Annotated in this window: 44 protein-coding genes, 4 tRNA genes and 1 CRISPR repeat array (2 of these 49 cut by a window edge); of the genes, 14 read left to right on the plus strand and 34 right to left on the minus strand. The window is 66.3% G+C overall.

What is annotated here, in order from left to right; all coding sequences use genetic code 11:
* The 4 genes from ACTODO_RS02105 to ACTODO_RS02120 form a co-directional block, all read right to left on the minus strand.
* Positions 1–129 carry the start of an ABC transporter permease family protein gene (locus ACTODO_RS02105; protein ID WP_003790845.1) on the minus strand. Its footprint begins 2,574 nt before the window's first position, so the window shows 129 of its 2,703 coding nt (coding positions 1–129); its start codon is at positions 127–129; the stop codon falls past the left edge of the window.
* 20 nt (positions 130–149) lie between these two features.
* A complete protein-coding gene (locus tag ACTODO_RS02110) occupies positions 150–887 on the minus strand; it encodes an ABC transporter ATP-binding protein (protein WP_003790847.1) in 738 nt (245 codons plus the stop codon).
* Entirely contained in the window at positions 884–1,492 is a 609-nt protein-coding gene (locus ACTODO_RS02115) for a PadR family transcriptional regulator (protein WP_003790849.1), read from the minus strand. Before ACTODO_RS02115 ends, ACTODO_RS02110 begins: the two co-directional genes overlap by 4 nt.
* A gap of 391 nt (positions 1,493–1,883) precedes the next feature.
* Positions 1,884–2,264 carry a hypothetical protein gene (locus ACTODO_RS02120; protein ID WP_050749175.1) on the minus strand — a complete coding sequence of 127 codons (381 nt, stop codon included), beginning with the start codon at positions 2,262–2,264 and terminating at the stop codon, positions 1,884–1,886.
* Positions 2,265–2,352: 88 nt separating this feature from the next.
* Here ACTODO_RS02120 and ACTODO_RS02125 point away from each other — a divergent pair, with 88 nt between their 5' ends.
* Together ACTODO_RS02125 and ACTODO_RS02130 are read left to right on the plus strand one after the other, a co-directional pair.
* Positions 2,353–3,231, plus strand: coding sequence for an aldo/keto reductase (locus ACTODO_RS02125; RefSeq protein ID WP_003790853.1), 879 nt, complete (start codon positions 2,353–2,355; stop codon positions 3,229–3,231).
* Between the two features lie 19 nt (positions 3,232–3,250).
* Positions 3,251–4,570 (plus strand): DUF4921 family protein, encoded by a 1,320-nt coding sequence (locus ACTODO_RS02130; protein WP_003790854.1) that lies wholly within the window; start codon positions 3,251–3,253, stop codon positions 4,568–4,570.
* Positions 4,571–4,596: 26 nt separating this feature from the next.
* Here the strand turns inward: ACTODO_RS02130 and ACTODO_RS02135 are convergent, their stop codons facing one another.
* On the minus strand, positions 4,597–5,889 hold the full coding sequence (locus ACTODO_RS02135; RefSeq protein WP_003790856.1) for a type 2 periplasmic-binding domain-containing protein: 1,293 nt from the start codon (positions 5,887–5,889) through the stop codon (positions 4,597–4,599).
* 140 nt (positions 5,890–6,029) lie between these two features.
* Between ACTODO_RS02135 and ACTODO_RS02140 the strand changes: the two genes are divergently transcribed.
* On the plus strand, positions 6,030–6,308 hold the full coding sequence (locus ACTODO_RS02140) for a DUF4235 domain-containing protein (RefSeq protein ID WP_003790859.1): 279 nt from the start codon (positions 6,030–6,032) through the stop codon (positions 6,306–6,308).
* Between the two features lie 30 nt (positions 6,309–6,338).
* On the opposite strand, the gene ACTODO_RS02145 is transcribed toward ACTODO_RS02140, so the two are convergent.
* Positions 6,339–6,707 (minus strand): sterol carrier family protein, encoded by a 369-nt coding sequence (locus ACTODO_RS02145; protein WP_003790860.1) that lies wholly within the window; start codon positions 6,705–6,707, stop codon positions 6,339–6,341.
* 99 nt (positions 6,708–6,806) lie between these two features.
* On the opposite strand from ACTODO_RS02145, the gene ACTODO_RS02150 reads away from it, so the two are divergent.
* Entirely contained in the window at positions 6,807–7,715 is a 909-nt protein-coding gene (locus ACTODO_RS02150; protein ID WP_003790862.1) for a hypothetical protein, read from the plus strand.
* Between the two features lie 240 nt (positions 7,716–7,955).
* Here the strand turns inward: ACTODO_RS02150 and ACTODO_RS02155 are convergent, their stop codons facing one another.
* The 16 genes from ACTODO_RS02155 to ACTODO_RS02230 form a co-directional block, all read right to left on the minus strand.
* Positions 7,956–8,723 carry a CDP-alcohol phosphatidyltransferase family protein gene (locus tag ACTODO_RS02155; protein ID WP_003790864.1) on the minus strand — a complete coding sequence of 256 codons (768 nt, stop codon included), beginning with the start codon at positions 8,721–8,723 and terminating at the stop codon, positions 7,956–7,958.
* 1,817 nt (positions 8,724–10,540) lie between these two features.
* A complete protein-coding gene (purL, locus tag ACTODO_RS02160) occupies positions 10,541–12,898 on the minus strand; it encodes a phosphoribosylformylglycinamidine synthase subunit PurL (RefSeq protein WP_003790865.1) in 2,358 nt (785 codons plus the stop codon).
* Positions 12,899–12,967: 69 nt separating this feature from the next.
* Positions 12,968–13,675, minus strand: coding sequence for a phosphoribosylformylglycinamidine synthase subunit PurQ (purQ, locus tag ACTODO_RS02165; RefSeq protein ID WP_003790866.1), 708 nt, complete (start codon positions 13,673–13,675; stop codon positions 12,968–12,970).
* Positions 13,672–13,953 (minus strand): phosphoribosylformylglycinamidine synthase subunit PurS, encoded by a 282-nt coding sequence (locus ACTODO_RS02170; protein ID WP_009054370.1) that lies wholly within the window; start codon positions 13,951–13,953, stop codon positions 13,672–13,674. Before ACTODO_RS02170 ends, purQ begins: the two co-directional genes overlap by 4 nt.
* A 64-nt stretch (positions 13,954–14,017) precedes the next feature.
* Positions 14,018–15,019, minus strand: coding sequence for a phosphoribosylaminoimidazolesuccinocarboxamide synthase (locus ACTODO_RS02175; RefSeq protein ID WP_003790872.1), 1,002 nt, complete (start codon positions 15,017–15,019; stop codon positions 14,018–14,020).
* A gap of 19 nt (positions 15,020–15,038) precedes the next feature.
* Positions 15,039–16,373 (minus strand): phosphoribosylamine--glycine ligase, encoded by a 1,335-nt coding sequence (gene purD, locus ACTODO_RS02180; protein WP_003790874.1) that lies wholly within the window; start codon positions 16,371–16,373, stop codon positions 15,039–15,041.
* 92 nt (positions 16,374–16,465) lie between these two features.
* On the minus strand, positions 16,466–17,491 hold the full coding sequence (locus tag ACTODO_RS02185) for a hypothetical protein (RefSeq protein ID WP_003790875.1): 1,026 nt from the start codon (positions 17,489–17,491) through the stop codon (positions 16,466–16,468).
* A complete protein-coding gene (locus tag ACTODO_RS02190; RefSeq protein ID WP_003790877.1) occupies positions 17,481–18,515 on the minus strand; it encodes a VWA domain-containing protein in 1,035 nt (344 codons plus the stop codon). Before ACTODO_RS02190 ends, ACTODO_RS02185 begins: the two co-directional genes overlap by 11 nt.
* A gap of 1 nt (position 18,516) precedes the next feature.
* Positions 18,517–19,533: a vWA domain-containing protein gene (locus ACTODO_RS02195; RefSeq protein WP_003790879.1), complete on the minus strand. Its 1,017-nt coding sequence runs from the start codon at positions 19,531–19,533 to the stop codon at positions 18,517–18,519.
* A complete protein-coding gene (locus tag ACTODO_RS02200) occupies positions 19,530–20,042 on the minus strand; it encodes a hypothetical protein (RefSeq protein WP_003790880.1) in 513 nt (170 codons plus the stop codon). The genes ACTODO_RS02195 and ACTODO_RS02200 overlap by 4 nt, the downstream gene beginning before the upstream one ends.
* 254 nt (positions 20,043–20,296) lie before the next feature.
* Positions 20,297–21,151 carry a class C sortase gene (locus ACTODO_RS02205; protein WP_003790882.1) on the minus strand — a complete coding sequence of 285 codons (855 nt, stop codon included), beginning with the start codon at positions 21,149–21,151 and terminating at the stop codon, positions 20,297–20,299.
* A gap of 140 nt (positions 21,152–21,291) precedes the next feature.
* Positions 21,292–24,174, minus strand: coding sequence for a CshA/CshB family fibrillar adhesin-related protein (locus tag ACTODO_RS02210; RefSeq protein WP_003790883.1), 2,883 nt, complete (start codon positions 24,172–24,174; stop codon positions 21,292–21,294).
* Positions 24,175–24,331: 157 nt separating this feature from the next.
* Positions 24,332–25,933 (minus strand): SpaH/EbpB family LPXTG-anchored major pilin, encoded by a 1,602-nt coding sequence (locus ACTODO_RS02215; protein WP_153232447.1) that lies wholly within the window; start codon positions 25,931–25,933, stop codon positions 24,332–24,334.
* A 214-nt stretch (positions 25,934–26,147) separates the two neighbouring features.
* Positions 26,148–27,041, minus strand: a complete 894-nt coding sequence (locus tag ACTODO_RS02220; RefSeq protein WP_003790888.1) for a DUF58 domain-containing protein — start codon at positions 27,039–27,041, stop codon at positions 26,148–26,150.
* Positions 27,042–27,081: 40 nt separating this feature from the next.
* Entirely contained in the window at positions 27,082–28,071 is a 990-nt protein-coding gene (locus ACTODO_RS02225; RefSeq protein WP_003790890.1) for an AAA family ATPase, read from the minus strand.
* A gap of 205 nt (positions 28,072–28,276) precedes the next feature.
* Positions 28,277–30,112, minus strand: a complete 1,836-nt coding sequence (locus ACTODO_RS02230; RefSeq protein ID WP_003790892.1) for a phosphoenolpyruvate carboxykinase (GTP) — start codon at positions 30,110–30,112, stop codon at positions 28,277–28,279.
* A gap of 371 nt (positions 30,113–30,483) precedes the next feature.
* On the opposite strand from ACTODO_RS02230, the gene ACTODO_RS02235 reads away from it, so the two are divergent.
* From ACTODO_RS02235 to ACTODO_RS02245, 3 genes are read left to right on the plus strand one after another with little or no spacing between them, the layout of a single operon-like run.
* Positions 30,484–31,116 carry a DUF47 domain-containing protein gene (locus ACTODO_RS02235; RefSeq protein WP_034511851.1) on the plus strand — a complete coding sequence of 211 codons (633 nt, stop codon included), beginning with the start codon at positions 30,484–30,486 and terminating at the stop codon, positions 31,114–31,116.
* A gap of 3 nt (positions 31,117–31,119) precedes the next feature.
* The gene (locus ACTODO_RS02240; RefSeq protein ID WP_003790900.1) at positions 31,120–32,184 is read left to right on the plus strand and encodes an inorganic phosphate transporter; all 1,065 of its coding nucleotides are present in this window, start codon (positions 31,120–31,122) and stop codon (positions 32,182–32,184) included.
* Positions 32,184–32,621: a septum formation family protein gene (locus ACTODO_RS02245; protein WP_003790902.1), complete on the plus strand. Its 438-nt coding sequence runs from the start codon at positions 32,184–32,186 to the stop codon at positions 32,619–32,621. Before ACTODO_RS02240 ends, ACTODO_RS02245 begins: the two co-directional genes overlap by 1 nt.
* Positions 32,622–32,803: 182 nt before the next feature.
* Here the strand turns inward: ACTODO_RS02245 and ACTODO_RS02250 are convergent, their stop codons facing one another.
* Both ACTODO_RS02250 and ACTODO_RS02255 read right to left on the minus strand, forming a co-directional pair.
* Positions 32,804–34,054 (minus strand): NUDIX domain-containing protein, encoded by a 1,251-nt coding sequence (locus tag ACTODO_RS02250; protein WP_003790903.1) that lies wholly within the window; start codon positions 34,052–34,054, stop codon positions 32,804–32,806.
* A 134-nt stretch (positions 34,055–34,188) separates the two neighbouring features.
* The gene (locus tag ACTODO_RS02255; RefSeq protein ID WP_003790905.1) at positions 34,189–34,818 is read right to left on the minus strand and encodes a hypothetical protein; all 630 of its coding nucleotides are present in this window, start codon (positions 34,816–34,818) and stop codon (positions 34,189–34,191) included.
* Positions 34,819–34,849: 31 nt separating this feature from the next.
* Between ACTODO_RS02255 and ACTODO_RS02260 the strand changes: the two genes are divergently transcribed.
* From ACTODO_RS02260 to ACTODO_RS02270, 3 genes are all read left to right on the plus strand, one after another.
* Positions 34,850–34,921, plus strand: a tRNA-Lys gene (locus ACTODO_RS02260).
* A gap of 69 nt (positions 34,922–34,990) precedes the next feature.
* Positions 34,991–37,114, plus strand: a complete 2,124-nt coding sequence (locus tag ACTODO_RS02265) for a PfkB family carbohydrate kinase (RefSeq protein WP_003790907.1) — start codon at positions 34,991–34,993, stop codon at positions 37,112–37,114.
* 139 nt (positions 37,115–37,253) lie between these two features.
* On the plus strand, positions 37,254–38,498 hold the full coding sequence (locus ACTODO_RS02270) for a multidrug effflux MFS transporter (RefSeq protein WP_003790909.1): 1,245 nt from the start codon (positions 37,254–37,256) through the stop codon (positions 38,496–38,498).
* A 370-nt stretch (positions 38,499–38,868) separates the two neighbouring features.
* Here the strand turns inward: ACTODO_RS02270 and ACTODO_RS02275 are convergent, their stop codons facing one another.
* The 4 genes from ACTODO_RS02275 to ACTODO_RS02290 form a co-directional block, all read right to left on the minus strand.
* Positions 38,869–39,729, minus strand: a complete 861-nt coding sequence (locus ACTODO_RS02275) for an EamA family transporter (protein WP_003790911.1) — start codon at positions 39,727–39,729, stop codon at positions 38,869–38,871.
* Complete coding sequence (gene msrB / locus ACTODO_RS02280) at positions 39,726–40,130, minus strand: peptide-methionine (R)-S-oxide reductase MsrB (RefSeq protein ID WP_003790914.1); 405 nt, start codon at positions 40,128–40,130, stop codon at positions 39,726–39,728. The genes ACTODO_RS02275 and msrB overlap by 4 nt, the downstream gene beginning before the upstream one ends.
* 81 nt (positions 40,131–40,211) lie before the next feature.
* Positions 40,212–41,228: a DMT family transporter gene (locus tag ACTODO_RS02285; RefSeq protein ID WP_003790917.1), complete on the minus strand. Its 1,017-nt coding sequence runs from the start codon at positions 41,226–41,228 to the stop codon at positions 40,212–40,214.
* 114 nt (positions 41,229–41,342) lie between these two features.
* Positions 41,343–44,600 (minus strand): mechanosensitive ion channel domain-containing protein, encoded by a 3,258-nt coding sequence (locus ACTODO_RS02290; RefSeq protein ID WP_003790919.1) that lies wholly within the window; start codon positions 44,598–44,600, stop codon positions 41,343–41,345.
* Between the two features lie 163 nt (positions 44,601–44,763).
* Between ACTODO_RS02290 and ACTODO_RS02295 the strand changes: the two genes are divergently transcribed.
* The 4 genes from ACTODO_RS02295 to ACTODO_RS10420 all read left to right on the plus strand — a co-directional run bounded on the left by ACTODO_RS02295 (position 44,764) and on the right by ACTODO_RS10420 (position 45,858).
* Positions 44,764–44,839, plus strand: a tRNA-Glu gene (locus ACTODO_RS02295).
* A gap of 49 nt (positions 44,840–44,888) precedes the next feature.
* Positions 44,889–44,962 (plus strand) — tRNA-Asp (locus tag ACTODO_RS02300).
* 27 nt (positions 44,963–44,989) lie between these two features.
* Positions 44,990–45,065, plus strand: a tRNA-Phe gene (locus ACTODO_RS02305).
* A 214-nt stretch (positions 45,066–45,279) separates the two neighbouring features.
* A complete protein-coding gene (locus tag ACTODO_RS10420) occupies positions 45,280–45,858 on the plus strand; it encodes an excalibur calcium-binding domain-containing protein (protein WP_003790922.1) in 579 nt (192 codons plus the stop codon).
* Positions 45,859–46,122: 264 nt separating this feature from the next.
* Here ACTODO_RS10420 and ACTODO_RS10840 read toward each other — a convergent pair whose 3' ends face one another.
* The 6 genes from ACTODO_RS10840 to cas7e all read right to left on the minus strand — a co-directional run.
* Positions 46,123–46,272 (minus strand): hypothetical protein, encoded by a 150-nt coding sequence (locus ACTODO_RS10840; RefSeq protein ID WP_165478140.1) that lies wholly within the window; start codon positions 46,270–46,272, stop codon positions 46,123–46,125.
* A 196-nt stretch (positions 46,273–46,468) separates the two neighbouring features.
* A CRISPR array of direct repeats spans positions 46,469–53,942; the repeat unit is 28 nt; unit sequence GGCTCATCCCCGCTCACGCGGGGAAAAC.
* An 18-nt stretch (positions 53,943–53,960) separates the two neighbouring features.
* Positions 53,961–54,302, minus strand: a complete 342-nt coding sequence (gene cas2e / locus ACTODO_RS02315) for a type I-E CRISPR-associated endoribonuclease Cas2e (RefSeq protein WP_003790960.1) — start codon at positions 54,300–54,302, stop codon at positions 53,961–53,963.
* 59 nt (positions 54,303–54,361) lie between these two features.
* Positions 54,362–55,324: a type I-E CRISPR-associated endonuclease Cas1e gene (gene cas1e / locus ACTODO_RS02320; protein ID WP_003790962.1), complete on the minus strand. Its 963-nt coding sequence runs from the start codon at positions 55,322–55,324 to the stop codon at positions 54,362–54,364.
* On the minus strand, positions 55,321–56,070 hold the full coding sequence (gene cas6e, locus ACTODO_RS02325) for a type I-E CRISPR-associated protein Cas6/Cse3/CasE (RefSeq protein ID WP_003790965.1): 750 nt from the start codon (positions 56,068–56,070) through the stop codon (positions 55,321–55,323). The genes cas1e and cas6e overlap by 4 nt, the downstream gene beginning before the upstream one ends.
* On the minus strand, positions 56,070–56,798 hold the full coding sequence (gene cas5e, locus ACTODO_RS02330) for a type I-E CRISPR-associated protein Cas5/CasD (protein ID WP_003790967.1): 729 nt from the start codon (positions 56,796–56,798) through the stop codon (positions 56,070–56,072). Before cas5e ends, cas6e begins: the two co-directional genes overlap by 1 nt.
* Positions 56,795–57,671, minus strand: the 3' portion of a protein-coding gene (cas7e, locus tag ACTODO_RS02335; RefSeq protein WP_003790969.1) for a type I-E CRISPR-associated protein Cas7/Cse4/CasC. The gene runs 248 nt beyond the window's last position; the window shows 877 of its 1,125 coding nt (coding positions 249–1,125); its start codon lies off the right edge, out of view; it ends in the stop codon at positions 56,795–56,797. Before cas7e ends, cas5e begins: the two co-directional genes overlap by 4 nt.

Consider the following 57,671-nt stretch of genomic DNA (forward strand, 5'->3'; position numbering starts at 1 on the left):
CCAGAACGTGATCGAGCCGATCGCGATAATGATCGGCAGCGAGATGAGAAAAACCGCCGTCAGCGTGCGCCCCAGGCTTTGGCGCGCATCACGAGAGGCGATGCGGAGTACTACTCCCCATCGCCTCATTCGTGTGTTGAGTCGACTCATCAGATCCTTGGTGCAGTGTCAGCCAGCAGATCCCTCAGTGAGTCTCCGCGCGAGCGGTCGACGATGCGACCGTCGCGGAGGAAGACTGTGCGATCCGCCCATGCGGCCATTCGGGCCTCATGAGTAACGAGGATACCGGCTGCACCCGCATCAATATGGTCACGCAACACCAACATGATCTGGTCACTGGTGCGCGAGTCCAGCGCACCCGTCGGCTCATCCGCAAGAATGACCGAGCGGCTACCCACGAGGCCTCGGGCGATGGCGATGCGCTGACGCTGACCACCCGAAAGACGCTCGGGGAAGCGATCCGCAAGCTCGGCGACGCCGACCTCTTCGAGGGCAGCCATGGCGGCCTCGCGCACCTTCGACGGGCTGACGCCGTCCAGCTGCAGCGGCATCTCAACGTTTTCGAGGGCCGACAGGGACGGGATCAGGTTGTAGTCCTGGAAGACGTAACCGATGGAACGGCGACGCACCTCAGCACGGTGAGCCGCATCCATCGTTGCCATATCGACGCCGTTGATGAAGACACTTCCGCGCGTCGGACGCTCCAGTCCGCCAGCGATCGACAGCAGGGTCGACTTGCCGGATCCAGAAGGGCCCATAACAGCGAGAAGCTCGCCGGGGGCGACCTCAAGGTCGATCCCGTCGAGCGCTCTCACTCGGACGCCGTCGGCGCCGAATTCATGTCCGACACCCGCCATCCTGATCGGTAGCGGCACAGGCTGGCTCATCGCACCCCGGCATGCTCCGAAATGCCAGCTTCTACCTGAGCCCAGTTCATCGAGCGGCCCTTCGCGGCAGCGAAGGCAGCGCGACGAGCGGCCTCGGAAACAGCACCGGACTCGATGTGATCGAGCCAGTTGAGCTCGGCCTCAAGGTCGAAGATGTGACGCTCCAGGATGAGCTTCCACGCGAGCTCGCCCTCATCGGCCGACGCCTTCAGGCGGGTGACATCACGCAGGGAGCCCAGGGTCGAGCGACGCTGGGTCTGGATCATGGCCTCGACGTCGACCGTGGGGTCGGCGGCGGCCACGGCGAGCTTCATGACGAGCTCATCGCGTTCAGGGTGTTCGCGAGGAACGGGGGTGGACCACCAGGCGTTGAGGACATCGCGACCAGCATCGGTCAGCTCAAAGACCTCGGAATCACGGCCGGCGTTGGTCTCGGCGTGAGACACAACCTGGCCGTCGCGCTCAAGGCGCTGCATCGTCTGGTAGACCTGGCCGATATTCAGCGGCCATGCTCCGCACGTCTGCTCCTCGAACATCTGCTTCAGGCGGTAGACCCCGGCGGGCTGCTGCGCAACAAGCGCCAGCAGGGCATTGCGAACCGACATAACTCTCCGTTCGTTGTCTGGACGTGTAGACGATCGTGGTTGAACAGTATCTATCGTACGCGAATTTTGCACTGAGAGCGGGGAACTGACGGAGGGTTACCTAACATAAAGCCTACCGCCTGATTAAACAGGAGTCCCCGAATTTTCGCGGCATATCACAGATATTGACCGTTATACGAATTTAATTATCAACCACATTGCAGACGCCATTCAAGGGTTTTTCAGCGACATTTCAGCGCTTCTCTACTCACACGGTCAGACCCCTCACAAGAGAGGACCGCGAGCGTCCACAACCAGGAAAACGCCACACACAGGCCGACTGACCGCCAGGACAGAAATAATTTGTCACCCGACGTTCTCAGACTGTGAGATCTGCGGTTCAGGAGTTGGACTACTCGGAGAGAACATCCTCGATATCTTCCCAGAGCACCCCCGGCGATGAAGGCGCAGTAACCGCCCAGAACTCACCATCTGCGCTCGCCAGCAGGGGCATTTCGTCGGGGTGCAGGTCAGTGAATTCAACACCGGCCCGTACCTCGCAGACCTCCTCGCTGGTGGCGAGCAATCGCCAGCTCTCGCCTTCCAGGCTCGGATACTCCGCCGCATCGACGACCCAGGAGGTCAGCACCTTCATTGCCTGCGAGAACGCCTGAAGGAGAGCGGCGAGGTGCGGGACGGAAGTATCACCAACGACGAGGCCTTGGCCGCGCAGCAGCTCAACGAACGGATGCTCGGGATCAGCCAGGAGTCCGTCGGCATATGAGCGCAGCACCTCGCACTCCAGCCCGCTCATATCGAAGACGACGGCGACCGCAGCGCGTGCGGGAGGCTACACTGGGAACGACTAGGAGGATTCACCGATGAACACCCCGCTTCCCGCCGAGAACGCCCCGGCCTCGTCCCCGATTCCAACCTTTATGCTCCCGACGGGATCACCCATCCCCGTGCTCGGTTTCGGCACCTACAAGGTCGCGCCCGAGGACACGTACGACGCGGTGAGCCGCGCCCTCGAGGTCGGGTACCGTCATATCGACACCGCTCAGATGTACGGCAACGAGGCCGAAGTCGGGGCGGCGCTCGAGGCATCGGGCATCGCGCGCGAGGACCTGTTCATCACGACGAAGGTCGACAACTCGAACCACGAGCCCGATCGGGCAGCCGCATCCATCCGGCGCTCCCTCGAGGACCTGCGCACCGACTACGTGGACCTCCTCCTCGTGCACTGGCCGCTGCCCACACTCTACGGAGGCGACGTCGCCCTGCCCTGGCCCGCCCTCGAGGACGCCTTCAACGCAGGCGGCGCACGCGCGATCGGCCTGTCGAACTACGAGCGCGAGCACGTCGAGGCAGTCCGCGAGGTCGCGACGGTCGCCCCGCACGTCCTCCAAGTTGAATCCCACCCCTTCTTCCCCAACGCCGACCTGCGCGCCTACGCACAGGGGCTCGGCATGGTGTTCGAGGCATGGTCCCCCTTGGCGCGCGGACGCGCGGTCACCGACCCGACGCTCGTCGAGATCGGCGCTGAGCTCGGCGTGGGACCAACGCAGGTCACGCTGCGTTGGGCGCTGGATCGCGGCCACGTCGTCTTCCCCAAGACCCTGAGTCGTGAGCGCATGGCCGCCAACTTCGACGTGTTCTCCTTCTCGCTGGATCCCGAACAGACCGCACGCATCGACGCTCTCGACGCGGGCGAGTCCGGTCGCATGGGGTCACATCCGGCCACCATGGACCGACTCTGAGGACGGGTACGATACAAGTATGGCTTCCAAGCTCACGCGCGCCGACCGCGCCATCGTTCGACTGGCCGACGGTACCGTTAAACAGCAGAACCTCCTCACGGGCACAGAGGTGTGGACCGTTCCGGGCCGCGGCAACCGGCCCCTCACCGCACCGCACACGGATCACAACCCCATCGACCACGAGGCCGACGGACACCACTGCGCGTTCTGTTCCGGCCGATACCTCGAAACCCCGCCCGAAAAGTCGCGCCTGGTGCGCCACGAGGACGGGTCCTGGGAGCAGCTGGACGCCCTCGGCGCGGATCAGCTCGGCGACACGGTCGCAGAATTCCGACGCATTCCTAACCTGTTCGAGATCGTCTCCTACAACTACTGGCATCTCAACCACGGGCACGTCCCCTCCGAGGACGACCGTCGCCGCATGGCCCACTACCTGGCCTCGGACGCGGGCTACGAGCACGTCATGAACGTCGTCCGCTCGCGCATGTTGGCCTCGGGCATGAGCGAAGGCGAGTTCGCGGCCACCAGCGAGACCGCGCGCCTACAATCCGCCAACGGCTTTTTCTCCGGCGGGCACGACCTGATCATCGGCAGGCGCCACTTCGTCGACGGCGCCACCGAGGCCCACCAGCTGGCCGGGTCCGGCACCCTCACCCCCGACGAACATGAGCAGTACACCGCCTACACAGCCCGCTCGATGCGCGACCTGTACGACCTGGATCCCGCGGTCCGCTACGTAGCGACATTCCAGAACTGGCTGCGCCCCGCGGGCGCGTCCTTCGACCACCTGCACAAGCAGCTCGTCGCGATCGACGACATGTCCGTACAGACCGAGGCCGAGCTGGAGCGCCTGCGCGCCCAGCCCGACATCTACGACCAGATCTTCACGGTCGCAGCCACGCGCAAGCTCCTCATCGCCCAGAACGAGCACGCCGTCGCCTTGGCTGGCTTCGGGCATCGCTTCCCCGGCATCGCAATCTGGCCCCTGGACGAGCCGAAAAACCCGTGGGAGGTCAGCCCCGAGGCCATGCGGGGGATCTCCGATATCCTGCACGCCGCACACGCCGCGACGGGCGTGGAGGTGCCCGCCAACGAGGAGTGGTACCACCGCCCACCCACCGTGTCCACGCCCATGCGCTGGCGAATCCTGCTCAAGTGGCGCATCTCGACACTCGCGGGTTTCGAGGGTGGCACGCGCATCTACCTCAACACGATCGACCCGTGGAAGGTCGTCGAGCGCACCGTACCGCGCCTCCTCAAGCTGCGTGAAGCCGGCCTCATCGCCCCCATGCGCATCGGAGAGGAATGCAAAGTCAGCCCCGCAATGCTGCGAGGCTGACTCCAAAGGAATGCGTCCGGCGGGGATTACTCCTCATCGTCGCTCGAATCCTCATATCCCGTGTCGGCCGCGGGGTTATCCGCGGGAGCCGGCTCCGGTTCGACGTCTTGCGTGCCCGGATCCGTCACGGGATCGGGAGTACTCGGCGCGGCCGGCGCCGGGGAGGCCAGCGCCGAGGTCCACGTGGCCAGCCATGCGCTCATCGCGTCGAGGGAACCGACGGTCTCGTCGGCGACGATCGGGTCGCCGGTGATGCCCATCAGCCAGCCGGCCTTCGTGTCGGCGGCGAGCACACCATCGATCGGGTAGACGGCACCCGTCGTGGCCAGGGAGCGCTGCGCGGTTTCACCCTGCAGCCACGCGATCAGGGATTCTGCGCCGTCCGACGCGGGCGAGGACGTGGGGGCCGCGTACATGATGCGAGCGATACACGTCGAGGAGATCGCAGTGCCGTAGGAATCGGCGCCCGTATTCGTCGCTGCAGCGGCCGCCAGCGAACGCGGGGCCACGATCAGCGGATACGCGCCGGAAGAACCCGCGGAGGCACCCACGACCTCGGACAGGTAGCCCTCGGACACGTGCGCGCCGGCCGTCCACGCGGCGATGGCACCACCCAGGGAGGAATCCACACGCGGGTTGAGGGACTGCGCGAAAGAACCCAGTCCCTCGCCTGTCTGCGCGGCTGCCTCCTGCACGAAGGCGCGGCCCACCGACGACGAGGCCGGGTCCGGGACCGTCAGCAGCGCGCGGATACGCGGCGAGGTCAGATCGCCGAACGAAGTCGGCAGCGGGCGGCCGTTCGCACTCATCCACGACTTGTCGGCGATGACACACACGTCGTCGCGGCCGTAGGCGATCGCCGCAGCGGCACCGTCCACGACCGTGCCGGCAAGCGTCGCAGTATCCTGAGGCGCCGAAGCGGCGATCGTGCCCGCCGCAGTCGCCTGCAGGGCGTCCGCTCCATCCAGGCCGAGCACCACGTCCACGCCCGCCTTCGACAGCGCATCCACACCATCCACCGGCACCGCCGCAACCGTGAAGCCCGTCGCCTTCGTGAACTCCTGCGCGGTCTCCATCGGCAGCTGCGCGCCACCCACCAGGGCGACGGTCAGCGTGCCCGAGCCACTACGAGGAGTCGGAGCGTCGATCGTCCCATGCCCCGCCGTGCTCGACGAGGCGCGCGCGCTCTGGCCAGGAACGATCGGCGACGCAAACGGATCCCGAGGCGCACTCGAGGACACGGACGGCGTACAAGCCGCCACCGTCGTCGCCGCAACAAGGAGGGCAGACAACGCAAAAACAGAGCGGGCGCGAGCCATAAGGAATCCTTCAGCCGGGAACACTACCGTCCAAGCATAAGACAGGGTACCTGTGGGCCTCGCGCAAGAGCGCCGCGTGGGGCATCATGGAAGCGTGCGCACGCGCACAGGGACAACCACCCGCACACCAGGAGGCAACCATGGATTCAGCCACCATCGAAAAGCTCGCCACTACCGCCGTCATCGCCGGAGCGGCCTTCGCCGCCTCCAAGGTCTTCGAAGCCGGCTGGAAGGTCGCCACCGGACGCCCCATTCCCGCCGAAGACTCCGACGACGTCACCATCGCTTCGCTGGTCCTCTTCGCGGCCACCTCTGCCGCCATCGCGGCCGTCGCTCAGCGCTACGCGTACAAGGGCTCGCAGAAGTGGCTTGCCCCTAAGCTCGAGGCGCGCTTCGGCGTGCCCCAGCTTGAGGCCTGAGCCCCGCAGACCGACGCCCCTCCCCTGCGTTCACACGACCGGCAGGAGGGGCCCCAGGTCCGTACGCTCGCCCGACGCGCTGACGCGGGAGGCAGCCACGGCCTCGTCCCACGAGAGAAGGCCGCACGCGAGCGACAGCCACGTGCGCGCGTCGGTCTCCACGACGGCGGGCGGCGTACCGCGCCGGTGCGTCGTCCCCGGCAGGATCTGCACCGCGCCGGCGGGAGGCACGCGCACCTCGACCGCTCGGCCAGGATGCGAGATACCAAGCTCTTCGAGGGTGAAGCGCACCGCCGTCAATACGACCGCACGCGCAGGCTCCTCGCCGCGCTCCACAGCATCGCGCCACGAACGCAGCGCCACCATCCCCTCACCGGGGTCAATCCGTCGTTTCGCCATACCCCGATTCTACGCGGCGCTGTCACCCCGTCCCCGGGCGTGCATTCCGACCGCCTTGTCAGGCACAATGGATACATCACTTCCGACGAGAGGCCACCCGTGACCGACATAGCTTCCCTGATTACGCTACGTTCGATCCTCGACATCGAGATCGCACGCAGCTACCAGTGGGACGCGGCCACCATCATCAACGTCTCCGGCGTTGACCGCGCCGGCGACCTTACGACCCGGATCGTCGAATATCCCGGAGCCCTCGCAGACATCGCCGCCGAAGGCTTCTCCCCCCACTCCGCCGCAGGACACGCGCTCTCCCACGAACTCCACGACGCCATCCAACGCCGCGTCCGCCTGTGGATCGCTGAAATTCCCACCGAACAGCTTGCCCGCCTGCGCGAAGCCCTCGGCGACGACGTCATCCACGAGGCCGGCCAGCCACGCGACGGCTACACCCCCATCGCCCTGTCTCCCCTCGAGCTGCTGGAGCACTGGGCGGCCGGCACCGACGAGCAACGCGAATTCATGCGCGTCGCCATGGCCGGACTCGACACGCTCACGACCTCGTCACACGCCACCCACGCCTCGCGCGCCGTCGGGGCATCCATCATTGAGCGCTCCGCGTTCCTCCGGCTGTGCCGCAACCCGAAATTCATCGCCTACGTCGTCGTCCTCGTGTATTCGGTGGCGCGAGCCCTGCCCGTCATATACGTCCCCCACTTCCACGGCGACTGGCGCATCCTGTGGGCCATCGACATGATCACCGCCATCCCCTACACGTGGGGCCTCATCGAAATGGTCGCCGGGCAGAAGCTCTGGCACCGCGTCGTCGGCGCGATCACCGCCGCCATCACCTTCATCGCGCCCTACGTGTACTTCCTCATGTACGGGCGCCACGCTCCCCCCGGCGTGTGGACTGCCATCGCGCTGATCTTCTTCGGAGGTATCTTCCTCGAAGTCTTCCGCTACCAGCGCGACCGCGCCGTCAAGAAGGGCCTCACAGAGCAGCTGTAGGCACGCCGATGCGGCTGCGTCCAGCTGGCGCTCCGGGTGCCGGAGGCCTCGGCCGCCCGCGAGACTTGGCAGCCTCACTACGTTCGGCGCCGCGTGTCGAAGCCCGCCCCGGCCTCGTTCCTCTGAGACCCGCCCTATCCTCTCGTGGCATCAGTGCGCACCCGTTCATCGACCTTGCATGACGACGTCCCCCGAGCGCAATGCCCGGGGGACGTTCGTATTCGTTCGCGGCGCGCGAGATTACTTGTCCTCGCCGGTCGCAGTGCGGATGAAGCCAGCGATCATGAACCAGCCGCCGCCAACCCAGAACAGGATCAGAGTCCACAGGGGCTGGACCGGGTACACGACCACCAGGTACGCGCACGCGACGATCCACGCGGCCGCACCGATGATGTTCGGGATCTGGAAACGCTTCACACGCGCCGGGTGCGTGTAGTGCAGCGGGACCAGCGTCATGATCGCCAGGAAAATCGTCGCGGCGCTATTGACCCACGCAGGAGTCTGAAGCACGTACATGACAATCGCAACGCAGTTCCACGCCGCCGGGAAACCCACGAAGTAGTTATCGTTCGACTTCTCTCCGTCGTTCGCGTAGCAGAATACAGAGGAGACGATGATGACAACCATCATGATGACCGGAAGCGGCTTGGGCCCAAACGGCAGATACATCGCCATAAAGAGCGCCGGCAGGAAGGTCCACGTCAGGTAGTCAACGAGGTTGTCGACGACGCCGCCATCGAACCAGGGAATGACCTGACGGACTCCGACCTTACGGGCCAGCGTGCCGTCAACACCGTCAACGATCAGGGCGATGACGAACCACAGCCACATCATGGGGATGTTGTTGTCGAGAATCGCGAACAGCGCGAGCGTCGCCCACACGAGCCCGGAGATCGTGAACGCGTGCACCGCCCAGGCGGCAATCAAGCGGCCCAGGCTGGGTTTGCTGGCACTCTCAGACGAGGCCTGGGCCTGCTCAGTTGTAGTGGGGACGTTTTGCTCAGGCACGGACAGCTCCTGTGATGGCGGATAGTTTCCGCCCCTCAGTATGCCAAAGATTGGTGGGCTTTTGGTAGCACTTCGACCAAATGGCACGCGTTCGGGGCGTTCTCACAGAACACGGTGGACGCTGCTTCTGTTCACCGTGACATTGCTTCATGACGCTTCGTACCGGTACTCGTTGGTGGCTGGAGTACCTGGGCGTATGCGCGGGGGCGTGCCAGCTCACTTCCGTGCGCTCGGGTCGAGCAGGTGGCCGCCTCGGCCCTTTGATGCGCACGTTAACCCACCTGGTGGAGTGTGGGCGGCTGCGTCCAGCTGCCAGTAGCTGGGTTTAGCTGCGCATTGAAGGGTTAACACTGCCAGTAGATGGGCCCAGCTGCCATCACTGCCTGCACGATCGCTCTCACCGCGGCACGAGAAGCTCTCACGAAGCAGCTGAGCCACATGCACACCCGCGAATACGCACGCAGGCCCGATGACCTGCACGTGGGCCCGATGGTTTGCATGTGGGCGGCGCCGCCCACATGTATGTCTAGTGGTTTACGTGCGTATCAAGGGGTTAGCGTGCGTATCAAGGGGTTAACACGAGTGTTCAAGGGCTTAGGCGCGAACAACACGCCACGCCCGGCATCGTTGTGCCCAAATCGCAGACCACCTCGGCGAAAACAATGTAACGGGCCGTTGTGGGCGGGGTGGTCTGCTCTTCGGGCGTTACACCACCTCAAACAACCAACTCACCGATGTGAGACGGGGGCAATTGCATCATTAGAGCTGCGACACGCCGGGCATACAGCGCCCGCCAGCTTCTAATGCTGCAAAACCCCCCACCGCCACAGGTCTGGAGGCCGTCCCGAAACCTGCGGGGCCTGGCTGTGGTTCCCACAGACGATAGAAGCCGGGGAACAGTGCAGAAGGACCGTGCCACGGCGAGACAAAATTAGCCCAGCACCAGCTATGACCACTCGGTCGCACGAAAAAACTCGCCCAGCACAGCCCCTCCAGCGGCTCTTCCGCGAAAAACTCGCCCAGCGAGCACAAAAACGCCAAATTTGGGGTGTTGTGAGCGCGCAGGGCGAACTATTTCGCGCTTTCGCGATGACACAGCGCCGCAGGGAGAACTATTTCGCGCCCAAATGAAACCGCCACCGCCTTTGCTCGCTCGTTCACGGGTACGCATGAAACCAGCGACACCTTTGCTCGCCCACAATGCCGCAAAAACACACATTTCGAGCGAGCAAAGGTAATGGCGGTTTCACCCACGCACAAAGACCGGGTCACAAAGGTGACAGCGGTTTCACCCACGCACAAAGACCGGGCCACAAAGGTGACAGCGGTTTCAGCCTGGCAACGCGTTGCACCGAAAAGGCAAGCAATGCGGCAAGCGAGGTGTGGACGCGACACCTGTGCGGTGACGACGGGGCCTGACCGGGCTCCGAGACGACGCGCCAATCAGCGACCCGGCCCCACTGGCGTGGAGGGCGCCGGAGGGACCGGAGGGCACGGGCGGGCTTCGAGACGCGGCGCCGAGCGAAGCGAAGTCGCCTAGTCTCGCGGGCGGCCGGGCCCTCCGGCGCCCGGAACACCCGTGGAGCCACAAGCAACACACGCAGGAAGGACGACGCGCCGAGCGAAGCTCGCGGCGCGGACGGCCAGCGGGCGGGCCGCCACCCACCGGCACACACAGCGGCCGGGCCCGACAGCGCCCGGAACACCAGCAGCGCTACAAGCAACATAAGCAGAGCCACAGATCAAGCACCAACACAGCACAGGGGCGCGGGCCCGCAGGCCCGCGCCCCTTGGCGCTACAACTCAGACGCGAACGCTCAGAAGTACGTGCGTCCGGCGTCGCTCAGCTCGCGCAGCTCGTCGATCGAGGCGATCCAGCCGCAGCCCTCGCCTTCGGCGGCGAGCAGGTCCACGCCGCTGATCGCTAGCATGTCGCCGCCCGTCGTGCCGATACGCACGGCGTCCACGCCCTCGGCCTCGGCGGCCACGAACACGGCCTTGACGGCCGCCTCGGGCACCGCGACGAAGGCGCGAGCCTGGGACTCGGACAGGAGCATCTCGTGGTCGCCGACGCAGTCGCGGCGGGCGGCCCCGGCCACGTCGAAGACGCCGCCGATGCCGAAGCGCAGCGCAGAGTCCACGAGGGACTGCACGAGGCCGCCGTTGGACAGGTCGTGTGCGGCGCGCACGAGGGGTCGTCCGTCCGGGCCATCGGCGGCGCTCAGCGCGCGCACGACGTTACCGAGGGCGACCTCGGCCTTCAGGTCGACCTCGGGCGGCAGGCCACCGAGGTGCGAGCGGGCGATGCGCGCCCACGCGGACCCGTCGAACTCCTCGCGGGTGGTGCCCAGGAGGATGACGGCGAGGCCCTCTTCGGTGAAGCCGGAGGGGTTGGCGCGCGTGACGTCGGGGAGGATGCCGAGCATGCCGATGACGGGCGTCGGGTTGATCGACGAGTTCGGCAGGCCCTTCTCGGTGCCGGACGAGTTGTACAGCGACACGTTGCCGCCGGTCACGGGGATCTCGAGCTCGATGCAGCCGTCCGCGAGCGCGGTCATGGCGGTCACCAGCTGCCACATGGCGTCCGTGTCTTCGGGGTTGCCGAAGTTCAGGCAGTCCGTGATGGCAACGGGCTCGGCGCCGACGACGGCGACGTTACGGTACGACTCGGCGAGGGCCTGGCGGGCTCCAGCTGCCGGGTCGAGCTTCGTGTACCAGCCGTTGGCGTCGGTCGACAGGGCGACACCGAGGCCGCTTTCCTCGTCGATGCGGATGACGCCCGCGTCGTCGGGCTGGGCGAGGGCGGTGTTGCCCTGCACGTAGCGGTCGTACTGGTCGGTGACCCACGCCTTGGAGGCCTGGTTGATGTCGGAGAGGACTGCGCGCACGTCGGCGATCAGCTCCTCGCGCGTAGCGGGACGCGAGAGATCCTCCGAGGTGGCTGCCTGCAGGTCGTCCTGCCACGCGGGGCGCGCGTAGGGGCGGTCGTAGACGGGGCCCTCGTGGGCGACGGTCTTCGGGTCGACGTCGACAATGCGGTGGCCGTGGTGATCGATCGTGAGGCGGCCGTCGCCGGTCAGGTGGCCGATGACCGCTGCCTCGACGTCCCACTTGTCGATGATCTCGAAGAAACGCTCGCGATCCTCGGGGGTCACGATCGCCATCATGCGTTCCTGGGACTCGCTCATGAGGATCTCGCCCGCGGTAAGCGTGGGGTCGCGCAGGAGCACGTTCTCGAGGTCGACGTGCATGCCGGAGTCGCCGTTGGAGGCCAGCTCGGAGGTCGCACACGAGATGCCCGCGGCGCCGAGGTCCTGGATGCCCTGGACCACGCCGGCCTCGAACAGGTCGAGGCAGCACTCGATGAGGACCTTCTCCATGAAGGGGTCGCCCACCTGGACGGAGGGGCGCTTGGCGGGCATACCGTCTTCGAAGGTCTCGGAGGCAAGGATGGAGGCACCGCCGATGCCGTCGCCGCCGGTGCGCGCGCCGAAGAGGACGACGAGGTTGCCTTCGCCGGTCGCGTTAGCCAGGTGGATGTCGTCGTGGCGCAGCTTGCCGATGCACAGCGCGTTGACGAGAGGGTTGCCCTGGTAGGAGGGGTCAAACTCGGTTTCGCCGCCGATGTTGGGCAGGCCCAGGCAGTTGCCGTAGCCGCCGACGCCGGAGACAACGCCGTGGACGACACGCGCCGTGTCGGGGTGGTCGACGGCGCCGAAGCGCAGCTGGTCCATGACGGCGACCGGGCGGGCACCCATAGAGATGATGTCGCGGACGATGCCGCCCACGCCGGTGGCCGCGCCCTGGTAGGGCTCGACGAAGGACGGGTGGTTGTGGGACTCGACCTTGAAGGTGACGGCCCAGCCGCCGCCGATGTCGACGACGCCGGCGTTCTGGCCCATGCCGACGAGGAGGTTCTTCCTCATGGCGTCGGTTGTGCGCGCGCCGAACTGCTCGCCGAGGTGCTTCTTGGAGGACTTGTAGGAGCAGTGCTCGGACCACATGACGGAGTACATGGCGAGCTCGGCGTTGGTGGGTCGGCGCCCGAGGATGTCGCAGATGCGCTGGTATTCGTCCTCTTTGAGGCCGAGTTCCTTCCAGGGCATGTCCTGGCCGGGGGTCGCGGCGGCGTTCTCGACGGTGTCGGGCAGCTCGCGGGTGTTTTCAGAGGTCATTCGTGTTTCCATTCGAAAGGTCTGGGACGAGGCCGGGGCTCCCTCACGGGTGAGGGCTCGGTGGCGTCGTCAGCCGACGAGGGATGCGAGGACGGAACGGAAGATGCCCAGGCCGTCGGTGCCACCGTGGTGGCTGGCGCCGTCGGGTCCGAGGGAGAGGGGGCCGAAGCCTGCCTCGGTCGCGTGCTCGGGGTGGGGCATGAGGCCGACGACGTTGCCCGCGGCGTTGGTGACGCCCGCGATGTCGTTGGCAGAGCCGTTGGGGTTGAAGTCGACGTAGCGGAACACGACGCGGCCTTCACCCTCGAGCCGTTCGAGCTCGGCAGGGGCCGCCTGGAAGTTGCCTTCGCCGTTCTTGAGGGGGACGGTGATGGTGTCGCCGGCGCCGTAGGTGCGCGTCCACGCGGTGTCCGCGTTTTCGATGCGCAGCACCTGGTCGCGGCACAGGAACTTCTGGTGGTCGTTGCGGATGAGCGCGCCGGGGAGCAGATGCGACTCGCACAGGACCTGGAAACCATTGCAGATGCCCAGGACGGGCAGGCCTCGTCCGGCTTCGCGCACGATTTCGCTCATGACGGGAGCGGTCGCCGCGATCGCACCGCAGCGCAGGTAGTCGCCGTAGGAGAAGCCGCCGGGGATGACGACCGCGTCGACGCCGTGCAGGTCGGCGTCCTTGTGCCACAGGGACACAGCCTGCGCACCAGCGATTTCAACCGCGCGGGCCGCGTCGCGGTCGTCGAGGGTGCCGGGGAAGGTGACGACTCCGACGCGGGTCACTGCACGCCTCCCGCGTAACGGGCGTCGGCCTCGTCGATGGCCTCGACGCGCACGACGTCCTCAATAATCGGGTTGGACAGGACCTCTTCGGCTGCCTTGCGGGCCTGGTCCAGGAGCTCGTCGGTGACGGGACCGTCCACGCTCAGGTGGAAGCACTTACCCTGGCGCACGGCCTCAAAGCTCGTGATTCCGAGCCTGGGCAGCGCCGAACCGACAGCCTTACCCTGGGGATCCAGGATCTCCGGCTTCGGCATCACTTCCACGATGATTCGCCCCACGGCGTTCCTCCTTGTGTTGTTGGTGAGGATCCCGCCGTGCATCTTGCCCGGCGGGCAAGTTTGTTTACAGGATGGGGTCCGACCCGGTGAGTCGGCGGTATGCCTCGACGTAGCGCGCGGCGGTCGCGGCGGCCACGGATTCGGGCAGCGCGGGCGGGTTGGCGCCCGAGGAACGGTCCCAGCCGGACTGCTCGGAGACCAGCCAGTCGCGCAGGTACTGCTTGTCGAAGCTGGGAGCGACCTGGCCTTCCACCCACTGGTCGGCGGGCCAGAATCGCGAGGAGTCCGGCGTGAGGATCTCGTCCGCGAGTACGAGCGCGCCCGTGGTCACGTCGATGCCGAACTCAAACTTGGTGTCCGCAATGATGATGCCACGCTCGGCGGCGATGTCGCGGGCGGCCCGGTACAGGGCGATCGACAGGTCGCGGATGGCGACCGCGAGCTCCTCGCCGATGCGCTCGACGGTCTGCTCGAAAGTGATGTTCTCGTCGTGCTCGCCCAGCTCGGCCTTCGCGGCGGGCGTGAAGATCGGCTCCTCCAGGCGCGAGGCCTCGGTCAGGCCCTCGGGCAGCTTGATGCCGCACACGGATCCGGACTCGCGGTACTCGGCCAGGCCGGAGCCGGTCAGGTAGCCGCGCACGACACACTCGATGGGGATCATGTGCAGGCTGCGGCACACGACCGCGCGCCCATCGACCTCGGCGGGCACCGTGAAGCGCGTGGGCTGGGCGCCTTCCAGGGCGCGCGAGGCCTCGGCCGGAGCCTTCGTACCCACGGCCAGCAGGTGGTTCTCCACGAGGGGACGCAGCTGACCCATCCACCAGATGGCGAGCTGGTTGAGGACCGCGCCCTTGCCGGGGATCAGCGTGGGCAGCACGTAGTCGTAGGCGCTGATGCGGTCCGAGGTCACCATGAGGAGCGCCTCCGGGCCAGCCTTCGCGTGACGCGGGCAGCCCGCCTGAGTAGCGGTCTGCGGTGCGGGGCCGACCACGGCCTCGTCGGGAGCGTAGATGTCGCGAACCTTGCCCGCGCTCAGCGGGGTCCAGCCGTGGAGGGTGGCGGTCATGATGTTCCTCAGGGGTTTCTCAGTCGAGGGTAACGACCAGGTCGGCGGGCCACGTCGCGATGTCGCTGCGGTGGTGCTCCCCGTCGAAGTGAATGAGGTCGACGCCGCGATAGGCGAGCGCCCGCGCCTCGTCGAGCGTGGCCGCTCGGGCGACGACATCGAGAACTCGGCCGCCGGAGTTCACCAGTGCGTAGGTCGGTTCGAAGCCGCAGCATCCGGCTGCGACGTCGGTCGGGTCGTCGGTGATCTCCTCAGAGGTACCGGCGTGGATGACGTGGATGCCGTCGAGCTCCTCGGCCGCTTCGATACCCGTGATCTCATGTCCGGTATCCGTGGGGCCCGGGTAGCCGCCCGAGGCCATGACGACCGTGACGGCCGCGTCCTCGCTCCACACGGGGGCGGGGACCTTGGCGAGAGTGCCGGTCGCGGCCGCGTACAGGATGGGGGCCAGCGGGGAGTCGAGGCGCTCGAGGACCGCCTGGGTCTCCGGGTCGCCGAAACGCACGTTGAATTCGACGACGCGGATGCCCTTCGAGGTCATCGCGAGGCCGCAGTACAGGAGGCCGCGGAAGGGGGTGCCGCGACGCGCCATCTCGGTGATGACGGGCTGGGCCACCTCGTCGACAATGCGCTGCGTGGCCTCTTCGGGGAGCCACGGCAGGGGGCTGTAGGCGCCCATGCCGCCCGTGTTCGGGCCCTCGTTGCCGTCGCCCACGCGCTTGAAGTCCTGCGCGGGCTGCAGCGGCACGACGGTAGCACCGTCGGCGAAACAGAAGAGGGAGACCTCGGGGCCGTCGAGGTAGTCCTCGATGACGACCGCTCCCCCGTCGCGCGACAGGCAGGCGCGCGCATGCTCCGAGGCCTGGGCGCGGTCGGTGGTCACGACGACGCCCTTGCCGGCGGCAAGCGCGTCATCCTTCACGACGTAGGGGGCACCCAGATCGTCGAACGCGGCCTCAACCTCGTCCATCGTGGTGCACGTGAAGGCGCGAGCCGTCGCCACGCCGGCATCGGTCATGACCTGTTTCGCGAAAGACTTGGAGGCCTCGAGACGCGCCGCGTCCTTCGTCGGGCCAAAAACGGGGATTCCGTAGTCCAGGACCGCATCCGCGACGCCCGCGACGAGCGGCGCCTCGGGGCCGACGACCACGAGGTCGACGTTCTCAGACGTGGCGCGACGGACGACGTCCTTCGGATCCAGGGGATCCATTGTCAGAGAGCGACCCAGCTGCTCCAGCGCGGGGTTACCCGCCTGGACGACGAGCTCAACAGGATGCTCGGGGGTGGACGTTCGTACAAGCGCACGGGCGATCGCGTGCTCGCGACCCCCGTTACCAACGAGAAGAACCTTCACGATTCAAGCCTATCGGTGTTTGGTGGCCTTCCGGGCCACCGTGGTGTTTTATGGGTGCACGTCACAGCGAAAGTGAGACGGGCTTGCGGCCCTCACCAGGCGCCGTTCGGGTTACCGCTGCGGCGGTCATCCTTCTTGTCGCGCTGGTCCTTGTTACGCTGATCGTTCTTGTGCTGCAGCTCCTCACGGCGCTGCTTCTCTTCCGGGGTCTCGCCCTCGTAGGGGTTCGGCGAGGGGCTCGGGCTGGGACTCGGGTTCGTCTGCTGATCCTTCGATCCCTTGTCCTGCTGGTCCTGCTGCTGGTCCTGCTGCTGGTCGCCCTGCTCCTGGGACTGCTCCTCAGCCTTCTGCTTCTTGTCCTCGACGCGTTCCTTGTTCTGGTCGGCGGGGTTATCGGACTGGTTGCCAGACTGCTGCTGGTCACCGGACTGGCCCTGCTTGCCGGACTGGTTCTGGTTACTCGACTGGTCCTTGTTATCGGACTGGTTCTGGTCGTCAGACTGGTTCTGACTGGAGTTGGAGGCGGTCTGACAGGGAGCTACGGTCTCTTCGGCTTCCTGGTAGATAGTCGCGGCATTTGCGTACGCGCCGGCGGCATCCTGCACGTCGCCCTGAATCTCGATGCCGATCGCGAGGTTCACGCGAACGCGGCATTCGTAGGAGAAGGGCTCGAGTCGGCCCGGCTTGACCTCGGTGGCCTTGGGGACGAGGTCGAAGGCGGTACGCAGGTCCGTCACGCCCTCGTCGGTCTGTCCCTGACGCACGAGAGTGGTGCCGCGATTGTAGTGCGCGACCCAGCGCTCGATGCCGATCTTCGTCCACGCCATCTGGCCTTCATAGCCCGTCTGGGCGATGTCGTATTCCTGTGCCTTCCAGTGGCTCAGGGACGAGCGCGACCAGAGCGAGAGGCCGATCAGGTACGCGGCGACGCTCAGCACGATGACGAGGATCGGGATGGAGTACCACAGAGGGCGCAGCGCACGGGGGTTGCGCTGGATCTTCTGTTTGCCCGACGAGGCTTTGGTGAGCTTCGCACGAACGGACGCATCGACAGGATCGACCTGGGGCGCGCCAAAGGGGAGGAGGTCTGCTTCAGGCTGCGAGTTCTCAGATGGCATGGGAATTCCTCAACTGTTGGGCGCGCAGCGCCAGCGTGGCACCCTCCCACGCGAGGAGAGCCCCGAGAAGGAGCGCGAAGGGCCAGATGATGTAGCGATACGTGTCTTTCAGGTTGCGCGACTCGGCGAGCGTCGTCGCCTTGTCGAGCACGGAACGAGCGTGCGATTCGATCGCCGACTTGTCGGGCGAGTGCACGTAGTCGACGCCTACGCGCGAGGCGACATCCTTCAGGGCGGCCTCGTCGATCTTCGAAATGGCGATCGGGTTATCAGGCTGCGAGGAGTCGTGGATGTACTCGGGTTCACCGCCGCTCTGGGAGCCTCTGTCGCCCAGGCGCAGTACCTTCATGGGGCCACCTTCCTCGGTGCCGTAGCCGAGGACGAGGCCACCATCGATGTACTCCTTGACAGCATCCCAGTCACTGGCCTCACCTGAGGGTGCGCTGGTCCAGTGGTTCTGGTTGGAGGTCTCGCCGTCGGAGAAGACGAAGAGGGCGCGCACGTTCTGGGGGTGGCGTTCCTTGTTCTTCTTCAGGAGCTTGGCGAGGTCTTTGGCGGGTCGGTTCACCGACGATCCCTGGGAGGAACTGGAGAGCTCGCGGTCGAAGGAATCCATGTACGAGATGACCGCGGAGGCGTCGGAGGTCAACGGCAGGTCCGTGTGGGCTCTCGAATCCCAGGACATGATGGAGAAGCGTGAGCCGGTGAGGATGTTCATCATGATCGAGATGTCGTTGCGCACGCCGTCGATGCGGGGCTTGCTGCCGTCCCAGTCCTCGGCGGCCATGGAGCCGGTGCGGTCAATGACGAAGTAGACCTCGAGGGTCGAGGTCACTTCCTGGGCCTCGCCGGGGATCGACGGGCCTGCGCCCATGATGATGACTGTGACGACGATGAGGAAGCGACGCAGAACATCCATGACGTGGCGGCGGGTGACGCGCTTGGCCGACAGGAACACGAAGAGCGCGCCGAGCACGGCGATGATGCCCAGGACAGCCAGGTGAAAGACGGGGCGAAAAATCATGTCAGAGCCTCCCGAACGCCAGCAGACCGAGCAGGGACACGACGCCGAAGAGTGTCCACCCGAGGGCGGCGCCGGGGCGGTCCGTCTCCAGCATCTTGCCAGCGGAGCCGAGTTCTTCTTTCTGTTCGGCCTCGATCTGCTTCACCACACGATCCACGGACGACGGGGACGAGGCATCGTAGAAGTCGCCGCCGGTCTTTCGGACCTCGTCACGCAGCTGCAGGGCCTCGGAGCTCAGGGTGATATCCGATCCCGGGTACAGCGCGGTGACCGTCACGCCCTGGCTCTTCGCGAATTGGATCGCCTCGCTCAGGTTGTAGACGCCGTCGCCGTACACCTCGTTGTCGGTGGCCAGCAGGATGGTGCGGGAACGTTGCTTGTCGTTGTGGTCGAAACCCATGACGCACGAGGCCAGGCCATCGCCGACGATCGAGGAGACTTCCTGGTTCTCATCCATGACGGGCGCAAGGTAGTCGAAGAGTTCCTGCGTCGCGCTCAACCTGCCGCCAATGCGCGTCAGGCCGGTGTCGATCGTGTCCGACATGTCCTGGAGAACGTCGGTGGCCATGTCGTAGTCGTCGGTGAGCGGGAACATCGTCATCGAGTATGCGTCCCACAGCTGCAGCGAGATCCTCTCACCCTCGAAGTGGGAGATGATCTCTCGGAAAGCCGCGCCGATCTTCGAGTCGTAGGGCAGCATCGATCCGGAGGCATCCAAGCACAGGACGATGTCGCGGCTCGCGGACTTATCGTGCTTGACGTAGCGGTCGACGGGCGCGCCCGCCGACACGGAGGTGGCGATGACGGCGATTAGGAAGCAGACGAAGGCCATGGCCAGCGAGGCGCGCGTGCGACGCACGAGCGCCTTGTACTTCGGCAGGCCGCGCAGGTAGCCCGTGTTGGCCACCCACCCCTTCTTGCCCGAACGCACGCCGGCTCGACGGGCGAGCAGCCAGCCGGCGCAGGTCGCGGCGAGCACGACACCGAGGACGACGAAGATGAGCCAGGTGAATCTCATGCATCTACCGCCTGCGAGGCAAGGATCAGGATGTCGGTGCCGCCCGCCCCCTGTGCGCCGCCGGGCAGGGAGGGTCCCCCAGTGGCGCCGTCGGCGCGTTCGCCGACGAAGCTCGGCGTCTCGCAGGCCTCCAGGACGAGGGCCAGCTGGGGCCAGGTGGGGACGAGGGCGCGGATCTCCGCGACGGTAGCCACCTCGAGGTCGCGGCCGGAGCGCTCGGTACCGAGGGCGCGCATGAGGCCGGCCACCGCCAGGTGGGTTCCGCGCTCGTCAAGTTCTCCGCAGGCGCGGCGCTGGGCGATCTGGTTGACGTAGTCGTGGTATCGGGCCCGCCTGGCCTGGGAGATGGTCTGCAGGTGAGCGACGCTCCCCTCGCGTGAGTGCCACCAGGCCCACAGACTGTACGCTACCCAGCCGAGGACGGCGAGGAGCAGTGCGACCCCCAAGATCCACATCCAGTGGGGGTATATGACGGGTTCTTGAAGGCCTTCAATGAGGTTACCGGACATTGCCGTACCTTTCGCCTGGGCGCGGGAGCGGGACGGTCCGGGCGCGATCGGTGCGAGGCACCGCCGTCGCTCGTCGTGTCATTGCACCCTCTTCCCCGTCGCCATCGGGGCGTCGGTCGACCGTGCATATTGCGGTCACACCGACGCCGCGTTCACCTGATTGTGCCACGCCGGGCGCGATAGTGCTAATGCCCGGCTCGGCGTCACCCTGCGGCGCGAGCGCCACCACGGGGCCTCATCGGCGATATTTTCTCTCATTTGTTCAGTGTTGGACGCCTCTTGGGGCGCGGCGGGTAACCGGATCGCCAGATGTACAGACCGATCAGTGAGACTCCCCCCAGGAGGCCGAGCGCCCACCAGGGGAAGCCGGGGATGTCGGGGGCGGCACCCGCAGCGTCAATGTCGCGTTGCGGCGTGGGGTAGACGCGCTCCCCGGTGACGAGGATGCGGTGCGTGTTGATGCCCAGGGGGGTACACGTCACGAGCGTGGCGAGGTCTCGGCCGGGTTCGGAGCGCAGGGCTTCGGTCTCCTCGGGGTTGACGACCTTCTTGTCGAAGACCCGGTAGGTGAGAACCTCCCCGAACACTTCGAAGGTGAAGGTGTCTCCGACCTGCACCTTGTCGAGGTCGGTAAACATGCGCGCCTCGGCCAGCCCACGGTGTCCGGTGACGACGGTGCGCTGCCCCTGCCCGCCGACGGGGAGCGACGTTCCCTCCAGGTGTCCGAGGCCGCGCAGGAGCGTCTCATCGTCGGTCCCGTGGTAGATGGGCAGGTCGATGTCGGCGGCGGGAACCTTGAGCCTGCCCATGAGCCCGGAGCTGTCGGCGGCGAGGATCGCGTTGTAGTCCAGGCTCGCGTCCCCGCTTGTCCCGTCGCCGGTGGGCACGTTCGAGTTGGCCTGGAGGACGGCCCCCGAGCTCAGGGCGTCGTTGTAGCGGTGGGCGAGGGCGAGCTGCTCCGCGGCGGAGGGATCGGCCTTGCTCACGGAGTCCTCGTACTGGGCGATGATCTGGGATTGGTTGTACTGAACGATCCACGCGGAGATCGACGGGTAGAGGAAGAGGAGCATTCCCGCCAGGGCGAGGAGGGAGGGAATCAGGGAGATCACGGAGAACCTCCACCGCCGCGCGTCGCGGGGAGCGGTCGAGGAGGTTGCGGAGGCACTCGGCGTTGCCGGTGCAGTGTCGGGATCTGGAGCCATAGCGCGCGTGCGCCGGGGGACCCGTCTCTCGGGTCCCCCGGGGCGCATCATGCCGTGCGGGCCTTACGGCGCCTGATGGCCGCGGCCGCGCCGGTGGCGCCTAGGCCAGCGACGATGCCGCCGATCACGTAGGCGTCAGCGCCAAATCCACCGGTAAGCGGGATGGCGGGAACACCCTGCTTGTCGTTGGTGATGGGCGCGAAGGCGTAGTCGAGCGCGTCCTTAGTGATGGTGAAGGGTCGCGGCGTCGCGTCGAGGCGGTAGCCGGCCGGGGCCTTCTTCTCCGTCAGAGTATACGCAGTGTCACTCCAGGGCAGGCCCGTCACCGCGAAGGAACCCGCGGCCGGGTCGGAGTCGTAGTAGGTCGCGCCCGCCGGCTTGGGGCACTGGGCAGCCGAGGCGGCCTTGCAGTCCGTGATGGTGACGGCGCCCGGCAGGGTTCCACCGCTGATGGTCCACTCCGAGCCTTCCAGCGCGGTAGCCGTGTTCGACGCGTCGACCTTCTTCCAGGTGAGTGATCCGGTCTTGCGTTCGTTGACGACGGCGGCATTCAGGGTTGCCTCGAGGGAAGCGGGGGCGATCTGCGGGAAGGTGTATGCCTGCAGGTTCACCTGGTAGCCGACGGGGGCGCTGGTCTCACGCACGGTGTAGGTCCCCCACTTGAGGTCCTTGATCGCGAAGGATCCGGGGGCCGGATCCTGGTCCTTGTAGGGCTGGGCGGGGCACGGGCCGGCGGTGCAGTCCTCGACCGTGGCGTTGCGGGGCACACTCGGCCCGGTCAGGGTCCAGGTGGTACCCGCCAGGGGTGTGATTCCGTCGGAGTCGACCTTATTCCAGGTCAGGGAGCCTGGCTTCGCGGTGTTCGTGATCGTGCACAGGACGCGGTCGGTGCCGCGCACCTGGAGCTGCGCCCGTCCGTCCGTCGTGGCGCCACTGAGGGACGAGGAGTAGTTTTCGCCCACGGTTCCGGGGGTCTGCTCGCAGCTCCACTGGCCCATCTCGTATCCCGCGCCGGCGGGGTTGGCGGTGGTCTCGGAGAGGTCGTTGTTGCCGGTGCGCACGACGGTGGGGCCTCCCGTAGTGCCGTTGCCCGTCGCGGTGTAGGCGCCCGCGCCGCCGGTGAGTGTCCACTGGTCGGCGCCCAGGCCCGCGACCTCGGCGGTGGCGTACTTGTTGTCGACGTTCTTAACCAGCTGCAGGGTGGGAACGCGCACTGCGACGCGGTAGTCCTCAACCTCGCCGGTGGCGGTGCCGCCGACGGGCTTTTGGCCGTTGCCGTTCTTGTCGGCGGTGATGCGTAGGCGCATGTAGGTGGCGCTGCCGACTCCGTCCTCGCCGTCGACGGAACGCACGACGTCTGCGGGGACCGTCCACGACAGTTGCGCCTTGCCGGAGGCACAGGGGGCCTCGTTGGACTTCTCACCGGCATCAAAGGTGCCGTTGTGGTTCCAGTCGATCCAGCCGGCCACCTTGCCCGTGCCCGCGCACGTGGGGGACAGGTTGTAGGTGGCGCCGGGCTCGGTGCGGATACCGTCGGCAGGTAGGGTCACGGAGTCTTCGTCGTTCGTCGCATCGTCTGTATCGTCGCCCTTGGCGTCGTCGCTGAAGGGCTGGTTGGGCTCGGCATCGATGTAGGCGCCGAGGCGGGGGGACACCCTGTCCATGTTCATTCTGGCCTGGGGAGAGACCCGGAAGAGGTCGGTGGTCGAGCGAACCTCGCCGCCCTCCCAGGTGGGCTGGAAGACGGAGGAGGCGATGCCGTAGGAGTCGGGGGCGTCGCCGTAGTCGGTGGCGACCACGAGGCCGAGCGCGACGGCGGAGTAGCCCGCGCCCTGCATGGTGACGGTGGCGGAGGTGGCGCCCTCCATGAACATGACGGCGTCGGGGCCGCCGTAGCCGTTCGGCTTGGAGTAGCTGCCGCCCGACTGGTAGACGCATTCCTCGTCGGAGGGCATGAGGCGCAGGGTACGCCCACCGTCGGAGACGATGCCGTCGGTGGTGACCTGCTTGCCGGTGTTCTTGCTGATGCACTTCTGCGAGCGCATGGTGTCCAGGACCCTCCAGCGCGGGGGCTTGTTGCCGTCGGTCTTCTTCACGGTGGCCTGGACCCATTCATCCTGGCGGTCGCTGGTGGCCCAGCTCTTGATGCCGAAGCGCCTGGAGGAGGCCTCGGCGTCGGCGAAGACGAGGCCTTGGATCGGCACGTTGGTGATCGAGCCGTCGCTGCCGTAGATCTCGGCCTTGCAGCTGTAGTCAACGCTCACCCGGGCGTTGTAGCCCGTGGGTCGGTGGTCGGTGCTCTGATCCCAGGGCTTGCCGTCCCAGGCGTTGGCCCCGTTGTAGGCGTAGCCGTTGGCCAGGCCGATCACCATCTGGTTCTTGTTGACGTAGTCCTGGGGGTAGGTCAGCCCGGAGTGCCACACCTCGGAGCCGTCCTTCCACGAGCCCGGGCCTCCGACGTTGTAGAGGTTGTCCAGGGCGTCGCCCGCCCAGGCGCCCGGGATGGTGGCGACCAGGGGCCCCTCGGTCTGCTGCTTGGACGTGCCGGGCGCGGGGGTGTCGTGGGTGAGGTTGGACAGGGTGCAGGTGGTCACCAGGGAGCCCGCGTCGCCCAGGTCGCGGTGGTTGATGAACTCCTTCGGCCCCTCGCCCACGCCGAGGACGGGGACGTTGGGCTTGTCTTTGCCCTTGAAGTCCTTGTCGTAGTCAGCCCACTGGAGCCACTGGATGGAGTCCTTGAAGCGTCCCATGCCTCCCGTGGCGAAGGTCGCGGGCAGAGACCCGCTGGGAACTCCCTCGGCCGCAGCCTGGGCAGGCTGGGCCGCGTTGGGCAGGATCGGCGCGGCGGTGACAGCCGCGCAGACCGCGAACGCGACCGCGAAGCGTGAGAACCGCGTGGCGCGGCGCTGTGTTCGGGCGTGCTGGGTCACTTCAACTCCAATGATTAGTTCGACGTAAATCGTTTTCGCACAAGTATTGACTGGGACGTGCCACTGGTCGGCACGACCCGAGAGCCATTCTCGCGGCCGCGCCGACCCGCGCGGGGCCCGGTTCTTCAGCGGAAGGAACCGCTGAAGAACCGGGGTATCAGGCTTCGCTGCGCTTGCGCGAGCGGATCACCATGGTGGAACCAACGGCGATGAGTCCCAGAGAGATGCCGCCGATGGTCATGAGCAGCTGACCGTTGGCACCCGTGAGGGGCAGCTGGGGAACGGGCTGCTTGTTGTTGGCGATCTCCGCGCTGTACGTGGCAGCGGCGAGGGCGCCCTTGGAGACCGAGATGCCGGTCGTGGTCTTCTGCGGCAGGACGTAGCCCGCGGGGGCCTCGACCTCTTCGACGACGTAGCAGCGCTTGGTCGCACCCTGGGACCCCTGGCCGGCGGAGCCGACGGAGTCGCCGACGTAGAGGCCGTCGATTGCCACGAGGCCCGCGTCATCGGAGACGAACTCGGTCTTGTTGTTCACCGTGATCGCGTCGCCGGCCTTGGTGGCGGCGGAGCAGTCGGCGGCGTAGGGCTCGGCGGCGTTGTAGACCTTGAACTTCGCGCCCTTGATGCCGGTCTTGGCGGCGCCGGAGTTAGCGTCGAACTTCAGGAGCTGGGCGTTGCCCCAGTCGGTGGAGACCTCGGGGGAGGTCGGCGGGTTGTTCGGCTCGGTCGGAGGAGTCGACGGCGGCTCGTTCGGAGGAATGGCACCGTAGTGCGTGTCCTGGACCAGGTTGGCCTTGTTCTTGATGGTGCCGTCGCCGATGGCAGAGACCGTGCCGGAGAAGATCGCCTCAAGCTTCTTGTTGGGGTTCGCCTTCAGCTTCGCCAGGCCGGCGCGCGTGAAGGAGACGACGACCAGGCCGCCCGTGTTGGACTGCACGTAGTCGGTATTTTCGGCCAGCGTATCGGCGCCCAGGGTGACCTTGTCCACCTTGCCGTCGGAGAGGCGGTCGTCCAGCTGGTCGCGCAGGTAGAAGTAGGTGAAGTTCGTATCAGTGTCGAGGCTGGGGATCGTCGTGGAGACGGGGAACTGCACGCGCGAGCCGAGGCCCACGCCGTTCACGGTCTGATCGGAGATGGTCTTGTCGATCTCGATCTTCTGGTTCTTGGGGTAGGCGTGCACGTCGTAGAGCCACTTGCCCTCGCCACCGTTGGTGGTGTTGGGGAAGGGGATCGTGACGACGAAGGGCTTGGCCTTCTCGACGATGTCGGCGGGAGCCTCGGTCTCACAGACCAGGTACGCCGCGACGGACAGGCCCGCCAGGGTGGTCTTGCCACCGCCTGCGGTCGTCCCCTCAGCGGCAGCCTGAGCATCGACGGCGGGCGCATTGTCACCCAGGGTCGGGTGGGCGGGATCCGTGCAGGCATTGGACGGGATGTTGTCGGCCAGGGCGGCGAGCTTGTCCCAGTCGGTGGGCTTGGACAGGTCCAGGCCCGAGACCTTGTAGGCCTTGAAGGTGACGCCGTCGACGCCGTCGCCGCCGGAGTCGGCGGTGCCGTCAACCTTGCCCATGGTGCCCGTGGCGTTCTTCAGGTGCTTGTGGACGACGATCGAACCCGTAGCGTTCTGGTTGATCGTGCCGTAGGCCGGATCCTCGGCGAAGGTGGCGACGCTGGTCGCAACGACCCCGGCGACGCCGAGGCTGAGAGCACCCGCGGCGGCGATCATTCGCCGCCCGAGGGGCGCGTACTTCCTGCTCACTGGTCTTCCTCTCATAACTTCCGCACTATGTGTGACGGGATGGATGGTTCAGCAACAAATATATGGGAGATGACCCGAGAAAACTATAATTACCGGGAAATTTGAATGCTATCTCACGGCCTTATGTAAAATACCGGCAATTCTGTGCGTTAGGTCTCAGTTAACTACCACTCGGTAGAGAGAGGTTCGATGGCCGCGGGGGACCAACCCCTGTTTATCTACGGGCTCCCGAGCGCTGCAGCGCCCTGAGCAGCGCCCGCGGAACCTCCTCCGAGGAGCCCACGCTCACCTGGACGACGCCGCGCATGTCAAGCATGTGCGCGACAGCGGCACGCCTTTGCTCAACAACCATGCTCGCCTCGCGGGCCAGCTGTTCATCCCTGCGCAGAAAGTCTGGAAGGGGCCCCTCGTTGACGTCGATAACGGTTTTATCCTGGTCAATATCCGCCGGATTCATGTCGGCCACCGACACCTGGATAACCTGGTGGCGCACGGACAGGGACTTGATGAGGTCATCGGACAGACGCGTCGGCTCGGGCTGGGTTGCGTCTGTGACGATGACGATGAGGCTGCGGCGTCGGGTCACCGTCCGCGCGCGCGCCAGGAGCTTGGGCACGTCCGAGTGCGGGGAAGACAGCGTGATGTCCTCCTCGATGCGGCGCATGATGGTTTCGGCGTGGGCGTTGCCGGATCGGGCGGGCATGAAGCGCACGCGCTCGGCGTCACCGGCGACGAGGCCGATCTGGTCTCCGCGCGCCACGCTCAGCCATGCGATCGCCTCGCATGCGGTGAGGGCGACCTCTTCCTTGGTCTCACCCGACGGGGCGAGAGCGCCCATTTCGCGGCCCGTGTCGACGACGAGCATAACCTGCAGGTTCGCCGTGGCCTCGTGTCTCTTGATGACCGGCGAACCGGTGCGTGCCGTCGCCGCCCAGTCGATTTCGCGAACGTCGTCACCGGGCTGGTAGGGCGCCAGGTCCATGAACTCCCAGCCACGGCCCCACCTCAGCGCCGAGTGCTGCCCGTCCATGACGGACAGCAGCTTGCGTAGGACGGGCAACTGGATGCGCGTCGACAGTGCGTGGATCTCACGCGACCTCACTGGCATGCTGGTTCTCCTGGTGATCGCCGGTCCACGAGCGCCCCCGTCACGGCACCGGAACCGCGTTGAACACCGCGTCGATGAGCCCCTCCACCGACACGTTGTCGGCGAGGGCATCGAAGGTACGAATGATACGGTGCCGCAGGATGCCGTAGCGCAGCTTCTTGATGTCGTCGGGAACCACGTAGTTGCGCCCGTCCATGAGGGCCAGCGCCTGGGATATCTGCATGAGTGCGATGGCGCCTCGCGGCGAGGCGCCCACACGCACGTGCTTGGTCCAACCCGGCAGCGGATTGGGTCCGGCGCCCCTCGTGGTGTTGATGATGTCGACGATGTACGCCTTGAGCGTGCTGTGCACGTAGATGCGTCGCGTCAGATCTTGGAGCAGCAGCACGTCCGTGATGGACACGGGCTCGGAGGAGGTGGGCAGGCTCATCACTCCCGAGTCGATGCGTTCAAGGACCTCAAGCTCGTCGACGGGGGCCGGGTAGGTGATGATCTCCTTGAGCAGGAAACGGTCCATCTGCGCCTCGGGGAGGACGTACGTTCCCTCCTCTTCGATGGGGTTCTGGGTGGCCATCACCATGAACGGGCGGGGAAGGCGGTGGTTGACTCCGCCGATCGTCGTCTGCCCTTCCTGCATTGCTTCCAGCATCGCGGACTGAGTCTTCGCGCTGGAACGGTTGATCTCGTCCATCAGGACCAGGTTCGCATGGACGGGTCCCAGCTGGGTGACCATCTCACCCGAAGCCTGGTTCCAGATTTGAGATCCAACGATGTCGTTGGGCATGAGGTCCGGAGTGCACTGGATCCGGTGGAACGTTCCCGACACCGCCGAGGCCAAAGTCTGGGCTGCGGTGGTCTTGGCCAGACCGGGCACCGACTCGACCAGGACGTGACCGCCTGCCAGCAGGCATGCCGTCAGCGCCGTCCGCAGATCCTCCTGCCCGACAACTTTCGCCTGGTAGATCATGGTTATGCGGTTGAGCATGTCCTTCGCCTGGGCGAGTTCCGCATCTGTCAGGTATTCGGCCACGAAGTCTCCTAGTGGGCACGGGAAAAGTGGTGCTGTGGTTAGTTTAGTGCGCTCACTACGTTTTCGGGAACCCGTGGGACGGGCGCGCCCGCTCCCCTCGTCCAGTGTCTTGGACGCTACCGGGGACGGTGGGGACAAGCAGCGGGGGACCCGACCTCTCGGTCGGATCCCCCGCTGCGCCGCTTGAAGCGGACGATGCTGCGACTCAGGCCTTCGCGGCGGCGATGCGCTCGCGGAACTTCGCCAGCTGCTCGGTGATGGCGGCGGGGAGCTTATCGCCGAACTGCGAGAAGTACTCCTCCGTGTCGTCCATCTCGGCGGCCCACGCGTCGGGATCGATCGCGAAGAGCTTGGCCCACACGGCCTCGTCGATGTCCAGGCCGTCGAGGTTGAAGTCCTCGAACTTCGGGTAGCGGCCGGTCACGCCGTCGATCGCCTCGACCTCACCGGCCGCGCGACGAACGATCCAGTCCAGGACGCGGGCGTTGTCGCCGTAGCCCGGCCACATGAAGTTGCCGTCCTCGTCCTTGCGGAACCAGTTGACCTGGTAGACGCGCGGGAACTTGTCGCCCAGCTTGTCCTGCATCTCCAGCCAGTGACCCCAGTAGTCGGCCATGTTGTAGCCACAGAAGGGGAGCATGGCGAAGGGGTCGTGACGCAGCGAACCGGCCTTGACGTCGGTCGCGGCCGCGGTGACCTCGGAGGCCACGGAGGCGCCGATGAACACGCCGTGGGCGGGCTCGTACTGCTCGGCGACCAGCGGGACGTTGGTGGCGCGACGGCCGCCGAAGAGGATGGCGTCAACCGCAACGCCCTCGGGGGCTTCCCAGTCGGGGCAGATGATCGGGCACTGCGAGGCCGGAACGGTGAAGCGGCTGTTCGGGTGAGCAGCCTTCTCGCCGGACTCAGGCGTCCAGTCGTTGCCATGCCAGTCGATCAGGTGCGCCGGGACCTCGCCGTCGATGCCTTCCCACCACACGTCGCCGTCGTCGGTCAGGGCGACGTTCGTGAAGATGGAGTTCGCCTTGCCGGTCTCCATGGCCATGGGGTTGGTCTTGTAGGAGGTGCCGGGGGCGACGCCGAAGAAGCCCGCCTCGGGGTTGATGGCGCGCAGGCGGCCATCCGGGCCGGGGCGCATCCACGCGATGTCGTCGCCGACGGTCTCGACCTTGTAGCCGGGGATCGTGGGCTGGAGCATGGCGAGGTTGGTCTTGCCGCAGGCGCTCGGGAAGGCGGCGGTGACGTGGAACTGCTGGCCCGTGGACTCCCGCGTCAGGCGCAGGACGAGCATGTGCTCGGCCATCCAGCCGTCGCGGCGCGCCATCGTCGAGGCGATACGCAGCGCGAAGCACTTCTTGCCGAGCAGGGCGTTGCCGCCGTAGCCCGAACCGAAGGACCAGATCTCGTTGGTCTCGGGGAAGTGGGTGATGTACTTCTCGTCGTTGCAGGGCCAGGTGTCGTCTTCCTGACCGGGCTCAAGGGGAGCGCCGACCGAGTGAACGGCGGGAACCCACACGCGGCCCTCGTTGATGAGGTCCATGGCAGCAGCACCCATGCGGGTCATGATGCGCATGTTGACGACAACGTAGGGGGAGTCGGTGATCTCAATACCGAGCTGGGAGATGGGGCCGCCCAGGGGGCCCATGGAGAAGGGCACCACGTACATGGTGCGGCCCTTCATGGAGCCCGTGAACTTCTCACGCAGGATGGCCTTCATTTCCTTGGGGTCGGCCCAGTGGTTCGTCGGGCCGGCGTCCTCTTCCTTCTCACAGCAGATGAAGGTACGGGACTCAACACGCGCAACGTCGGACGGCTTGGAGCGAGCCAGGAACGAGTTGGGGCGCTTCTCCTCGTTGAGCTTGGTGAACATGCCACTCTCGACCATCTGAGAGGTCAGGCGATCCCACTCCTCCTGGGAGCCGTCGCAGAACTCAATGGCGTCAGGGGTGGTCAGCTCAGCAATTTCAGCAACCCACTTGATGACATCTTCGGGAGCGTTCGCCGGAGCGGCTGCACGCACGTCCTGTTCAGTCACGGACATTTTGCCTCCTGAGGCATTTCGGATTGTCGGGGCCGCGTCTGCGTCCCCGATTGACATAATCAATCATGCCGGACCCCTCGCCCGCGCTTACGGGCGCTTGGTCCCGGTCACACCTCAATCGTAGTCGAACACGTCACACACCGCCCGACCGATAGGGACCTTCAACCCACCCACAAGGGTCTTGATGAACGCCCCACCCCGCCCCGACCTCGCGAATGCGACGGAAGTCGTCCATTCACCCATCGTCGTGAGATAGAACACCGAATATGGGGGCGCAATTCCATTTCTGAACTTGAAGTCTCACCGCCCCATGACCGACGATTACAGGTAGCACAACAGTGCTGCTCACCATTGGAAGGACCGAATACACCATGGGATTCCGAAACAAGACCCAAGGCCCTGACTTTTTTGAAGACTTCACCTCCCAGGCCCGCCAGCTCGTGCAGGCCGTCGAATTCCTGACGCACATCTACGCCGCCTCCCCCGAGGAGCGCATCGCCCTGCGCGATCAGCTCCACGAGGTCGAGCACCGCGGCGACGAACTGAACCATGCGATCGTTCAGCGCATTAACTCCTCGTTCATCACGCCTTTCGACCGCGAGGATCTGCAGTCGCTGGCGTCGCACCTGGACGACTGCCTCGACTTCATCGACGAGGCCGGCGACCTCCTGGTCGTCTACGGCATTGCCGACATCCCCTCCTCCCTGGTCTCCCTGCTCAACGAGCAGATCGCGGTCATCAAGCACTGCGCGGACCTGACCGCCGAGAACATGCCCAAGCTCAAGTCGCCCGTGGACATGCGCGACTACTGGATCGAGGTCAACCGCCTCGAGAACGAGGGCGACCTGGCCTACCGCCGCACCCTCACGGCCCTGTTCGACTCGGGCCTCGACCCGATCACGATCATCAAGCTCAAGGACATCGTCCAGGGCCTCGAGTCCTGCGCCGACGCGTTCGAGGAGCTGGCCAACGTCATCGAGTCCCTCGCACTGAAGGAATCCTGAACCGTGGATCTGAATCTGATCCTCGTCTGCGTCGTCATCGCCGTCGCGCTGTTCTTCAGCTACACCAACGGCTTCCACGACGCGGCGAACGCGATCGCGACCTCCGTGTCGACGCGCGCGTGGACTCCTCGCGCGGCACTCCTCATGGCCGCAGCGATGAACGTCATCGGCGCCATGATGGGCACGGCCGTCGCAAAGACGGTCGGCAAAGGCATTATTTCGATCAGCGACTATGCCGAGTCTCCCATGCAGGAGATGCAGCAAAAGGGCCTGGTCATCATCCTGGCCGCCCTGCTGGGCGCCTGTATCTGGAACCTGATCACCTGGTGGTTCGGACTCCCCTCGTCCTCTTCGCACGCCCTCATCGGCGGCATGGTGGGCGCGGGCCTCATGAGCGGCACTGTCGTGCACTGGTGGGGCATCATGAGCCACGTCGTGATCCCGATGTTCGCCTCCCCCATCATCGGTTTCGTCATCGGCTACATCGCCATGAAGATCGTGCTGTGGGCGCTGCGCAAGGCGCAGTATCACCGCACGATGCGCCGCTTCCGCGCCGCTCAGCGTTTCTCCTCGGCGGCCATGGCTCTGGGCCACGGCATCCAGGACGCGCAGAAGACGATGGGCATCATCGTCATGGCGCTGCTGGCCGGCGGCTACGGCGAGCACCACAACATCCTCGATCCCATCACGGGCGAGATGAACGTGCCGCTGTGGGTCAAGGTGTCGGGCGCTCTGGCGATTTCGCTGGGCACGATGGCCGGCGGCGGACGCATCATGCGTACGATCGGCCGTAAGATCATCGACCTGGATCCGGCTCGCGGCTTCACGGCCGAGGCCGTGTCCTCCTCGATCCTGTACCTGTGCTCCTACGTCATTCACGCCCCCATCTCGACGACGCAGGTCGTGTCGACGGCGATCATGGGTGTGGGTTGCACGAAGCGTTTCTCGGCGGTTCGCTGGGGCGTCGCGGGCAACATCGTCATCGCGTGGTTCCTCACCCTGCCGGCCGCCGCCCTGGTGTCGGGCATCGTGTACCTCGTCGTGGCGCTGCCTCTGGGAGTTCACTGATGCGTGGTCGCTTCGTCGTGACAGCTGCGGTAGTGGCTCTTGCCGCCGCCCCGCTCGCGGCATGCTCGGATTCGTCCGTCATGCACATGCGAGTCGGGCAGTGCATCCTCCTGCCGGAGGATAAGAGCGCGACCACAGCGACGACGATCGATAAGACCAGCTGCACGCGCGAGCACGACGCTGAGGTCTTCGCCTTGGCGTCCGCACCGGACGGGGATTTCCCGGGCGCCGAGGCGCTCAACCGGCAGGCCGAGACCGAGTGCATTTCCGCGTTCGACGCGTACGTGGGGTCGGATTACCTGACCTCGTCGCTCGACGCGACGTGGATGATCCCGACGAAGGATTCGTGGGCGCAAAACGATCGATCGATCGTGTGCCTGGCGCGTCCGTTGGATCATTCGAAGCTCACCTCGTCGGTGAAGGAGTCGGGCCTGTAGGGTCCGTCGACCCTCCGAACGTCATCGGGTGGTGTGTGACCTTAGGGCGCACACCACCCGATACTTTTACCTTCTATCTACTGCGAATGCGACCGATGCGGATCACTCTTTATCGAAGGCCGCTCTTCCACACCGCTGCCTCGCGGATGGAGAGGAGGCGGCTCGGCTTATGCCGGGCCGCCTCAGTGCTTCTTGGAGGCCTTGCGCGCGCGGACGGCGGGGTCCTTCGTGGTGACGCCGTGCGTTTCGAGGGCGGCGACCGTCAGGGAATCACCGGCGTGTTCGACGTGGGCGACGAGGACCTGGCCGTGCCTCAGGCACGGCGCCTCGCCGCCGGCGACGGGAGCCGACGCGTAGGCGCGGATTTCCTCGATGATGGCGTCGCGAGCCGTTCCCGCGACCGACAGGACCGTGGGGGACGCGTGCTCGCGCAGGCGCTCGGCCGCGAAGGCGCGGACGCGTCCGAGGCGCGCCTCGCCGTCAATCCGTGCGTCCGGACCGGAGACGGCCAAGTCGAGGGACTCGACGAGCGTCACCGCGCCCCCGCCCATCGACGCCCACGGGGTGAGGCTCTGGCGCGAGCGGGCTGCCGGCGACGCGAAGGCGCGGGCCACGCCGAAGCTCGAGAGCAGGTCGATGAGGTCGAAAGCCTGGCGCACGCCGAATCGGCTGAGCGGCGGGTCGACGGGTTCCGGCGCGGTCTCAACCTTCTTCGCCGAGCCCTGCTCCACCTGGGCGGCCCTCCTGGCCGCGGCCGACGCCACCATCGCTGGGGTCGGCGCGGGGCGAGGCTTGGAAGGAGCCGCTGCCTCAGCAGGTGTCGCGGAACCGCCGGAAGAAGCGGAAGGAGAGGCGGTCGCGCGGGCGCCCCCGGCCTCGTCGAGGCGCGGAGTAAGGCCCTGCCCCGGACGCAGGACGAGGAGCGTGGTTGTCACGAGGCGGCCCTCGCGGGCGCGGGCGACGATGTCGGCGAGGAGGCGGCGGTCGCCTCGGCGCGTGAGCATGTCGGCGGCACGGTCGGGCGAGGTCCACGCAGTCTGGTCGATTTCGGTGCGCGGGGCGCGCGCGACGGGGGCTCGCAGGCGCTCGGACGCGTGACCGGCGGGGACGGGGGTGCCCACCCAGTAGTGGACTTCCTTGGTCTGTCCGCCACCCAGGCGGTAGCGCTGGGTCGTCAGAGGCGCGCCGAGCGTGATGATCTGGCCGGTTTCCTCCTCGACTTCACGCACGGCGGCGGCGACGAGGGATTCACCGTTTTCGGTCTTGCCCTTGGGCCAGGACCAGTCGTGGTAGCGCGGCCGATGAACCATGAGGACTTCGATGTCTGCTGGGTCGATGGACTCGCCGGGGACAGCGACGCGCTCGGGGTCCGTGAAGCGCCAGACAAGCGCGCCCGCAGAGCGAACGAGTCGCTGGGGGCGGGGGGCTGGCATCGGACGCATAGGGACAAGGGTAGTCGCCCGCGCGCGCCCGTGCCCTGGTGGGCGCGCCACGTCACCCCGGTTCGGGCCTTCCACGAGGCCGTCCAGGGTACGCCGAGATCAGCAACGACGCTGCGAACGCGGGCTCAGTCGAGGGTGCCGACGGCCGCCTCGCGCGCGGCGACATCGAGTTCGTCGGCAGTGACCAGCAGCGCGGAGTGACGCATGGTGACGCGGTGGGCGAGCGGGTCGGCGGGGTCTTCGATCCACAGGGCCCCGGCCTCGCCGGCGGCGAGCACGCGCATGGCGCGCGAGGCCTCGCCCAGCACGTAGTCCAGGTCGTCGTCGGTCAGGTCGCCGCGCAGCAGCGAGTCGACTTCCTCCATGATGAGGCTCAGGGGACGCAGCTCAACGGGGGCTTCGAGGCCCTGGATGATGGGCGCGCGCGAGCCCTCGGCGTAGCGCTCGGCCACCAGGAGAGGGTCGCGGTGGTACCACTCGTGCAGCAGGTAGACGCGCCACAGCGCGCCGGGGAGGGTGAACTCTGGGCTGCGCGACCACACGTGCGCGATCGTGTCGACCCCGCTAGTACGCACGGTCTCGCGCAGGCGAGCCACGTCGGCATCGGTGAAGGTCTCGTCGCCCACGCCCATGAGGGCCCAGGCGGCGGTGTGGGCGACGGCGGCGCTGGCCGCGGGGTCTTCGTCGCCGATGATGGCGTCAGCCCTGGCGGCGTCAAGCATGGCGGGGCGTCGCGGCATCTTCGATTGGGCCATGGGGACTACTTCCTCCTACAATGGGGCTGCTGGGCCTATAGCTCAATGGTAGAGCAGCGGACTTTTAATCCGTAGGTTGGGGGTTCGAGTCCCCCTGGGCCTACTGGTCGCCTCGGGATTTTCCGGGGCGTTCACGCTATCTGCGGGCGCGCGCCCGCGCTGGAGGTGCAGCATGGATCCTCGTCTTTCTCACGCGCATGGCGCCCTGGCGGGCCTGGCTCTCGGAGACGCGCTGGGCATGCCGACGCAGGAGATGTCACCTGCGCAGATCCGCGCGGTGTACGGGCGCATCACCGGCCTCGTCGACGGCGACGCCTCCCAGCCCTACGCGCCGGGGATGCCGGCGGGGTCGGTCACGGACGACACGGAACAGGCGCTGCTGGTCGCGTCCCTCTTAATACGAGGCCAGGGCTCGTCCTCGGGTCGCGTTTCCCTCAATGCGGTCGAGTTCGCCCACGCCCTGTTGGCCTGGGAGGATTCAATGATCGAGCGCGGGTCACTCGACCTGCTTGGCCCCTCAACGAAGGCGGCACTCGAGCGCGTGCGCGCGGGCGAGGACCCGCTGACCGTAGGCGGCGAGGGCACCACAAACGGCGCGGCGATGCGCGTCACCCCGATCGGTATTGCGGTCTCGACGGAGGATCCGGAGGCCTTCGCCGAGGCCGTGTGGTCGTCGTGCCGGGTCACGCACGCGACGCGACAGGGCTTCCAGTCGGCTGCCCTCGTGGCGGCAGCCGTATCCATGGGTATTGACGCGGCGCGCTCACCTTCCCTGGATCTGAGGGGCCTGCTGTGGAAGGCCGTCACCTACGTCGATTCCCTCCCCGATCGCGGCGCGTGGACCCCAGACCCAGACGTCATCGCCGCGACGCGCAGGGCCATGCAGCTGGCCGTCAACCCCGCCTCATCATCCCTGGAATGCCTCGTCAAACAGGTGGGAACATCCGTGGCCTCGGCGCACGCGATCCCCATGGCCTTCGCGCTGCTCGCGCGAGATCCCTCCCCGCAGGCTCTGATGGATGCCGCCAACATCGGCGGGGACACCGACACGATCGGCGCGATCGCGGGCGCGATCCTGGGCGCGGCCCTCGGCGTCGAGGTTCTCCCCACAGACAGCCTCTCGATGATCGAGGAGGTTTCCCACCTCGGCCTGTCCACCGTCGCCGGAGATCTCCTGGCGCTACGCGATCAGGCGATTGTCGGGCGCCCGGAGGACGCTGCAACGGATGCCTCTTCGGACGCCAGGCCCGAGGTTTCGCACGGCGTCGCGTCTCCGGAGGCGCCAGCCCCCACCTCGTCGCCAGCCTCCCCCGCGGGCCGGGTCGTCCTCATGGGGCAGATCCTCGTGGACCTCGCCGTGCGCGGCGAGGCCCTCCCCTCCCCCGGCGGCGACGTGTGGGCCATCGACGAGGGAATGCACGTGGGCGGCGGCTTCAACGCCCTCGTGGCGGCGCGGCGCATGGGTGTCGAGGCCGTCTCCCTCAGCCCTATCGGCGAGGGCCCCTACTCCTCGCTCATTCAGGCGGCACTCGCGCGCGAGGGGATCGTGGACCTCGGGCCTCGCGTCGTGGGCATTGACAACGGGTTCTGCATCGCGTTCACGGACCGCACGGGCGAGCGCACCTTCATCTCCACAAAGGGTGCCGAGACGATGGCACCCGCGAGCGCATGGGCTGACTTCGTGCGCACGATGCACCCGGGCGACGTGCTCTACGTCGACGGCTACCTCATGGACCATCCCGCGAACCGCGAGGCCGCGGAGGCGGCGCTGCGCGCCCTCCCCGAGGGCGTACACGTCGTCTTGGATGTCTCCCCAGTCATCGGGATCCCGGGAGAGCTGCCCTCCGACGACGTCATCGTGTCGATGAACCGCAGGGAGGCTCAGGAGATCGTTCACCAGAGAGGCCATGCGAGCGTTCGCAACCGATGCGACCAGCCTTACGAAGTGGCTCAAGGGGTGCGCGCTGTGCTGGATCGCCCCGTTCTCGTGCGCGCAGGAGCCGAGGGCGCATACTTTGTGCGCCCCGCCGGGACAGCGCCGAATGCCGGCAATGAGGATGCGGCCCACATCCCGACGCCTCAGGTCGAGGCGATCGATACGAACGGCGCAGGCGACGCACACTCCGGCACCCTGGCAGCCTCCCTCGCCCTGGGTATTCCCCTGGAGCGGGCTCTGCTCCTCGCCAATTGCGCGGGCGCGCTGTCGACGACAGTCGTCGGCCCGGCCTCGTGCCCCACGCGCGAGGAGATCGAGGCCGCGGCGGACGCGCTGGAGACGAGCAACGACGAGGAGTGAGCGCGGTCGAGGTGTTCGCTGAGCGGGAGCACTGCACGCCTGCGCACATGTACGCACGTCAGCGCCCGCGGCGTGCGAGATGCGTTGAATATTCAATCGAGTCGTCTATTTTGCGCCCCCGTGGGTGCACAATCACATCATGACGAATCACGACACCCAGGACCGCGGCGGGATCGTCGGCGGGGCGCTCACGGTTGCCCTGCTGATCACGCTGGCCGTACAGAACGCCGTGCCCCCGATGGCGACCGACATGTACTCAGCCGCGTTCCCGCAGATCACGGCGGACCTGGCGACGAACTCGACGATGCTCGGGTTCACGCTCACAACCTTCTTCGTGGGCTACGCGTCCGGCCAGGTCCTGGGCGGCGCCATCTCGGACCAGATCGGCCGCCGCCGCCCCATCATCGCAGGCGGCATCATCGCCCTCGTCGGCTCCATGATCTGCGTGTTCACGCCCAACATCTGGGTACTCCTCGTTGGCCGAGTCTTCCAAGGCCTCGGCGGCGGCGTCGCCTCCTCGGTGGCGCGCGCGATCCTCGTCGACGTCGCGCACGGCAAGACGCTGGCTCGCGCGATGAGCCTCCTCCAGGCGATCGTGGGCTTCGCGCCGATGCTCGCCCCTGTCCTCGGCGCGTTCATCATCACGCACGCGACGTGGAGGGTCGTCTTCTGGGCGCTCGCCGGCTTCACGCTGCTCATGGCGGCCCTCGCGTGGTTCGTCGTGCCCGAGTCCCTGCCCGAGGAGCGCCGCCACCCCGGCGGTATCCCCCGGTTCTTCTCCGGCCTCGTTCAGGTCGTGCGCATCCGCCCCTTCGTGGGCTTCATGCTGACCAACGCCTTCTCGAGCTTCTGCATGTTCGGCTACATCTCGAACGCCACGTACGTGCTGCAGGGACCGCTGGGCCTGTCCCCCATGGCTTTCGCGTGGGTGTTCGCGTTTAATGCGCTGCTGTCGACGGGCTTCGCGCTGGTCAACGTGCGCCTGATCTCGCACTTCACGCCGCGCACGCTCATCATCACGGGCCTCACGATCGCCGCGACCGGCGTGGTGACACTCGCGATCTCGACGTTCGTCCTTGACCTACCGCTGATCCTCACGTGCGTGGGCTTCGCCCTCATCATGACGGCGACCGCGTTCATTTTCGGTAACTCGGGCGCGCAAGCCATGAGTGAGGCGCGCGAGCACGCAGGCACGGCCTCATCCGTCATGGGCGTGTTCCAGTCGATCGCGAACGGCATCGCCGCTCCCCTGGCGACCTCGGGCGGCGACAGCGCCGTGCCGATGGTGCTCGTCATGATCGTCGGCTCGGTGGGCGCGTGGTTCGCGTTCTGGGTGATCGCCCGCGGTGGCAAGCACACGCCTCGCCACCTCAGCCTCGACTGAGGGGCTTCAACACCCCCGGACAAAACCCATAGGAACCCCTCGAAAGGCCGACGCGCCCGGCTGTTGTTACAAACGTCGTCAATCCGCAGCATTTTCAACGCGTCTCCGACCCCGCATGTTACAAACGTCGTCAATCCGCAGGCTAAAACGCCAGAAAAAGCCGATTTCGGGCTTGGATTGACGACGTTTGTAACAAGGAGCGCTAAACCCCCTTGAAAAACGGGGTGGTTTGACGACGTTTGTAACATCGCAACGTGCGCGCATCCGACCGCCGGCACATCGGCAGGCGTCAGGCCGCACTGATGCGCACCTGAGGGATGGCGCGGACACACCGGCACAGAAAACCGGGAAAGTGCCCCGCCGAAAACCCTTAATCGCGCGAGGCCAGCCAGACCGCGACCGACACCAGGACCAGACCGATCAGCTCGAAGACGCCGGGAATCTGACGGAGCATGACGGCCCCGACCAGGGCGGAGGTGGCCGGCAGGATCGCGGCAAACAGCGCGAAGGTCGACGCCGCCAGGCGCCGCATCGCGAGCGCCTCGAAGGTGTAGGGAATCGCGGTGGACAGGAGGCCCACCCCGACGACGATGGCGACCAGCTTCCACGAGGCTAGGGGTGCCATCGCGCCCGGCCCGAGGATGGGCGCGAAAAACAGGGTGCCCCACGCGCATCCGAGCGCCAGGTTCGTGACCCCGTCGCGCGTGGTCGAGGCCTTCTGCCCGACGACGATGTAAGCCGACCAGGCGAGGGCCGCAAGGAGAATCCAGGCGACGCCTACGCGCACGCTCGGCACGCTGAGGTCGAGGGCGAGCCCGCCGATGCACGCCACCCCCGCGAACGCGAGGACAGCGGCAATGCGCGGCCGCCAGCCACGGCCTCGTATGACGGCGACGGCAACCGGGCCGATGAACTCGATAGACACGGCGGTCCCCAGAGGGATCCGCGCGATCGACTCGTAGAACGAGGAGTTCATCGTCAGGATGATGACGCCAAAGAGCGCGGAAATAGCCAGGTCGGAGCGCGTGAGGCCGCCGCGCCACGGGCGCTTCCAGGCGAGGAGAACGATCGCGCCGGTCAGGACGCGCCACCAGGCGACGGAGGCGGGTTCGACGGACGCGAAGGCAATAACCGCGAGAGCCGCGCCCACGTACTGGATGAGGCCGGAGCCGACGATGTAGAGCTGGGGCGGGATGCGGTCGGTGAAGGGGCGCTGCGCGGGCGCGTTCACTGGGCGGGCGCGAAGGTGAGGGCCGCCGAGTTCATGCAGTAGCGCATGCCGGTGGGCTGGTCGGGCGCGTCGGGGAAGACGTGGCCGAGGTGGGAGTCGCAGGTCGCGCAGCGCACCTCGGTACGGATCATGCCGTGGCTGGTGTCGACGCTCTCGACGGTCGCGCCGTCGTGGGCCTGGAAGAAGGAGGGCCACCCGCAGGAGGAGTCAAATTTCGCGTCGGAGTCGAAGAGCTTGGATCCGCAGGCCGCGCACGAGTAGGTGCCGACGCGCGCCTCGTCGAGGAGCTCACCGGTGAAGGGGCGCTCGGTGCCGGCTTCGCGCAGCACGTGGTAGCGCATAGGGCTCAGGAGTTTCTTCCACTCGGCGTCGGTGCGGGCAGCGGGATCAGTAGCGTTCATGGTTCTATTGTCCCGCGCCGCCCGCGCCCTCGCACGCGTGCGGCCGCTTTCCTTGCGCACCTCGATCGACGAGGCGGGGGCTCAGTCCGCGGCCACCGCTCCGGACCCGCGCTTGCCGAAGAGGCGCCGCGGAACGATCGTCACGCTCGACATGGTCCAGAGCGCGCCGGTGAAGAGCGCGAGACCGAGGAGGTCAAGGAGGCTCGGAACCTGTCCGAGCACGATGCCACCGACAACCATCGCAACTGCGGGGTAGAAGGCGTTGTAGCGGGCTGCAGTTCGCGTATATGCCCCTTGATCGCCGACGCGAAGCAGCACGGCGGGAATGATGAACATCAGGAGGCTTACCGCAACGATGACCGCGATAAAAGACCCGGTCAGGGCGGGCATTACACCGGAGACGGCGTCCCACACACCAAATCCCGCGGCGGCGATCGTGAGTCCCACCCCGCGGATCGTGCCGCGGTCGTAGCCGAGGCGCGGTACGGCAGCCTGCACCGCCGTTAGGAGCAACAGGGAGAGACCAGCAAAGATACTCGCCATCATGCTCGCCTGCTGCACATTGCCGTTAACGGTGCTCGGGGGTGCCTGGCTCACGAACGCGACCAGCCCCGCCAGGGCGAGAGCCAAGCTGAGGAAGCGAAGCTTCCCCCGCCCGTGGACCACACCAACAGGAATGATGATGGTCATCAAGAACACCGCAACGGTACCTACGAGCAGATGGTTCATCGCCGAGAAGACGAGGCTGGCGTAGCCGACTTCCAGGAGCCCAACGAGCGCGGCAATGCCCAGCCCACGCAGGTCGAGGCGCTGACGCCAGGGCCGTTTCCATACGAGGAGGACGATCGCCGCAGGGACCAGGATCATCCACGCAATGGTGATGGGAGTTGCGACACCCAGGATCGTTCCGGCCAGAGCAATACCGATGATCGGAAGAACGAGCCTGGCAGCGAGGGCAGCATGGTCGGCACCGACAACGCGCCCTCCAGGAGAATCCTGCGGGTCGAGGGCGGCCTGGTAGCCAGGCACAGTCTGTGCGTCAAGCGCAGCCTGCGGGCCCGGCGTCTCGCTGTGGACGGTGGGATCAGGAGCGGTCATGCCTCTATTGTCACGGACCGCCCGCGCCCACGCACATATGTGCACGGGCCCGGGCGGTCCGTTTTCCTCGCGCTGGCCTCATTGACGAGGCCGGGGCCCGTTCACCTATCCCCATCACTCATTGGTGGAGGGCCCTGCGTTGGAGGTCTTCTTTGCTGCTGCCTTCTTGGGAGCCGCCTTCTTGGCGGCACCCTTCTTGGCGACGGGCTTCTTCGAGGTGGCCTTCTTCGTGGGAGCCTTCTTCGCGCCGGCCTTGGTGGAGGCTGTCTTCTTGGCGGGCTCCTTCTTCGTCGGGGCTTCCTCTTCCGCCGCAGAGACGTCTGTCGCGGCGGCCTCCGCAGCCTTCGCGGCCTCAGAAGCCGGCTCGGCGATGGCCGCAGCGGGCATCACGAGGGTCTCGTCCAAGGGCTCGTCGACCGAGGGCAGGACCTGCGTGGCGTCCGAGTCGAGCGCGCCAGCCTCTGCTGCCTCCACGGGATCCATGACGGCGGTCTCGTCGGCAGTGGGTTCGTCGGCGGCGTCCTTCTCCGCAGCCTTGGCCTCGCGCGCCTCAACCTCGGGGGCCACGTCCTCCGCGGGCTCGCTCTCGGGCGCCGCGGCATCGTCGAACGTGGCCTTTTCGACCACCGCAGACTCGGCGTTCTCGGGCTTGGGTTCCCGGGGCTCGACGGCCGGGATCTGGCCGGTGACGGCGCGCAGGACGTCAGCCTCGGCGCCGGTGTGGGCGACGGCGGGGAAGAAGTCCATGATGGACACGCGCGCGTGCTTCACCGTGGGCGTGGGGCGGGTTTCCGCGTCGAGGCGGGCCTCTTCGGCGACCGCGTACCAGCCGGGGTGGACGGCGGGCTCGTCGGCCTCGTCCTCGGGCGCGCGCGATGCGGCCATCTCGGCGGGGGTCGGCGCGGGCGGCGGCACGAGCGCCGGCGCGATCGCCTGGACTGTGTCGGTCATGACGGGTCGGCCCGTGCGCACGGGCGGGGGCACCTGCACGGGATGTTTCACGGATGTTTCACGCGCGGGGATCGGCGTGGTCTCCTGCTCGTCCGGGGACAGTTCGACGTCCGACGAGGCCTGGACCTCCTCCTCGTCGCCCGTTTCCTCGGGTGCGTCGGGGGCGGGTGCGCCCTCAGGTTCAGCGTCCTCGACGGGGGCGCTGCCCTCCTGCGAATCGGCGGCGCGCGAGACGCCGGAATCGGCGGATGCGCCAGCATCGGTGGCCGCGTCGGCGGGGGCCTCACCCTGCGCGGGGGCAGCTTGCACGTCGGCGGCCTGTTCCTCAGCGGAAGCGCCATCGGCGTACTGCGCGTCGGCCTCACGCTTTACGCCCTCGGTCTGGTCATCAGCGATGTCGGATCCAGCGGCAGCAGATTCAGGCTGCTTGTCGACGGAATCGTCTGGCGCAGAATCGGCCGCAATGGCACCCTCGGGCGCCGCGACAGAGTCAGCCGCGACCTCCTTCACGGTCGCATCGTCCGCGCGCTCGGCGACGACACCCGCAACCTCCGCAGAATCGGCGGCCGCATAATTAGCGGCCACATCCTGAGCAGCCTCGGGCTCCTCGTTGTCGGGCGCCTCATTGCCAGCAACCACCGGCTCAACGCCGACGGCCGCCAGGGCAAGGGTTGCCGCGGGGTCGAGGGCCTCGGCTTCGCGGCGCTTGTGGGCTTCGCGGCGCTCCTGGGCGCGGCGGGCCTCGGCCTCTCGCTCGGCGTAGACCTCTTCACCCGGGCCCGTGAGGGCGGCGGCGCGTTCCTCGGCCTCGGCGGAGCCTGAGAAGAAGCGTTCGCCTCGGCCGATGGAGGTCGTGGTGAGGGTCTGAGTGAGCTGCGGGTTCGCGTTGCCGGCGGCCTCGATGATCTTGCGGAGCGCGCTCTTGGAGATCACCTGGGTTTCGTCGCGGGAGGCGCTGGGGCCACCCTCGGCGAGTTCGCGCTGGCGGTCGGCCATGGCGCGGCGGCGGGCGCGCTTGGCCTTGCGGCGGGCGGCGACCATGCGCGCGGCGTGGGCGGGGTCCTTGGGGGCGGCAGCCGTGGCGGCGGACGCGGAGATCGCGGAGGCGGCGCCACCTGTCGCGGCGCCGGACTGCTCGCCGGCCGACTCGGGCGTACCCGCGTGGGAAGCCGACGTGCCCGTGGCGGCCACGGCCTCGTTCGTGCCGGAGATCCCGGCGAGCTCGGCGGCCAGGCGCGCGATGCGTTCGCGACTCATGTCCTGCTCGACGGTGACGGTCTGGCGCGGCTCGATGCGCTGGGCGGGGCGCGCCCACGGCTCTTCGGTGACGATCCACGAGATGAGCTGCTCGCGCATGTAGGCGCGTAGGTCGGAGAGGTGACCGGAGTTCTTCGCGGAGACGAGGACGCGCACGGTGACCGTGTACTCGTCGGAGTCCGTGATCTGCACGCCCCACGTACGACCGTCCCATAGGTCGGTGGCGGTCAGGAGCTGCTCGACCTTGGCGCGGATGAGGGTCATGGGCGCGGACCAGTCGAGCTTGAGCTCGACGGTGCCGAGCTGGGCGGCGGCGCGGCGCGTCCAGTTCTCGAAGGGCGTCTGCGTGAAGTAGCGCGACGGGATGATGAGGCGGCGTTCGTCCCAGATGCGCACGACCACGTAGGAGAGCGTGATTTCCTCGACGGAGCCGGTTTCCTTCTTCTCGCCGGCGACGACGACGTCGCCCACGCGGATCGCATCGGTGAAGGCTAGCTGCAGGCCAGCGAACACGTTGCCGAGGGTCTGCTGGGCGGCGAGACCGAAGATCACCGAGATCACGCCGGCGGAGGCCAGGACGGTGGTCATGGCGTGGCGGGCGACCTCGAAGGTGCTGATGATGGCGACCACGCCCACGACGACGACGATCGACTGGGTGAGGCGGCGCAGCACCTGGGCCTGGGTCTCGAAGCGGCGCGAGCGTCCCTGGTCAGAATCCTGGCGGGCCTCGGCGGCGTCCTCGAAGACCCACGCGGCGGCATACGCCATCCAGGTCAGGCAGGCGAGGGCGACGATGAGCAGCACGTGCATGAGGAACGTCGTGATCGACGTGCCGTTCCAGTCGGACAGGTGGGGGTTGACCAGGGCGATGCCGAGTCCCGCCCACGCTCCCCAGGCCGCGAACGTGAAGTGGCCCGGGCGGCGCACACGTGCCAGGATCGACGAGGCCGTGGCTGCCTTTGCGAGGGCCTTACGCAAGAGGGCGGAGAGGAGGACCGAGACGACGACACCCACGAAGGCACCGATAATCGGGCCGAGAATCAGGAGGGTGAGGTCGATGGTCGTGGTTACGGCGGCCTCCGCTCCTGATTGCGCGTCTGCGGCCGCCCGCGCGAGGGCGTCCGAGGCCTGGGCGAGGGCACCGAGTGCTGGTGTCATAGTCATGCATCAAGCCTAGGTCGGACAGCTGATGAAATCCTGGGAATTCCGCACAATTGCAACGTTTTTCGGTAATGTGTTAGCTGTCACTTAATTTCGTTTTGACGTGCCGCGCGCGTTCTGCCTAAACTATCTCCCGTCTTCGGACGCCAGTTCGACGGCCAAGCAGGCCCCCATCGTCTAGCGGCCTAGGACACCGCCCTTTCACGGCGGCGACACGGGTTCGAATCCCGTTGGGGGTACCACCGGTCGCAATCGTGATTGGAACAATTCAATAGGTCTTACCTGTTGTAAGGCCCCGTAGCGCAGTTGGTTAGCGCGCCGCCCTGTCACGGCGGAGGTCGCGGGTTCAAGTCCCGTCGGGGTCGCCGACCAGACCTTTTGGTTCAGGTCTTGGCTCTGTAGCTCAGTTGGTAGAGCGTTCGACTGAAAATCGAAAGGTCACCGGATCGACGCCGGTCGGAGCCACCAGCAAGTCCCCGAAGCGTAAGCTTCGGGGTTTTTGTTTTGCCCGCGACAAGGCTGCCGCGAATGCAGATCACACCCTCAGGCACATAACCCCTCGGGCTCGCAGGTCAATAACACTCACACCCATAATTACCCACCAATCCCACAACTCCTATAGGATACCGACTAACGATGCGTGTTGTCACACACATTATCTCGCCCAATAGGAGGGGTACCAATGTCGCTATGGAAGCGCCTCATCGCCATGCTCGTCGGCACATTCGTCATGATGGGTGCGCTGAGCGCCTGCGACCCATACGTACCCAACATAGTCGGCGACGCTCTCCCGAAGGCGGTCGAGCGTCTACAGAATTCCGGATACAGGGAACTCGCGGTCGTCGACGACCACGGAATGTCGATCACCGAGTCGCACTACGAGGACGGCTACAAGGTCACGGAGCAGGACGCACAGGGCAGCGATATCCCCACGACACAGACAATTACCCTAACAGTCACCAAGAGCGAAATCGCAGCACTAGTACCTACGCCGACCGAGACTCCTTCCAGCGCCTCGGACGAGCCGAGCCCAGACCCCGAGCCGGCCACCGAAGAGCCTGAACCGGCCCCGGAGGTGCCTACCGAAGAACCCGCGGAAGAGCCAGCTGCTCCAGCCCCCGCACCCGAGCCGACGCCGGTGCACGTCCACTTCTCGAGCTGCAAGCAGGCCCGCGAAGCGGGTGCAGCTCCCCTCTACCGCGGAGACCCCGGCTACAACCCGAAGCTGGACCGTGACAACGACGGGGTCGCCTGCGAGTAACGCCAGTAAGGCCCCTAGGCGACAGGGAGGACGCGCTCGACAAATTTCGCACATAATATCCAACGGTCATTTTTCAAGCACGCCAGATAACGTTGCGATTCCAACGACCTTCCTTCAAAGCTTGGAATACCCTCGATGGAATTACGTGCGAAACTTCTGGAGACCCGAGACCCCGTAGCCCTATGGCGCGACCTCACCACTACCAATCGGGGGAATTGCACGACACGGGGATCCGACACGCCGATGACACGCCGCCAGAAGGCTTCATGTAGTGATATCCCCGACGGCTACCCCGCCAGTCACGCCGACTCCTTCGACACCGAGCTCGGCCACTCCCCCGGCCACAGCAATGCCTTCGACTCCCGCGCCTCCAACTCCCAAGCCGAAGCAACTGGCTCGCACCGATGCAGACATGGCTGGCATCCTCGCTGACGTCGGCATGCTGAGCCTGCTGGGTGCACTGGCGGTGGCGACTCGCAGACGCGGAGCCTGGCCGTCCCGGCCTCCGCGTGAGGATACGCATCGGACGCACTGAGCCCCGGCCTCGTATTGAACTGCGCTCCGAAACTTGGACGCTATAAATGGTAGCCGTTATGCGGCTTCCTGTAGGGCCTCATCCCCACTCACACGGGGAAAACGGGATGTTCACACCGCCCGTGTACAGTTTCGCAGGCTCATCCCCACTCACGCGGGGAAAACTAGATCCACAGAGTGACCAGCGCAATGCTCACGGGCTCATCCCCGCTCACACGGGGAAAACGTGTGGGCACCACTGCAGGGGCGGCGTGGCAAGACCTCATCCCCGCTCACGCGGGGAAAACTGCCCAGCGTGCGCGCGCGAACCGCGCAAGTGCGGCTCATCCCCGCTCACGCGGGGAAAACAGCCCCATGCGGACGGCGATTTCGAGCCTGGCCGGCTCATCCCCGCTCACGCGGGGAAAACTTTCAGGCTCCCTTTTCGGCGGGTTCGCGGTAGGGCTCATCCCAGCTCACGCGGGGAAAACCACTGGTTGAAGGGCAAGACGGAGACCATGGGGGCCTCATCCCCGCTCACGCGGGGAAAACCATGGGGTCGAGTCCCACACCATTGCCCACGGCGGCTCATCCCCGCTCACGCGGGGAAAACGTGCTCGGGCAGGCGCAAACAGCCGCGCACACGGGCTCATCCCCGCTCACGCGGGGAAAACCATCCAAGCCACCAGGCGGCGGCGTCGCGCATGGGCTCATCCCCGCTCACGCGGGGAAAACGACGACGACCACATCCACCTCCCCCGCGTTGCCGACTCATCCCCGCTCACGCGGGGAAAACCTCCTGGGCTAGGCCCGCGTCGTCGAGTGGGACGGCTCATCCCCGCTCACGCGGGGAAAACGCGGGGCCGTCTGGCTGGCTCCAAATCCCGACCGGCTCATGCCCGCTCACGCGGGGAAAACCGATTCGATGTCAACCCGAGGTCCAGAAAATACGGCTCATCCCCGCTCACGCGGGGAAAACCATGGGGTCGAGTCCCACACCATTGCCCACGGCGGCTCATCCCCGCTCACGCGGGGAAAACGGGGTTTCGCCGGTGGTGCCGACGAACCAGCGGGGCTCATCCCCGCTCACGCGGGGAAAACTGTTGGCCCCGCCCATGCCGCGTGGGCGCACAAGGCTCATCCCCGCTCACGCGGGGAAAACCTCGGTGATCATCAGGCACGCGGTGTAGGCCACGGCTCATCCCCGCTCACGCGGGGAAAACGCAACCCTCCTTGCGAGCAGCACAGTCTGATAGGGCTCATCCCCGCTCACGCGGGGAAAACTTGCTGCATGGCGCGTTTGATGTTCAGCGCGCCGGCTCATCCCCGCTCACGCGGGGAAAACTGGTCCGACACGACCCAGACAGTCTCAATCGCCGGCTCATCCCCGCCCACGCGGGGAAAACATCTGTCCGCGATGTTTGACCGATCGGCAGGAGGGCTCATCCCCACTCACGCGGGGAAAAACGCCACCGTTTCCGCCGTTCCTACGTGATGGGCGGCTCATCCCCGCTCACGCGGGGAAAACGCGTGCCCACCGCCTACCAGGTGGGAGGGGAAACGGCTCATCCCCGCTCACGCGGGGAAAACGGGTGGCCCGCCCACAATATCGCCCCACACCCAGGCTCATCCCCGCTCACGCGGGGAAAACCGGGTACCGGAGCGGTCCATGGCCTGCATCCACGGCTCATCCCCGCTCACGCGGGGAAAACCCAGACGCGCCGGGAATCGCGTCGGCCAACTGGGGCTCATCCCCGCTCACGCGGGGAAAACTCGCAGCGGCGCACCTGAGTACCTTGCGTGCTCGGCTCATCCCCGCTCACGCGGGGAAAACGCAACACCTTGCTAGGTCGCAACATCTGGGCTAGGCTCATCCCCGCTCACGCGGGGAAAACACGTCGGCGGCGCGTTCGAAGCTGGGGCAGCCGGGCTCATCCCCGCTCACGCGGGGAAAACAAGTCCGCCGTGCGCTGCAGCAGCGTCGTACCCGGCTCATCCCCGCTCACGCGGGGAAAACTGTCCCCGCCGCACATGTTTGGGCGCTTTAGGCGGCTCATCCCCGCTCACGCGGGGAAAACCTTTGCGGTCATGGTTCCTTCCAATTCGGTAGAGGCTCATCCCCGCTCACGCGGGGAAAACATTTGCGAGGCAGACGGGGGCGGAGACGCCGGGGGCTCATCCCCGCTCACGCGGGGAAAACGGTCGTAGGGGTCTGTGATCCATCCCCACCCCCGGCTCATCCCCGCTCACGCGGGGAAAACGGTCGTAGGGGTCTGTGATCCATCCCCACCCCCGGCTCATCCCCGCTCACGCGGGGAAAACTGAGGTTGCCACAGACGATTCCGCCCAGCCCGAGGCTCATCCCCGCTCACGCGGGGAAAACTCAGTTCGCGGCCGCGATCGTTGCTCTGGCTGCGGCTCATCCCCGCTCACGCGGGGAAAACTCCCGCACAGCTTCATGACGTGCCGATACCCGGGGCTCATCCCCGCTCACGCGGGGAAAACTCGATCGCGGCTGCTTGCGCGTGGTGCGCGGCGGGCTCATCCCCGCTCACGCGGGGAAAACCACGATGACGGTTTGGCGACCCATCGGCGGACCGGCTCATCCCCGCTCACGCGGGGAAAACCGCTTTGACTCGAAACCAGTGCGGACCACGGCCGGCTCATCCCCGCTCACGCGGGGAAAACCACAGCCATAGTGACTTCTGCTGCTGTGTCCAAGGCTCATCCCCGCTCACGCGGGGAAAACCCGCTCACGAAGTCCCTCGGGGACGCGACCGAGGGCTCATCCCCGCTCACGCGGGGAAAACACGCGCAGCCCGCCCCCGACCATAAAGCCCGGCGGCTCATCCCCGCTCACGCGGGGAAAACACCTGGCGGCTGCTCATCGCACAGGCCGGCGTGGGCTCATCCCCGCTCACGCGGGGAAAACTTTGACTGACTGCCTGAATGGTTGCGCCTAGGGGGCTCATCCCCGCTCACGCGGGGAAAACTAGCCCCCTATTCGAGGGCAATTCCAGATGCGAGGCTCATCCCCGCTCACGCGGGGAAAACCGGCGCCGGGGTGGGTTACTTTGTGGCGCGCGCGGCTCATCCCCGCTCACGCGGGGAAAACTCCCTCGAGGTCTAGGACATGGCCGAATACGCAGGCTCATCCCCGCTCACGCGGGGAAAACGGCGCTCGTGACGGCGTCGATCCCAATCGTGGCGGCTCATCCCCGCTCACGCGGGGAAAACCTCCGGCGAGGGTTGTGTCGATCGAGATCGTGGGGCTCATCCCCGCTCACGCGGGGAAAACATCATCACAGACGCTAACCCCCTGTCCCGCCACGGCTCATCCCCGCTCACGCGGGGAAAACTAGACGGATAGGTCGCGCGTGAGGTTGAGGATCTGGCTCATCCCCGCTCACGCGGGGAAAACCCCCTCATGGTGGACGCGCCGGGGTGCGCCGCCGGCTCATCCCCGCTCACGCGGGGAAAACGGACTGACCGCCCTCCTCACCATCCCGCTGTCTGGCTCATCCCCGCTCACGCGGGGAAAACGCTACACGGACATCACGGGAATCCAGCGCGCAGGGCTCATCCCCGCTCACGCGGGGAAAACGACGATCAACGGACGCCGAACCCTGGTCACGGAGGGCTCATCCCCGCTCACGCGGGGAAAACAGGGCGCCCGCCCAGTCAATCAGGGACACGCCGGGCTCATCCCCGCTCACGCGGGGAAAACGGGGATGTAGGAGGAGTGCGCGCGAGCCGCCGCGGGCTCATCCCCGCTCACGCGGGGAAAACTCCGCGAAGGGACCAAACGGCGAGCCTAGCGAAGGCTCATCCCCGCTCACGCGGGGAAAACGAGACCCACACCCTGACCACGGCGGAGATGCCAGGCTCATCCCCGCTCACGCGGGGAAAACTAAGGTCGGTGTACTTGCGCACTTCTGCAACAGGGCTCATCCCCGCTCACGCGGGGAAAACGTAGTCGAACTTCACCGTCATTTGTCGGGGAGAGGCTCATCCCCGCTCACGCGGGGAAAACCAGCGTCGCAATTTACTACACCACCCACATGCCGGCTCATCCCCGCTCACGCGGGGAAAACCGGGACTCACTGGGGCGAGTCCTCCGGGCCTCGGGCTCATCCCCGCTCACGCGGGGAAAACGGACCCGGAATGCCGTCGATCTCCAGGCCCCCGGGCTCATCCCCGCTCACGCGGGGAAAACGAGCACGCAGTCCCACGGGTAGTCGTAGTAAGGGGCTCATCCCCGCTCACGCGGGGAAAACTGCTGAGGTGTGCGCGGGTGCCCTGCCTGGCCCGGCTCATCCCCGCTCACGCGGGGAAAACCTTGAAGACAGCCTCGATAGCGCCGGTGGACTGGGCTCATCCCCGCTCACGCGGGGAAAACCGACCAGGATGCCCGGCGAACTCTCCCGCTGGCGGCTCATCCCCGCTCACGCGGGGAAAACTTCGTCGCTGCCATGTACGGGCTAGGCCTGCGCGGCTCATCCCCGCTCACGCGGGGAAAACACGGGTGGCGACGGCCAGGGCGCGGGCCTCCTGGGCTCATCCCCGCTCACGCGGGGAAAACTCTGGACCTTGCACGGCCCGGCCCATACTGGGGGGCTCATCCCCGCTCACGCGGGGAAAACGACCGTATGAGCGAGGCCGAGCAGAACCGCGTGGGCTCATCCCCGCTCACGCGGGGAAAACCCCATCCTATGAGCTATATAGAAGGGCTTCTGCGGCTCATCCCCGCTCACGCGGGGAAAACGCGGGGTTCCGCTGGTCCTCAGATGAGGTCGTCGGCTCATCCCCGCTCACGCGGGGAAAACTACCAGCACGCGACACGCGAGCGCGACGCGGCCGGCTCATCCCCGCTCACGCGGGGAAAACGAGCAGGTCACGGTCTCGGAGGGCTGGGAGAAGGGCTCATCCCCGCTCACGCGGGGAAAACAGCGATCCGCAGCCTCTCCCGCTGACCTGGTCGGGCTCATCCCCGCTCACGCGGGGAAAACCTCGCTGGACGCTTCTACCGCTGGAATCAAGGGGGCTCATCCCCGCTCACGCGGGGAAAACCGAAGCCCACTGCCTCGTCCCGTCGGGCGTGTAGGCTCATCCCCGCTCACGCGGGGAAAACGACATCTCCGACCGTGAATCGCTCCTCAACGGCGGCTCATCCCCGCTCACGCGGGGAAAACGCATGAACAAGGGGTGCCGGACGCAGGTCCTCGGGCTCATCCCCGCTCACGCGGGGAAAACTTGTACAGCTCCCAGGCGTTTCGGAGAAGACGGGGCTCATCCCCGCTCACGCGGGGAAAACAGCGACCCGGCATACGGGCGGGCACTCAGCATGGGCTCATCCCCGCTCACGCGGGGAAAACCAGCTGGAGAAGCTGGTGGGCAAGTCTGACCTCCCCTCATCCCCGCTCACGCGGGGAAAACCAGGTGCGCGCATCTCGGGACGGTCGTCTGTCCGGCTCATCCCCGCTCACGCGGGGAAAACTCGAGGAGGGCGAGCTGAGCGTCCTCATCACCAGGCTCATCCCCGCTCACGCGGGGAAAACGGAGAAGACGGTTCAGTAGCTCCAGGCTGCGCGGCTCATCCCCGCTCACGCGGGGAAAACGCCTCGCGGAGCTGGTTCAGGTCGTCCTGGAACGGCTCATCCCCGCTCACGCGGGGAAAACCCGACAACACCACGCCTCGCAAGACGCGCGGCCGGCTCATCCCCGCTCACGCGGGGAAAACAGTGGAAAGGCGAGGCGACCCGCGTATGACCAAGGCTCATCCCCGCTCACGCGGGGAAAACGAGCTTTTCGCGGTGTCCCCCGAGGACACCCCGGGCTCATCCCCGCTCACGCGGGGAAAACGGCCGTCTGCATGGCCTCGATGAGGAGGGAACCGGCTCATCCCCGCTCACGCGGGGAAAACCAGGTGCGGGCATCGAGGGACGGTCGCCTGTCCGGCTCATCCCCGCTCACGCGGGGAAAACTTCGATTCGGCTCACGCCGTCCCACTCCAGGCCGGCTCATCCCCGCTCACGCGGGGAAAACTGCTACAACACGAACGGCAACAAGGGCGTGACCGGCTCATCCCCGCTCACGCGGGGAAAACCAGCGGGCGCGCAGCTTCTTCACCGCGCGGCGGGGCTCATCCCCGCTCACGCGGGGAAAACGGGCGCACGATCACCGGCTACCGCCGCCGCTACGGCTCATCCCCGCTCACGCGGGGAAAACTTCGACCACTTCCGCGAGCGCGTCGAGCTTCGCGGCTCATCCCCGCTCACGCGGGGAAAACCGCGTGCAGCAATGACTGCACCGGCCCGGCGCACGGCTCATCCCCGCTCACGCGGGGAAAACTACACCCGTTTTGGGTGCTGGTTATTAGGGAACGGCTCATCCCCGCTCACGCGGGGAAAACGCGGCGGTCTTGGTGCTCATCAGTTCTTGGTCCGGCTCATCCCCGCTCACGCGGGGAAAACGGGCCAAACCAGCCGGGTAGCTGCTTCAGCTTGGGCTCATCCCCGCTCACGCGGGGAAAACGGACTGTTCCAGGTCGGCGGCCATGGAGACGGCGGCTCATCCCCGCTCACGCGGGGAAAACTGCGCCGCCTGTCCTCCAGGCCTTCCTCTCATTGGCTCATCCCCGCTCACGCGGGGAAAACCCGCGCTGTCCCCACAGGCCGGCCTTGGTGGCCGGCTCATCCCCGCTCACGCGGGGAAAACAGATATTCGCGCGTCATCGGTCCTCCTTGGTGGGGCTCATCCCCGCTCACGCGGGGAAAACTCGACGACCCAGAAGGAGCCGCGCTTGTTGAGGGGCTCATCCCCGCTCACGCGGGGAAAACGAAGTATGTCATGTCAGTTGTCCTCCCAGGGCAGGCTCATCCCCGCTCACGCGGGGAAAACATGACATCTAGCATCATCCCCTACATCTACGACGGCTCATCCCCGCTCACGCGGGGAAAACTGGTCCGAACGTTGCGTCGGTTGCGGCGACGGCGGCTCATCCCCGCTCACGCGGGGAAAACGCAGTTCGTCGCCGCAACGCCTGCAGGTGTTCAGGCTCATCCCCGCTCACGCGGGGAAAACGGCGTCGGCGTCAGCCGAGCCGGGCACTGCGCCGGCTCATCCCCGCTCACGCGGGGAAAACGCGGGTGGCCTGGGGCGCGTTCTCCTGGTGCTCGGCTCATCCCCGCTCACGCGGGGAAAACGTATGGCTCACCGCAAACCAGCGCCTCCACTGGGGCTCATCCCCGCTCACGCGGGGAAAACCTGCGAGCTGGTAGAACATGCGCCCTAAGGCAGGGCTCATCCCCGCTCACGCGGGGAAAACCGGGGCCGTTTGCGGCGATGGACCGAACCAATCGGCTCATCCCCGCTCACGCGGGGAAAACATCACGAAAGGAACATTCTCATGGCACCAGAACGGCTCATCCCCGCTCACGCGGGGAAAACACCAGGGGCGCGTCCGAGGCTGCCGCGCAGATCGGCTCATCCCCGCTCACGCGGGGAAAACCCGTTGAGGCTTCGGTCCAGGGCGGCAGCCGCCGGCTCATCCCCGCTCACGCGGGGAAAACACTTTCTGACCTGCGTTTTTATCGCGCAGATCGGTCAGATCTTGGAAAGCCTTGAGCTTTGCGCCTCTTCTGAAAGTTACTCATCGCAGGACGCTTACGCAACTGGCGCGCCGCAGGATCAGGTTCGGAGTATTGGCCTCGTCCCTCGGAGTAGTAGGGACGCATCATGAGCGTCAGCCCATCGAAGTCGACGGGCTTCCAGGGGTCTCCCCACGTCAAGAACTCCAGGCCCTGTTCGTTGCGCGCCCGATAGACCATGACGGCACGCCCAGTCTTCATGTTCTCAGTGACAATAACCCACAAGCGTTCACGAACCCGTGCGGACAGCGTCCCCACGAATACCCCCGGGGAGATTTCCATCAACCACCGAGTCACGTGCCCTCGCAAACCTTCAGGCACTGCGGACAGCACAAGGACGATCACCAGGATCCACTCTCCTCATACGACACGCCAGCAGCGACCGCGCCCTCGCGGTCATCCCACAACCGCAGATCAGCGACAATCAGATCGTCATCATCCTCAACACTCAAGGCACCCGACACCAACAGCAGCCCCTTGATGTCCGCAACACACCGCTCGAGCAAACGAAACTCTCGCACAGCATCGCGGACGGCCTTACGAGCGGCACTGCCCACGGCCTCGTCAGTCGGAGAAGCCGCGACATCAAAAGCGATCGGAATAGTGAGATCAGCCTTGTACAGGTCGGCGATGTCGTACACAAACGATCTATAAGTCCCATTGTGGACGAAACCCAGCCCAGGACTACATCCTAGTGCAACGATCACCGCGTGAACGATCCCGTAGATCGCCGAATTCGCAGCCGAGAGAGCCTGGTTCACAACCGTACCATCCTCATAGTTCTCGGGATCATACTCGCGCCGATCCCAGGGCACCCCCGTACGCTGCGAGTGTTCCCGGTACAAGCGACGCACCCGAGCACCCTCGCGTCCCCTCAACTGCTGAAGACTCAGTTTCGACACGTCCTCACCTGCGAAGCGCATCAAGTACATGTTGCGCGCGACAGTCAGCCGCATCGACGGATCACTCACCGCGCGAGCCTGCGCCTCCAACAACCTCGAGGAACGCGAGGGCGGTGAGCCGTGCGCGTAGTAGCGCACCCCATTCTCGCCAACCCACACGATGGTCGATCCGCTCTCGGAGAGGACAGACACCGCCGAGTGAGTGATCCGAACCCCGGGTCCCAGCAGCAGCACCGACAGCGCTGCCGCTGGGACGTGGGCGATTCCATGACCATCAGCCACAGTGATCGCGTTCGAGTCACGATTGATCGTGCACCGCTCGACGTAGAGGAACGTCAACCGGTCTCGAACACGGACCAGATCCTTCGGTTCTGGCGGCTTCGCCCCGGGGATCGGTCTCATGGCCGAGCCAAAGTCATCAAGCCGCAGCCGTAGGCCTTCCCTCGGCCGATTCCGTGCGTAAGGACTCTGCGCATAGCATCAGGGTCTGTCACCTCAAGGACACCCTCGAAGGTGGCGACCCCGAGGGTCACGCGACGCTCCCCGCGCTTAAACTCAGCGATACTGCGTTCAACACCGTTGATCAGCAGATTCGCTCCGTCGACGCGTTGCCCGTCGCTGTCCTCGAGAACCGGTAGTTCGCCACCAAGCTCAGCGGAGGTGAGCACCCTGAACCCGCATTTCTCAGCGCGTTCGAGGACCCACTGCGTCTGCTGATCCTGCGTGACGTGTGCGAGAACCTTCTTGCGTCCCCGTGCATTGACCTGGCTGCCCTCCCGGAACGTCGGATTGACGCAGAGGCGGAAACCCCACCGCTGCCCAGCCCACAGCCCCTCAAGGAAACTACTCATGTCGCGGATGACTACCCCGCCCTCGGTCGCGTAACCGGCCTCCTCGACGATATGCGAGGGATCCGGAGCAACCGGGCTCGAGATGTAGAGAGAACACGAGGGACTCCCCTGACGAGGAGCAGCTCCCCGAACGGCCGGCGGACGGTCCAGCCGCCAGAGAACCCGCGGTGCGCCGGGATCATCCAGCACGCTCGGAGGGAAGCAATTCAGCACAGCCGCGTGCAGCGTCTGCCGGCTGCGCATAAGCTGCTTCGCCCCACGACGGTGCGGGTTGAGGTAGATGCGTGTCAGATACATCAGAGCACCTCCATCGGATCATGCACGAGGCCGGGGTGGGCCTGCAGCTTCGTCTCCACGTACTGCGGATTCTCCAGGTCGATATATGTCTCCTCGACGGTACGCAGGGTGTATTTGCGATTCTCCGAGTCGAAACTGATCGGCATATCCTGAAGCGTCTGCTGGGCGACTTTCTCCACCTCGGGAGGAATAATTCCCAGATCCGCGACGACTCGCATCCGAACGAAATGATCGTGACGCTGCTTCTTCTGGTAGTAGGTCGAGGCCATCCACGGAGTTTCGCGCACGGCATCCCACGCGCTGCCCTCCCGGACAGCGAGACGTAGCGGCAAGGTCGGAGGGCACGAACGTCTGCCGAGGTACAGCGGGAACACTGGGCGAACAATTGCCTGCGCAAGCGCATCAATCATGTCGTCGGGCCCCTCGATGAAGGCTCCGAACGCAGCATCCGCCCGGTAGAAACGGTGGGACAAGGGCATCGACGTATCGCCCCTGTGCGCCGTATGGAAGTCGTGGAGCAACTGCCCCGGTTGATCAACTCGGACGGCAACGCTCAGCTCAGCGAGGTCCTCGATCGGATCACTGCGCCTGCGCCCCTGTGCCGCACCGAGCAGACCGACCAGCGCACTTTTCGTGGGAAAAGCCTCCGTCGACCTTCGCGTGAATCGGCTGTCCGCGCCCCACGATTGCATGGGACCCGCCAGCCTCAAGACGAGCACCGCACTCATCGCGTGCCTCGCACCGCTTCCGCTGCGGTTTCACCGAGAGACGCCAGGCGCACCTGCTTGCCAAGCTCCGAGAAACTCTCGCCACGAGGCGTCGTCCACGACACGAGAGACTCGACAGCCTCCAGACCCGTGAGCTCACGCAGCTGCGACTCAAACTCAACGAATCGCGCAATGGCAGGCTCGGCGAAGCCGTGCTGACCGGCGATAATCGGTTCCTCAAAAGCGCCACTCATGTTGATCGGCTGGTCATCACGGACCTGAACCAGAACGGCCTCCGGCAGCGTGCGATTCGCGAAAGTCGTGACCTTTCCGGTCGGCATCGAGCGGACGAAGCTATCCACGAAGAGTTCGACGGCTCGATCCGCAACCGCATCGTCGCCCAGGTTTTCGCGCAGCAGGTCGACGTTAATCGTCGCGTAGCGGTACACCGTCGCGGACGCGAACTCGATCGTGCCGATCATTCCCGCACCCTCGTCGGCCTCGTCGTTGCGCTTCTTCGCGTCGTCGACGGCCGTGTAGTAGTCGTACTCGCGCTCAACAGCGCCGACACCAATCGCGTGGGCAACCTGGCATGCAGCATCGACGTTCAAAGCATTCGGTTCGGCGACCATACGCCCGAACAGAGCGATATCGATCGAGTGATCCGTATCCACGAGGCTACGCGGCTTCAATTCCTTGAATGCTGCCGCGGGATCGTCCTCATGAGCGACCGAAATCAACGCGTCCGAAACATGCTCGATCTGCTTGGCCGACAGGAAGACGAGGAATCCAGATTCCTTCAACTCATTGTCGCTCTTATTTCCACGCGGCTCAGCAAGCTTGAATCCGATGGCTTTTAGCCCCATCTCAGCGAGCTCAATCGATGCGGCCTCC

Origin of the sequence: Schaalia dentiphila ATCC 17982, from assembly GCF_000154225.1 — a bacterium.
Taxonomy (GTDB): Bacteria; Actinomycetota; Actinomycetes; order Actinomycetales; family Actinomycetaceae; genus Pauljensenia; species Pauljensenia dentiphila.

Bases quoted from the DNA above. Each gene is read 5' to 3' on its own strand.
- ACTODO_RS02110 (WP_003790847.1), bottom strand. From the start codon at position 887: ATGAGCCAGCCTGTGCCGCTACCGATCAGGATGGCGGGTGTCGGACAT.
- ACTODO_RS02115 (WP_003790849.1), bottom strand. From the start codon at position 1,492: ATGTCGGTTCGCAATGCCCTGCTGGCGCTTGTTGCGCAGCAGCCCGCC.
- ACTODO_RS02125 (WP_003790853.1), top strand. From the start codon at position 2,353: ATGAACACCCCGCTTCCCGCCGAGAACGCCCCGGCCTCGTCCCCGATT.
- ACTODO_RS02130 (WP_003790854.1), top strand. From the start codon at position 3,251: ATGGCTTCCAAGCTCACGCGCGCCGACCGCGCCATCGTTCGACTGGCC.
- ACTODO_RS02135 (WP_003790856.1), bottom strand. From the start codon at position 5,889: ATGGCTCGCGCCCGCTCTGTTTTTGCGTTGTCTGCCCTCCTTGTTGCG.
- ACTODO_RS02140 (WP_003790859.1), top strand. From the start codon at position 6,030: ATGGATTCAGCCACCATCGAAAAGCTCGCCACTACCGCCGTCATCGCC.
- ACTODO_RS02145 (WP_003790860.1), bottom strand. From the start codon at position 6,707: ATGGCGAAACGACGGATTGACCCCGGTGAGGGGATGGTGGCGCTGCGT.
- purL (WP_003790865.1), bottom strand. From the start codon at position 12,898: ATGACCTCTGAAAACACCCGCGAGCTGCCCGACACCGTCGAGAACGCC.
- ACTODO_RS02175 (WP_003790872.1), bottom strand. From the start codon at position 15,019: ATGACCGCCACCCTCCACGGCTGGACCCCGCTGAGCGCGGGCAAGGTT.
- ACTODO_RS02185 (WP_003790875.1), bottom strand. From the start codon at position 17,491: ATGCCATCTGAGAACTCGCAGCCTGAAGCAGACCTCCTCCCCTTTGGC.
- ACTODO_RS02190 (WP_003790877.1), bottom strand. From the start codon at position 18,515: ATGATTTTTCGCCCCGTCTTTCACCTGGCTGTCCTGGGCATCATCGCC.
- ACTODO_RS02195 (WP_003790879.1), bottom strand. From the start codon at position 19,533: ATGAGATTCACCTGGCTCATCTTCGTCGTCCTCGGTGTCGTGCTCGCC.
- ACTODO_RS02200 (WP_003790880.1), bottom strand. From the start codon at position 20,042: ATGTCCGGTAACCTCATTGAAGGCCTTCAAGAACCCGTCATATACCCC.
- ACTODO_RS02220 (WP_003790888.1), bottom strand. From the start codon at position 27,041: ATGCCAGTGAGGTCGCGTGAGATCCACGCACTGTCGACGCGCATCCAG.
- ACTODO_RS02230 (WP_003790892.1), bottom strand. From the start codon at position 30,112: ATGTCCGTGACTGAACAGGACGTGCGTGCAGCCGCTCCGGCGAACGCT.
- ACTODO_RS02235 (WP_034511851.1), top strand. From the start codon at position 30,484: ATGGGATTCCGAAACAAGACCCAAGGCCCTGACTTTTTTGAAGACTTC.
- ACTODO_RS02245 (WP_003790902.1), top strand. From the start codon at position 32,184: ATGCGTGGTCGCTTCGTCGTGACAGCTGCGGTAGTGGCTCTTGCCGCC.
- ACTODO_RS02250 (WP_003790903.1), bottom strand. From the start codon at position 34,054: ATGCCAGCCCCCCGCCCCCAGCGACTCGTTCGCTCTGCGGGCGCGCTT.
- ACTODO_RS02255 (WP_003790905.1), bottom strand. From the start codon at position 34,818: ATGGCCCAATCGAAGATGCCGCGACGCCCCGCCATGCTTGACGCCGCC.
- ACTODO_RS02265 (WP_003790907.1), top strand. From the start codon at position 34,991: ATGGATCCTCGTCTTTCTCACGCGCATGGCGCCCTGGCGGGCCTGGCT.
- ACTODO_RS02270 (WP_003790909.1), top strand. From the start codon at position 37,254: ATGACGAATCACGACACCCAGGACCGCGGCGGGATCGTCGGCGGGGCG.
- msrB (WP_003790914.1), bottom strand. From the start codon at position 40,130: ATGAACGCTACTGATCCCGCTGCCCGCACCGACGCCGAGTGGAAGAAA.
- ACTODO_RS02285 (WP_003790917.1), bottom strand. From the start codon at position 41,228: ATGACCGCTCCTGATCCCACCGTCCACAGCGAGACGCCGGGCCCGCAG.
- ACTODO_RS02290 (WP_003790919.1), bottom strand. From the start codon at position 44,600: ATGACTATGACACCAGCACTCGGTGCCCTCGCCCAGGCCTCGGACGCC.
- ACTODO_RS10420 (WP_003790922.1), top strand. From the start codon at position 45,280: ATGTCGCTATGGAAGCGCCTCATCGCCATGCTCGTCGGCACATTCGTC.
- ACTODO_RS10840 (WP_165478140.1), bottom strand. From the start codon at position 46,272: ATGTCTGCATCGGTGCGAGCCAGTTGCTTCGGCTTGGGAGTTGGAGGC.
- cas2e (WP_003790960.1), bottom strand. From the start codon at position 54,302: ATGGAAATCTCCCCGGGGGTATTCGTGGGGACGCTGTCCGCACGGGTT.
- cas1e (WP_003790962.1), bottom strand. From the start codon at position 55,324: ATGAGACCGATCCCCGGGGCGAAGCCGCCAGAACCGAAGGATCTGGTC.
- cas6e (WP_003790965.1), bottom strand. From the start codon at position 56,070: ATGTATCTGACACGCATCTACCTCAACCCGCACCGTCGTGGGGCGAAG.
- cas5e (WP_003790967.1), bottom strand. From the start codon at position 56,798: ATGAGTGCGGTGCTCGTCTTGAGGCTGGCGGGTCCCATGCAATCGTGG.